Annotated in this window: 60 protein-coding genes, 1 pseudogene and 1 riboswitch (1 of these 62 running past the window's edge); of the genes and pseudogenes, 49 read left to right on the top strand and 12 right to left on the bottom strand. The window is 52.6% G+C overall.

The features are described 5' to 3' along the window. Positions 1-311: 311 nt before the first annotated feature. Positions 312-608: an amidohydrolase family protein gene (locus tag JDF658_RS00005; protein ID WP_278307341.1), complete on the top strand. Its 297-nt coding sequence runs from the start codon at positions 312-314 to the stop codon at positions 606-608. Positions 609-654: 46 nt separating this feature from the next. Here the strand turns inward: JDF658_RS00005 and hydF are convergent, their stop codons facing one another. The 6 genes from hydF to nuoE are packed head-to-tail and all read right to left on the bottom strand — an operon-like array spanning position 655 to position 8,783. Then, positions 655-1,848 carry a [FeFe] hydrogenase H-cluster maturation GTPase HydF gene (gene hydF, locus JDF658_RS00010; protein ID WP_078666405.1) on the bottom strand — a complete coding sequence of 398 codons (1,194 nt, stop codon included), beginning with the start codon at positions 1,846-1,848 and terminating at the stop codon, positions 655-657. A 15-nt stretch (positions 1,849-1,863) separates the two neighbouring features. Beyond that, positions 1,864-3,186, bottom strand: coding sequence for a [FeFe] hydrogenase H-cluster radical SAM maturase HydE (gene hydE, locus JDF658_RS00015; RefSeq protein WP_079906082.1), 1,323 nt, complete (start codon positions 3,184-3,186; stop codon positions 1,864-1,866). A 12-nt stretch (positions 3,187-3,198) separates the two neighbouring features. Beyond that, complete coding sequence (gene hydG / locus JDF658_RS00020) at positions 3,199-4,581, bottom strand: [FeFe] hydrogenase H-cluster radical SAM maturase HydG (RefSeq protein WP_242946573.1); 1,383 nt, start codon at positions 4,579-4,581, stop codon at positions 3,199-3,201. Between the two features lie 48 nt (positions 4,582-4,629). Beyond that, complete coding sequence (locus JDF658_RS00025; RefSeq protein ID WP_200805620.1) at positions 4,630-6,342, bottom strand: NADH-dependent [FeFe] hydrogenase, group A6; 1,713 nt, start codon at positions 6,340-6,342, stop codon at positions 4,630-4,632. Between the two features lie 22 nt (positions 6,343-6,364). Next, a complete protein-coding gene (gene nuoF, locus JDF658_RS00030) occupies positions 6,365-8,236 on the bottom strand; it encodes an NADH-quinone oxidoreductase subunit NuoF (protein WP_078666408.1) in 1,872 nt (623 codons plus the stop codon). 16 nt (positions 8,237-8,252) lie between these two features. After that, the gene (nuoE, locus tag JDF658_RS00035; RefSeq protein ID WP_079906084.1) at positions 8,253-8,783 is read right to left on the bottom strand and encodes an NADH-quinone oxidoreductase subunit NuoE; all 531 of its coding nucleotides are present in this window, start codon (positions 8,781-8,783) and stop codon (positions 8,253-8,255) included. Between the two features lie 245 nt (positions 8,784-9,028). Between nuoE and JDF658_RS00040 the strand changes: the two genes are divergently transcribed. Together JDF658_RS00040 and JDF658_RS00045 are read left to right on the top strand one after the other, a co-directional pair. After that, positions 9,029-9,262 (top strand): cell division protein ZapA, encoded by a 234-nt coding sequence (locus tag JDF658_RS00040; RefSeq protein WP_078666410.1) that lies wholly within the window; start codon positions 9,029-9,031, stop codon positions 9,260-9,262. A 12-nt stretch (positions 9,263-9,274) separates the two neighbouring features. Then, positions 9,275-9,916 (top strand): protease complex subunit PrcB family protein, encoded by a 642-nt coding sequence (locus tag JDF658_RS00045; RefSeq protein WP_079906085.1) that lies wholly within the window; start codon positions 9,275-9,277, stop codon positions 9,914-9,916. 16 nt (positions 9,917-9,932) lie between these two features. Here the strand turns inward: JDF658_RS00045 and JDF658_RS00050 are convergent, their stop codons facing one another. From JDF658_RS00050 to JDF658_RS00060, 3 genes are all read right to left on the bottom strand, one after another. Continuing rightward, entirely contained in the window at positions 9,933-10,625 is a 693-nt protein-coding gene (locus JDF658_RS00050; RefSeq protein ID WP_159446513.1) for a nucleotidyl transferase AbiEii/AbiGii toxin family protein, read from the bottom strand. Continuing rightward, entirely contained in the window at positions 10,535-10,831 is a 297-nt protein-coding gene (locus JDF658_RS15000; protein WP_079906087.1) for a DUF6922 domain-containing protein, read from the bottom strand. The genes JDF658_RS00050 and JDF658_RS15000 overlap by 91 nt, the downstream gene beginning before the upstream one ends. Positions 10,832-10,987: 156 nt before the next feature. After that, the gene (locus JDF658_RS00060) at positions 10,988-11,260 is read right to left on the bottom strand and encodes a hypothetical protein (protein ID WP_079906088.1); all 273 of its coding nucleotides are present in this window, start codon (positions 11,258-11,260) and stop codon (positions 10,988-10,990) included. A gap of 189 nt (positions 11,261-11,449) precedes the next feature. Between JDF658_RS00060 and JDF658_RS15010 the strand changes: the two genes are divergently transcribed. The 6 genes and pseudogenes from JDF658_RS15010 (at position 11,450) to JDF658_RS00085 (ending at position 19,480) form a co-directional block, all read left to right on the top strand. After that, on the top strand, positions 11,450-11,566 hold the full coding sequence (locus JDF658_RS15010; RefSeq protein WP_375804183.1) for a MerR family DNA-binding transcriptional regulator: 117 nt from the start codon (positions 11,450-11,452) through the stop codon (positions 11,564-11,566). A 2-nt stretch (positions 11,567-11,568) separates the two neighbouring features. Beyond that, a pseudogene (locus JDF658_RS00065) lies at positions 11,569-12,011 on the top strand (IS607 family transposase). Continuing rightward, a complete protein-coding gene (locus tag JDF658_RS00070; RefSeq protein WP_079906089.1) occupies positions 11,992-13,434 on the top strand; it encodes an IS200/IS605 family accessory protein TnpB-related protein in 1,443 nt (480 codons plus the stop codon). Before JDF658_RS00065 ends, JDF658_RS00070 begins: the two are co-directional and overlap by 20 nt. A gap of 152 nt (positions 13,435-13,586) precedes the next feature. Next, the gene (locus JDF658_RS00075; protein ID WP_079906090.1) at positions 13,587-14,537 is read left to right on the top strand and encodes an NGG1p interacting factor NIF3; all 951 of its coding nucleotides are present in this window, start codon (positions 13,587-13,589) and stop codon (positions 14,535-14,537) included. A 127-nt stretch (positions 14,538-14,664) separates the two neighbouring features. Then, positions 14,665-17,112, top strand: a complete 2,448-nt coding sequence (locus JDF658_RS00080) for a DUF3656 domain-containing protein (RefSeq protein WP_079906091.1) — start codon at positions 14,665-14,667, stop codon at positions 17,110-17,112. Positions 17,113-17,116: 4 nt separating this feature from the next. Further along, entirely contained in the window at positions 17,117-19,480 is a 2,364-nt protein-coding gene (locus JDF658_RS00085; RefSeq protein ID WP_079906092.1) for an endonuclease MutS2, read from the top strand. Between the two features lie 4 nt (positions 19,481-19,484). Here JDF658_RS00085 and JDF658_RS14940 read toward each other — a convergent pair whose 3' ends face one another. Beyond that, positions 19,485-19,619: a hypothetical protein gene (locus JDF658_RS14940; protein WP_278307340.1), complete on the bottom strand. Its 135-nt coding sequence runs from the start codon at positions 19,617-19,619 to the stop codon at positions 19,485-19,487. A 129-nt stretch (positions 19,620-19,748) separates the two neighbouring features. On the opposite strand from JDF658_RS14940, the gene merR reads away from it, so the two are divergent. From merR to JDF658_RS00160, 15 genes are all read left to right on the top strand, one after another. Next, positions 19,749-20,147, top strand: coding sequence for an Hg(II)-responsive transcriptional regulator (gene merR, locus JDF658_RS00090; protein WP_078666418.1), 399 nt, complete (start codon positions 19,749-19,751; stop codon positions 20,145-20,147). A gap of 197 nt (positions 20,148-20,344) precedes the next feature. Further along, complete coding sequence (locus tag JDF658_RS00095) at positions 20,345-20,830, top strand: (2Fe-2S)-binding protein (RefSeq protein ID WP_079906093.1); 486 nt, start codon at positions 20,345-20,347, stop codon at positions 20,828-20,830. A gap of 126 nt (positions 20,831-20,956) precedes the next feature. Further along, positions 20,957-21,724 carry a DeoR/GlpR family DNA-binding transcription regulator gene (locus JDF658_RS00100; protein ID WP_174182996.1) on the top strand — a complete coding sequence of 256 codons (768 nt, stop codon included), beginning with the start codon at positions 20,957-20,959 and terminating at the stop codon, positions 21,722-21,724. 11 nt (positions 21,725-21,735) lie between these two features. Then, positions 21,736-22,680: a 1-phosphofructokinase gene (gene pfkB, locus JDF658_RS00105; RefSeq protein ID WP_079906094.1), complete on the top strand. Its 945-nt coding sequence runs from the start codon at positions 21,736-21,738 to the stop codon at positions 22,678-22,680. 29 nt (positions 22,681-22,709) lie between these two features. Then, the gene (locus tag JDF658_RS00110; RefSeq protein WP_078665618.1) at positions 22,710-24,074 is read left to right on the top strand and encodes a PTS fructose transporter subunit IIC; all 1,365 of its coding nucleotides are present in this window, start codon (positions 22,710-22,712) and stop codon (positions 24,072-24,074) included. Between the two features lie 76 nt (positions 24,075-24,150). Continuing rightward, positions 24,151-24,603: a PTS sugar transporter subunit IIA gene (locus tag JDF658_RS00115; protein ID WP_079906095.1), complete on the top strand. Its 453-nt coding sequence runs from the start codon at positions 24,151-24,153 to the stop codon at positions 24,601-24,603. Positions 24,604-24,619: 16 nt separating this feature from the next. Next, positions 24,620-24,889: an HPr family phosphocarrier protein gene (locus JDF658_RS00120; protein WP_078665616.1), complete on the top strand. Its 270-nt coding sequence runs from the start codon at positions 24,620-24,622 to the stop codon at positions 24,887-24,889. Beyond that, positions 24,889-26,613, top strand: coding sequence for a phosphoenolpyruvate--protein phosphotransferase (ptsP, locus tag JDF658_RS00125; RefSeq protein WP_079906096.1), 1,725 nt, complete (start codon positions 24,889-24,891; stop codon positions 26,611-26,613). Before JDF658_RS00120 ends, ptsP begins: the two co-directional genes overlap by 1 nt. Positions 26,614-26,680: 67 nt before the next feature. Then, positions 26,681-26,944 (top strand): hypothetical protein, encoded by a 264-nt coding sequence (locus JDF658_RS00130; RefSeq protein WP_079906097.1) that lies wholly within the window; start codon positions 26,681-26,683, stop codon positions 26,942-26,944. Continuing rightward, the gene (locus JDF658_RS00135; RefSeq protein ID WP_079906098.1) at positions 26,941-27,327 is read left to right on the top strand and encodes a type II toxin-antitoxin system death-on-curing family toxin; all 387 of its coding nucleotides are present in this window, start codon (positions 26,941-26,943) and stop codon (positions 27,325-27,327) included. The genes JDF658_RS00130 and JDF658_RS00135 overlap by 4 nt, the downstream gene beginning before the upstream one ends. Positions 27,328-27,655: 328 nt before the next feature. Further along, a complete protein-coding gene (alaS, locus tag JDF658_RS00140; RefSeq protein WP_079906099.1) occupies positions 27,656-30,319 on the top strand; it encodes an alanine--tRNA ligase in 2,664 nt (887 codons plus the stop codon). 74 nt (positions 30,320-30,393) lie between these two features. Next, complete coding sequence (locus tag JDF658_RS00145) at positions 30,394-30,579, top strand: hypothetical protein (RefSeq protein ID WP_079906100.1); 186 nt, start codon at positions 30,394-30,396, stop codon at positions 30,577-30,579. Positions 30,580-30,757: 178 nt separating this feature from the next. After that, positions 30,758-32,251, top strand: coding sequence for a spore germination protein (locus JDF658_RS00150; RefSeq protein WP_078665612.1), 1,494 nt, complete (start codon positions 30,758-30,760; stop codon positions 32,249-32,251). Next, positions 32,248-33,348 carry an endospore germination permease gene (locus tag JDF658_RS00155; protein ID WP_079906101.1) on the top strand — a complete coding sequence of 367 codons (1,101 nt, stop codon included), beginning with the start codon at positions 32,248-32,250 and terminating at the stop codon, positions 33,346-33,348. Before JDF658_RS00150 ends, JDF658_RS00155 begins: the two co-directional genes overlap by 4 nt. Next, a complete protein-coding gene (locus JDF658_RS00160) occupies positions 33,345-34,481 on the top strand; it encodes a Ger(x)C family spore germination protein (protein WP_079906102.1) in 1,137 nt (378 codons plus the stop codon). The genes JDF658_RS00155 and JDF658_RS00160 overlap by 4 nt, the downstream gene beginning before the upstream one ends. Here JDF658_RS00160 and JDF658_RS00165 read toward each other — a convergent pair whose 3' ends face one another. Then, positions 34,482-34,709 (bottom strand): CLC_0170 family protein, encoded by a 228-nt coding sequence (locus tag JDF658_RS00165; protein ID WP_079906103.1) that lies wholly within the window; start codon positions 34,707-34,709, stop codon positions 34,482-34,484. A 43-nt stretch (positions 34,710-34,752) separates the two neighbouring features. Here JDF658_RS00165 and JDF658_RS00170 point away from each other — a divergent pair, with 43 nt between their 5' ends. The 18 genes from JDF658_RS00170 (at position 34,753) to phoU (ending at position 49,607) form a co-directional block, all read left to right on the top strand. Continuing rightward, on the top strand, positions 34,753-36,045 hold the full coding sequence (locus JDF658_RS00170; RefSeq protein WP_078665608.1) for an FAD-dependent oxidoreductase: 1,293 nt from the start codon (positions 34,753-34,755) through the stop codon (positions 36,043-36,045). Continuing rightward, positions 36,045-36,296 carry a ferredoxin family protein gene (locus tag JDF658_RS00175; RefSeq protein WP_079906104.1) on the top strand — a complete coding sequence of 84 codons (252 nt, stop codon included), beginning with the start codon at positions 36,045-36,047 and terminating at the stop codon, positions 36,294-36,296. The genes JDF658_RS00170 and JDF658_RS00175 overlap by 1 nt, the downstream gene beginning before the upstream one ends. Next, complete coding sequence (locus JDF658_RS00180; RefSeq protein ID WP_078665606.1) at positions 36,293-36,829, top strand: ferritin-like domain-containing protein; 537 nt, start codon at positions 36,293-36,295, stop codon at positions 36,827-36,829. The genes JDF658_RS00175 and JDF658_RS00180 overlap by 4 nt, the downstream gene beginning before the upstream one ends. Beyond that, positions 36,822-37,076: an IreB family regulatory phosphoprotein gene (locus JDF658_RS00185; protein ID WP_079906105.1), complete on the top strand. Its 255-nt coding sequence runs from the start codon at positions 36,822-36,824 to the stop codon at positions 37,074-37,076. The genes JDF658_RS00180 and JDF658_RS00185 overlap by 8 nt, the downstream gene beginning before the upstream one ends. 12 nt (positions 37,077-37,088) lie before the next feature. Further along, positions 37,089-38,036, top strand: a complete 948-nt coding sequence (locus tag JDF658_RS00190; protein ID WP_079906106.1) for an aldo/keto reductase — start codon at positions 37,089-37,091, stop codon at positions 38,034-38,036. A 14-nt stretch (positions 38,037-38,050) separates the two neighbouring features. Further along, positions 38,051-38,464 (top strand): Holliday junction resolvase RuvX, encoded by a 414-nt coding sequence (gene ruvX, locus JDF658_RS00195; RefSeq protein ID WP_078665603.1) that lies wholly within the window; start codon positions 38,051-38,053, stop codon positions 38,462-38,464. Between the two features lie 56 nt (positions 38,465-38,520). Then, positions 38,521-38,784, top strand: coding sequence for a DUF1292 domain-containing protein (locus JDF658_RS00200; protein ID WP_078665602.1), 264 nt, complete (start codon positions 38,521-38,523; stop codon positions 38,782-38,784). Positions 38,785-38,856: 72 nt separating this feature from the next. Then, on the top strand, positions 38,857-40,227 hold the full coding sequence (locus JDF658_RS00205; RefSeq protein ID WP_079932880.1) for a VanW family protein: 1,371 nt from the start codon (positions 38,857-38,859) through the stop codon (positions 40,225-40,227). Between the two features lie 68 nt (positions 40,228-40,295). After that, on the top strand, positions 40,296-41,036 hold the full coding sequence (locus JDF658_RS00210; protein ID WP_078665600.1) for a hypothetical protein: 741 nt from the start codon (positions 40,296-40,298) through the stop codon (positions 41,034-41,036). Between the two features lie 103 nt (positions 41,037-41,139). Then, positions 41,140-42,207, top strand: a complete 1,068-nt coding sequence (gene mltG / locus JDF658_RS00215; RefSeq protein WP_159071923.1) for an endolytic transglycosylase MltG — start codon at positions 41,140-41,142, stop codon at positions 42,205-42,207. Between the two features lie 2 nt (positions 42,208-42,209). Beyond that, positions 42,210-43,427, top strand: coding sequence for a U32 family peptidase (locus tag JDF658_RS00220; protein ID WP_079906107.1), 1,218 nt, complete (start codon positions 42,210-42,212; stop codon positions 43,425-43,427). A 19-nt stretch (positions 43,428-43,446) separates the two neighbouring features. Beyond that, positions 43,447-43,707 (top strand): DUF4911 domain-containing protein, encoded by a 261-nt coding sequence (locus tag JDF658_RS00225; protein WP_079906108.1) that lies wholly within the window; start codon positions 43,447-43,449, stop codon positions 43,705-43,707. 30 nt (positions 43,708-43,737) lie between these two features. Then, positions 43,738-45,390, top strand: coding sequence for a penicillin-binding protein 2 (locus JDF658_RS00230; protein WP_079906109.1), 1,653 nt, complete (start codon positions 43,738-43,740; stop codon positions 45,388-45,390). 92 nt (positions 45,391-45,482) lie between these two features. Continuing rightward, positions 45,483-46,364 carry a phosphate ABC transporter substrate-binding protein gene (locus JDF658_RS00235; RefSeq protein WP_079906110.1) on the top strand — a complete coding sequence of 294 codons (882 nt, stop codon included), beginning with the start codon at positions 45,483-45,485 and terminating at the stop codon, positions 46,362-46,364. A 70-nt stretch (positions 46,365-46,434) separates the two neighbouring features. Beyond that, entirely contained in the window at positions 46,435-47,295 is an 861-nt protein-coding gene (gene pstC / locus JDF658_RS00240) for a phosphate ABC transporter permease subunit PstC (RefSeq protein ID WP_078665594.1), read from the top strand. Then, entirely contained in the window at positions 47,296-48,135 is an 840-nt protein-coding gene (gene pstA / locus JDF658_RS00245) for a phosphate ABC transporter permease PstA (protein WP_078665593.1), read from the top strand. It abuts the gene before it with no gap. 17 nt (positions 48,136-48,152) lie between these two features. Further along, positions 48,153-48,911, top strand: a complete 759-nt coding sequence (pstB, locus tag JDF658_RS00250; protein WP_278308370.1) for a phosphate ABC transporter ATP-binding protein PstB — start codon at positions 48,153-48,155, stop codon at positions 48,909-48,911. A 30-nt stretch (positions 48,912-48,941) separates the two neighbouring features. Then, on the top strand, positions 48,942-49,607 hold the full coding sequence (gene phoU / locus JDF658_RS00255) for a phosphate signaling complex protein PhoU (protein ID WP_078665591.1): 666 nt from the start codon (positions 48,942-48,944) through the stop codon (positions 49,605-49,607). A 30-nt stretch (positions 49,608-49,637) separates the two neighbouring features. Here the strand turns inward: phoU and JDF658_RS00260 are convergent, their stop codons facing one another. Continuing rightward, positions 49,638-49,865 carry a hypothetical protein gene (locus JDF658_RS00260; protein ID WP_079906111.1) on the bottom strand — a complete coding sequence of 76 codons (228 nt, stop codon included), beginning with the start codon at positions 49,863-49,865 and terminating at the stop codon, positions 49,638-49,640. A gap of 147 nt (positions 49,866-50,012) precedes the next feature. After that, positions 50,013-50,146: riboswitch (molybdenum cofactor riboswitch) on the top strand. Between the two features lie 62 nt (positions 50,147-50,208). On the opposite strand from JDF658_RS00260, the gene modA reads away from it, so the two are divergent. The 7 genes from modA to JDF658_RS00295 all read left to right on the top strand — a co-directional run. Then, on the top strand, positions 50,209-51,003 hold the full coding sequence (modA, locus tag JDF658_RS00265; protein WP_079906112.1) for a molybdate ABC transporter substrate-binding protein: 795 nt from the start codon (positions 50,209-50,211) through the stop codon (positions 51,001-51,003). Further along, positions 51,000-51,788 carry an ABC transporter permease gene (locus JDF658_RS00270; RefSeq protein WP_159071921.1) on the top strand — a complete coding sequence of 263 codons (789 nt, stop codon included), beginning with the start codon at positions 51,000-51,002 and terminating at the stop codon, positions 51,786-51,788. Before modA ends, JDF658_RS00270 begins: the two co-directional genes overlap by 4 nt. Beyond that, the gene (locus JDF658_RS00275) at positions 51,781-52,854 is read left to right on the top strand and encodes an ABC transporter ATP-binding protein (RefSeq protein WP_079906113.1); all 1,074 of its coding nucleotides are present in this window, start codon (positions 51,781-51,783) and stop codon (positions 52,852-52,854) included. Before JDF658_RS00270 ends, JDF658_RS00275 begins: the two co-directional genes overlap by 8 nt. A 59-nt stretch (positions 52,855-52,913) precedes the next feature. Then, complete coding sequence (locus JDF658_RS00280) at positions 52,914-54,239, top strand: folylpolyglutamate synthase/dihydrofolate synthase family protein (RefSeq protein WP_079906114.1); 1,326 nt, start codon at positions 52,914-52,916, stop codon at positions 54,237-54,239. Continuing rightward, positions 54,226-54,867 carry a redox-sensing transcriptional repressor Rex gene (locus JDF658_RS00285; protein ID WP_078666380.1) on the top strand — a complete coding sequence of 214 codons (642 nt, stop codon included), beginning with the start codon at positions 54,226-54,228 and terminating at the stop codon, positions 54,865-54,867. The genes JDF658_RS00280 and JDF658_RS00285 overlap by 14 nt, the downstream gene beginning before the upstream one ends. Positions 54,868-54,967: 100 nt before the next feature. Next, positions 54,968-55,759, top strand: coding sequence for a bifunctional 2-polyprenyl-6-hydroxyphenol methylase/3-demethylubiquinol 3-O-methyltransferase UbiG (locus tag JDF658_RS00290; RefSeq protein WP_079906115.1), 792 nt, complete (start codon positions 54,968-54,970; stop codon positions 55,757-55,759). Then, positions 55,756-56,243: the 5' portion of a CGGC domain-containing protein gene (locus JDF658_RS00295; protein WP_078666378.1), read on the top strand. It continues 31 nt past the right edge of the window; the window shows 488 of its 519 coding nt (coding positions 1-488); the start codon lies at positions 55,756-55,758; its stop codon lies off the right edge, out of view. The genes JDF658_RS00290 and JDF658_RS00295 overlap by 4 nt, the downstream gene beginning before the upstream one ends.

Genomic DNA, 56,243 nt, shown 5'->3' on the forward strand with positions numbered 1-56,243 from the left:
GTATCTCCGTGAGTCCGGTCTGGCACTGCCGGACCGGTCGGGAGTAGTGGGCGCACTGGCACGCCCTGCGGTCAACCTGTTCGTGTGGAGAAAAACCACATCGCCAGGCCGTGAACAGGGGACGTTCAGGCAGGCCGCTTAGGTCTGTTCCGGGCAGCCGCGAATTATAAAACCAACCACTTCTAGAAGGGGAACCCCACCCCTTTTAGGGGTGGGAGGATGTCAGGGTTTTAGATCACTGGCAATTTGCTGGTTTTAAACTGCAGTTATCAGTACAACAATTTGCTGCTGATGATCCCGGATTAGAACCAATCTATCAGGCCGCATTACAACGTGAGTTCGAAAAAGCCATTCAGCTGGTGAAAACCTATCCCCATGTCTATCTCGATACCTCCTGGGTACTGGGTAATCCCAGGGTACAGGTAGCGTTACCTACTCTGGCCCAATTTATGGAAAAATATCCACACCGTTTCTTGTATGGCAGCGATTTTCCCATTATGGAGTATGCACCGCAAGCAGGACTCCAGACCTTGTTAACTTTGGGACTATCGGAAAGTACATTGGATTGTATACTTCGTGAAAATGCCAGACAATTGCTGGAAGAATAAGAGGCCCTTTGCCAGATATATTGACAAAGGGTCTTAATTTTTTGTTTTACACCCCAAAAGGCTTTAATACCCGTTCCAGAATGCCATGGACGGCAGCAATCAGTACCCCGTAGTTGACAATGGGCACCTGGCGACTGCGGGCCTGTTGCAGGCGGTGTAGCATGGAACGCCGGTTTAACATACAGGCACCACAATGGACGATTAATTTAAAATCCTCCAGGTTATCGGGATAGCCCTGCCCGGATGACCAGGTGTACTGCAGTTCTCCGCCTGCCAGCTGATTGAGCCAGCGGGGAATTTTGGCCCTGCCGATATCATCGGGTTGCCGATGATGGGTACAGGCTTCAGCGATCAGCACCCGGTCCCCGGGTTTTAACGCTGAGATCGCCCGTGCACCTGCGGCCAGGGTGGCCAGATCTCCTTTGTAGCGGGCATAGAGGATGGAAAAGCTGGTCAATGGTACATTTTCTGGCACCAGCCGGGAGACCAGGCCAAAGGCCTGGGAATCGGTGACCACCAGGGCCGGGGGCTGCTGGAGATTGGCCAGGGTTTGTTCCAGTTCGAATTCCCGGCAAACATAGGCCATTACCCCATGATCCAGGCAATCCCGCAGTACCTGAACTTGCGGCAGTATCAAGCGGCCTTTGGGAGCAGCGGAGTCAATGGGGACGACCAGTACCACTGTATCACCGGGCTTGACCAGGTCGCCCAGAATAGTTTCCGGCTCCCAGTTTTGCGGGGCCTGCTCGATCATCGCCTGTTTCAGTTCTTCGATTCCGGCGCCGGTACGGCTGCTAACCTTTACCCAGGGGAGGTCGAGGACGGCCCGGGCAGCAGCCAGATCGGGGTCAGCCAGGTCGCTCTTGTTTAGCACGCCGACCAGGGGCAGGTTGTGCTGCCGGCAGAGGGCGGCGATCTCCCGGTCAAAGCTGGTTATCCCGGTAGTAGCATCCACCACCAGCAGGGCCAGATCGGCTTTGGGCAGCACTTCCCGGGTTTTTTGTACCCGCAGCTGGCCCAGTTCCCCTTCATCATCCAGACCGGCGGTATCGATCAGCACTACCGGGCCCAGGGGCAGGATTTCCATGGCTTTGTAGACTGGATCTGTGGTGGTGCCGGGGATAGGGGAGACCAGGGCGATGTCCTGGTTGGTCAGGGCATTGATCAGACTGGATTTACCGGCATTGCGGCGACCGAAAAGGGCAATATGCAGGCGATTGGCACGAGGGGTTTCCAGCATCAGTGTTCCTCCTGTTCATCCCTGGCGCAGATACCGGGGGGGCCGGCGGCCGGCCCGGGCGATCTGCTCCAGTGCATAGTTGAGATTGACGGGATTTTTGTTGCTGTAGATCTGGTAATTACCCCGGTACTGGGGTGGGGTCATAATCAACATAATGGTATTGGCACCGGCGCGCAGAGCCAGTTCCTGGCCGCGGGGATGCAGGGTAGCCATGGCGGTAGTGGCGGGCAGGAAAACATTCTGGCAGACTATCCGGGTCAGGGCCACTACCCGCAGACAGAGGTGCAAATCCCCTGGCGGCTGATCGGCCCAGGGGGTATTGGCTGCCGGTAAAAAGGGGCCGATACCGATCATGTGAATGCCATCATCTTTAAAATGGAGAATATCGGCGGCCAGGTCCATTACTGTCTGCCCGGGAAGGCCCACGATATTGCCGGATCCGCTTAAAAGTCCGGCCTGTTTGATTAACTGCAGATGTCGCCGCCGTTCCCCGTAATCATCATCAGGATGGGCGGCTGCAAACAGACAGGGGGAGCCGCTTTCCAGTTTGAGCAGATAGTTGTTGGCCCCTGCTTCCCGAAATAGCCGGTATTCTTCCGCCCTGCGTTCTCCCAGACTGAGGGTGATGCGCAGGCCGTATCTTTCCTTGATGGTCCGGATGAGACGCAGGATTTTTTCCGTAGTATAATAGGGGTCTTCGCCCGATTGCAGGATCACGGTGCGCAAGCCCAGACGGTAGATTTCATCCACTGTGGCCAGAATTTCCTCTTCGCTCATGCGATAGCGGGGCAGAACTGTATTATCCCGGCGCAGGCCACAGTAGTAACAGTTTTTACGGCAGTAGTTGGAAAACTCGATGGCACCCCGGATATCCACCATGTCGCCTACACATTCCTGGCGGACCAGATCACCGGCGGTAAGCAAAGCCTGTTCTTCCGCTTCATCCTGCACAGCCAGTAAACGGGCCAGCTCCTCCTGACTCAAGGGTTCTTCCCGCTCCAGACGCTGCAGCAATTCCCGGTAATCAGCGGCCAGGGGGTAGGCATAGACTGGTGACCAGTCGATGCGCCGGGGCTGGGTGGAATAAGGATAGATGCCTTCCCACTCAATGGCTTCAGCGGCCAGGATTTTTTCCACTTCGGTCCGGTGGCTGGCAGCAAAGCGGATGACAGTGGTACAGGCTGAACCTATGCCCCGGGGAGTAGGCAGCAGTTCCGTTGCAATTCCCGCTTCCCGCAAGGCGTGGTCTGCTTTCAACATATGCTGGGTGGAGGCACAGACCAGCAGCAATGATGGCTCTGTTCTGGCCTTAGCCATGAATTTTTGCAGGAGACTCATGACTTCACCGCCTTACAGGTACAGATCTTTTTCGCCCTGCTCCAGACGGCGCAAGCGGTCAGCGGTGAGACGGCGAATATCCTCCCGCCGGATGGCTTCCTGCTCTTTAGCCAGGACAGGGGCAGCTGCGTTGCGGGCAGCCTCACTGCCAAAGTGGAGGAGATATTCCTGTAAAGTCAGCAGGGCATTGGGCTGGCAGACATTCTGGATATTACCGCTCTTGGCCAGTTGCATAAAGCGTTCCCCGGTGCGGCCGCTGCGATAGCAGGCGGTGCAAAAACTGGGGATGAACCCCGCCTGGAGGACACAGGTAATCACTTCATCCAGAGTGCGATGATCCTCGATAGCGAACTGTTCTGTCGGGTCGGCAGTCCGGGCCCGTTCCCGGTAACCGCCGGGGGAAGTAGCCGAACCGGCGGAAATCTGGCTAATACCCAGATGCAAGAGTTCATCCCTGAAGGCTGGCGTCTCCCGGGTCGAAAGAATCAGGCCGGTGTAAGGAACAGCCAGGCGCAGAACGGCCACGATTTTCTTGAAATCCCGGTCGGAAACGGGATAGGGCGCAGCCTGGAGCTGTGATCCCGGAGCCGGACGCAGCCGGGGTACAGACAGGGTATGGGGGCCAACCCCATAAGTGCGATCCAGATAATGGGCATGGGCCAGCAGCGCCAGGGTGTCGTACCTGTGGTCATAGAGACCATAGAGGACGCCCATCCCGATATCATCGATACCGGCCTGCAGGGCCCGTTCCGGGGCGCTGATCCGCCAGCGATAATCGGCTTTCGCTCCCGCAGGGTGCATCTGCCTGTAAGTGTCGAGATGATAGGTTTCCTGGAAAAGTTGATAGGTGCCGATTCCGGCCGCTTTCAGGCGGCGGAAGCCCTCCCCATCCAGTGGGGCGATATTGACATTGAGGCGGCGAATATCCGCCTGCTGATAAATGGCTTCAATCACCTGAACGATATAGTCTACAGCGGCCTGGCGGCCATTTTCACCGGCTACCAGCAGCAAGCGCTTGTGGCCCTGGCTTTCCAGGGCTTTCGCTTCAGCCACGGCCTCTTCCACTGTCAGGGTGCGGCGGGCCAAACTGCGGTTGGCTGCCCGAAAGCCGCAGTAGAGGCAATTATTATGGCACTCATTGGTTAGATAAAGGGGGGCGAAGATGACCACCCTTCGCCCGTAAATCCGTTCCTTCACCTGACCGGCGGCCTGGAACAGCTCGGTCAGCAGTTCTTCATCTTCGATTTGCAGAAGCTGAGCCGCTTCGGCCAGAGTCAGGCCCTGCGCAGTTGCTGCTTTGGCCAGAATCTCCCGCACCCGGGGAGCAGAAGGCTTAGCCGCTTCCCTGAGCAGATTTTCCAGATCAGCTTCCGCCAGCCAGGTTGGAATTTGCATAATCATTACCTCCGATTCTGATTTACCTCTGTCTAATATTTTAACACATTAGCGGCGTGGTTGGTACCTGGTATGCAAAAGCTGGTGGCTCTTGTGACTCAAAGGATGGCCCAGAAACTCGGCATACAGCTCCTTGATAGCCGGGTTTTCGTGGGACTTGCGGAACCGGGCCTGAGAGTCGCACTGGTAAATACCCTGGGCCCGCTTTTGCCGCACTTCCCAGGTGGTAGGAATCGGCTGGCCGCCACCACCGATACAGCCGCCGTGACAGGCCATAATTTCGATAAAATGGTATTCCGCTTCGCCTTTTTGCAGGGCGGTCAGCAGCTGTTTGGCATTGGCCAGGCCGTGGGCTACCGCCAGTTTCAGCCTGCGCCCTTTTAGTTCTACTTCCGCTTCCTTAATGCCATTGAAGCCCCGCACTTGCCGGAATTCAATCTCAGCCAGGGGCTGGCCGCTGGTCACTTCTGCCACTGTTCTGAGGGCCGCTTCCATTACCCCGCCGGTGGTGCCGAAAATGACACCGGCACCGGTGGATTGGCCCAGAGGCTGATCAAAATCTTCGTCAGGCAGATTCCTGAGATCCAGACCGGCTTCCCGCAGCATGGCGCCCAGTTCCCGGGTGGTGAGGACGATGTCCACATCCTGGTAGCTGGAGGCCTGCATTTCCGGCCGCTGGATTTCAAACTTCTTGGCGGTACAGGGCATAATGGATACCACCACTATGCTGGCCGGGTCAATCCCGTGTTTGCTGGCATAATAGGTTTTGGCCACCGCCCCGAACATCTGGTGCGGGGATTTGCAGCTGGACAGATGTTTTAGCAAATCGGGGAAGAAATGCTCTATATATTTGACCCAGCCGGGACAGCAGGAAGTGATCAGCGGCAGGGAGCCGCCCTCTTCCAGCCGTTCTAACAGTTCGTGACCTTCTTCCATGATGGTCAGGTCAGCAGCAAAATTGGTATCAAAAACGCGGTCAAAACCAAGGCGGCGCAGAGCGGCCACCAGTTTACCGGTCAGGACAGTGCCGGGTTCATAGCCCAGCTCTTCCCCGATGGAAACCCGCACGGCAGGAGCCACCTGAACCACTACGTGCTTTTCGGGATTGGCCAGGACGGACCAGACCCGGGCAGTTTCATTTTTCTCGGTCAGGGCCCCGGTGGGGCAGACCAGCACACACTGGCCGCAGAAGGTGCAAACTGCCTCATTGAGGTTATCCCCAAAGGCCGGAGTGATATTGGTGTCGAAGCCCCGCTCGGCTGCCTGCAGACAGCCTACCTGCTGCACCTGCTGGCATACTGCCACACAGCGGCGACAGAGGACACACTTGCGGGGATCGCGGACGATAGAGGGGGAGCTGGCATCAACAGGCAGCTGAGTAGTAGCTCCGGTATAGGGAATCTGCCGTACTCCCACTTCCTCGGCCAGTACCCGCAATTCACAGGTACGGTTGCGGGCACAGGTCAAACATTCCTGAGGGTGGTCGGAAATGATCAGCTCCACCGCAGTCCGCCGGGCTTCCCGTACCGCCGGACTTTTGGTATTGACCACCATGCCGGGGCTGACGGGGAGAACACAGGAGGCCTGCAAAGTACGGGCCCCCTGTACCTCTACCAGACAAACCCGGCAGGCCCCGATTTCATTGAGTTCTTTCATATAGCAGAGGGTAGGGATTTTGATGCCCAGCTGGTGGGCCGCCTCCAGCACGGTGGTGCCTGCTGGTACTTCTACCGTTTGTCCATCTATGGTCAATTGCACCATTTCAGTCATTATCTTCACCTCATTACTTCTTGCTGATGGCTCCGAATTTGCATTTGCTGACACAGGCGCCGCATTTGAGGCATTTTTCCTGGTCAATTACAAAGGGTGACTTAACCACACCGCTGATCGCCCCGGCGGGACAGGCTTTGGCACAGAGACTGCAGCCTTTGCAGAGGGTAGGATCAATCACATAGTTCAGTAAGGCCTGACAGACTCCGGCCGGGCATCTCTTTTCCTGGATATGGGCCAGGTACTCATCCCGGAAATGTTTAAGAGTACTGAGTACCGGGTTGGGAGCGGACTGGCCCAGGCCGCAAAGGGAACTGTTCTTGATATTGCGGGCCAGGGTTTCCAGCTTGTCCAGATCTGCCATGGTGCCCTGACCGGAAGTGATCCGCTCCAGAATTTCCAGCATGCGTTTGGTACCAATCCGGCAGGGGGTACATTTGCCACAGGATTCATCGACAGTGAATTCCAGGTAGAAGCGGGCAATGTCCACCATACAGTCAGTTTCATCCATGATAATCAAGCCACCGGAGCCCATCATCGAACCGGCTGCCAGCAGGGAATCGTATTCAATGGGGGTATCCAGATGGCTGGCAGGCAAACACCCGCCGGAAGGTCCCCCGGTCTGGGCGGCTTTGAAAGCCTTACCATTGGGAATTCCGCCCCCGATTTCGAAGATAACCTGGCGCAGGGTAGTGCCCATGGGCACTTCGATCAAACCGGTATTGTTGATTTTGCCGGCGATAGCAAAGACCTTGGTGCCTTTGCTTTTTTCTGTCCCCATGGCGGCATACCAGTCAGCACCATTGAGGATAATCATCGGGATATTGGCATAGGTTTCTACGTTATTGATGAGGGTAGGCTTGCCCCACAAACCCTTGACTGCCGGGAAAGGCGGCCGGGGCCGGGGTTCACCGCGGTGACCTTCAATGGAGGTGAGCAGAGCGGTTTCCTCACCACAGACAAAGGCACCGGCCCCTAAGCGAATATCTACATCAAAATTGAAACCGCTGTTGAAGATGTTTTTGCCCAGCACACCCAGGGCCCGGGCCTGAGCAATGGCAATTTTCAGCCGTTCCACGGCAATGGGATATTCGGCCCGGACATAGATATAACCCTGCTGGGCCCCGATGGCATAACCGGCAATGGCCATGGCTTCCAGCACACTGTGCGGATCCCCTTCCAGGATGGAACGGTCCATAAAGGCCCCGGGGTCGCCTTCATCGGCATTGCAGACGACATACTTGATTTCACCTGGTGCATTCGCGGTAAATTCCCACTTCAGACCGGTGGGAAAACCACCACCACCCCGGCCTCTCAGGCCTGAGGCCTTGACAGTAGCAATAACCTCAGCAGGAGTCAGGCTGGTCAATGCTTTGGCCAGGGCCTGGTAGCCATCACGGGCAATGTATTCATGGATATTTTCCGGGTCAATTTGCCCGCAGTTGCGCAGGGCAATCCGCTTTTGATAGCGGAAGAAATCGATGTCCCGGAATTTCTCGATCACTTCCTCTGCCTCAGGCCCGTGATAAAGCAAACGTTTTACCGGTCGGTCCTGCAGGAGATGGGAATTGACGATTTCAGCGGCATCAGCTGGAGAGACAGAGGTGTAGAAAGTTTCGTCGGGATAGATTACTACAATAGGTCCTAAGCGACAGAAACCGAAACAACCGGTTTTAACCACTTTGGCCTGTTGACTGAGACCGGCCTCAGCCAGACTGCTTTCCAGGGCTTCCGCAACTTTAAGGCTGCCAGATGAGGTACAACCGGTACCGGCACAGACCAGGATGTGCCAGCGATAACCATCAGCAGCAGCCTGACCCTGGCGCAAAGCCAGCTGGGCCAGGGCAGCTTCCTTGAGTTCATTCAGCTGGTTAATACTTAGCATGAATTTGCACCTCCGCTTAACCTGCAATAGCGGGAGAAACCTGACCTTCCCGCTGGCGATATTCTTCCAGGATAGCAGCCAGGTCTTTACTGGTCAGACGGCCATAGACCTGGTCATTGATAGCGATAACAGGAGCCAGACCGCAGGCACCGATACAGCGGGTGGCTTCCAGGGTAAACAAACCGTCAGGGGTGGTCTGACCGACGTCAATGCCCAGTTGCTTTTTCAGCTCTTCCAGGAGCAGGCCGGAACCTTTGACATAACAGGCTGTGCCCAGGCAGACACCGATTTTGTATTTGCCAATAGGCTGGGTGGAGAAATAGGAATAGAAAGTAACAACGCCGTAGACTTCACTGGCCGGGACATTCAGTTCTCTGGCGATATATTCCATGACCTCCCGGGGCAAATAGCCAAACAGCTGCTGGGCGGCATGCAGTACCGGAATCAGGGCCCCTGCTTCCTCCCGGTGTTTGGCGATAATAGCATCCAGTTCCTTGAATCTGGGGTCGGCGCTTTTGCTGCCACACTTACATGTGCATTCAGTCATAGCATATCCCTCTCTTTCCGTGATTGTGTTAGTACAATTTTTGTCCCGGAGGGACAATGTTGGTCCCTAGAATGGTAAAATAAAAAGGATTGTTCGTAACTTCACTTTCACAAACTAATTTTACATATTAGCTGGCCTTGAGACAAGACCAGGACTAAAAGTTGTAATTTTGATAATTATCACAAAAAAAGGAGTTCAACATTTACTGGCGAATGGTATAATTAAACAGGGCGGAGGGATCAGGTATGAACACGGTAGAAGTGACGATTGTCAGAGAAAAATATCGCATAAAAGGGGAGGCCAGTCCGGAGCAGATTGAAAAGGCAGCTGCCCTGCTGGATGAAATGATGCGTTCGATTCTGGCGGGCAATCCTTCTCTGCCTTTACACCAGGTGGCTGTGCTGGCTGCCTTGAATCTGGCCAATGATTACCTGACATTAAAGGAAGAATATGAGAGTCTGGTGAAAATGCTGCCCTGAGGAGGGAGAAAAATGAGCAGGTTATGGAGGTTTTTGCTGGTTCTGTTGCTGGCCGGATTTCCGGTAAAGGCAGTCTGGGCTCTTGCCTTTAATCCGGTACCCTATACAGTGGTCACCGCTCGGCAGAGTTTACCGGCCCAGGTTCGCCAGGAAGCTGAAAAGCTGAAAACAACCCGGGGCTACTGGCTCTATCACAGCAGCCGGGAGACGCTGGTGGTAATTAATCTGGGGCAAAAGCCCTCGGCTGGTTACGGGCTGGAGGTAGCAGGGGTGGAAGAAATCGAAGGAGTGGTCACGGTACGGGTGCGGGAAAAGGTACCGCCTCCTGATGCTGTGACAGCCGCTGTGCTTACCTATCCGCAGCTGATAATCCGGGTTGAACCTCTGGCAGGCTGGCGCTGGCGGATAGTGTCTGAAAGTGGGGTTGAATTCAAGCTGCTGCAAGAAATAAAAGCCCCGCCGGTCTATTATACCGTACAGGGGCAGTATCTGGGACGGCAGGGAGCTATGGCTTTCAAGGCCCGGGTGCAGGGGAAAGTGCTGGTTTTTCGTTACCAGGGTAAGCTCAATTTCCGCAAGGGTAGCCGGATCAGTATTAAATATTACTGGAATGCCAAGAAGGAGCGGCAGGCGGTAGAATTACGGTGTCGCTAGAGACTTATTGCTCTTACTATTTTTCTAAATTAGTGTCTTTACATATAAAATAATCTGTTAATTCTTTTTGGCGTTGTAAAAAATATTTTTTGATCTCTGACCAGGATACCTCCCGAAACAGCCTGGGCATTGGCTCTAATTCTGCATCATCAAAATATCCGAGGGATTTTAAAAAAACCAGTGGCTGAAAGGTTTTAACCGGGTATTTATCCGGATAAGCTTTAAAAATATCTTCGAACTTAATCTGTTCCTTGTCCAAAAAGAATAAGTCCACAAAATCTTTTTTTGTCCCCCGTTGCACTAAAGCAACCAGTTTCATTAAGGCAATATCCTTTAATGATGCTAATTGAATGTTTTTGTAGGTAAGCCCGGTTTCGAGGCGGGGATAGGGATAATAGAGAAAACTTACTTTTACGCCGTAAATAAAACAGTGGAGAGTTCCCGGTCCCTGGCTGGTTAAAAGAAACCCCTCAAAATTGGCCAGTTTTCCGGCAAGTTGAAAAGGGTCAAATTCTTGCTCTGAGAAAAAATCCAGGTCTTCTGACCAACGGTGGCCCAGATAAAGAGCTGCTCCGGTCCCTCCTGCTAAATAAAAGGTTTGTACCAGGGAGTGTCTTGCTAATTGCTCAAGAAGGGTATATCGTTCCTTTGACATGATGTGTTCAAACAAACCACTTCCTCCTTTGGTATACCCAATAGGTTTTGCCACAGAATAGCCGTCCTCCTGGATATATTCCGGCTGTTCCTGACTACTTCTGCAATCTGTTCCCTGGTATAGGTTCGGTAAAGCCAGCGGTTGGCTTCCAGATCTCCGTATTCCAGGATCCGTTCTATAATTTGAAACCAATGGGCGGTTTGGTCTAATGTTTGCACATCATATTCCCAAAAAAATTGATGCAATTCCACGGGTAGCATGGTTTATCACCCTCTGGTTGTATTATACTTCAAGACAATCACTATCTTAATATAATTATACCACGTAATTATATTTGCTAATAATATTTATTTATGCTCCTTTACTGAATGGGCACGTAAGTTGAATAACGTGAAACTACAATAGGATTAACAACCCTACCCCCCGGCCCGCAGGCAGCGCAGGGCCTCATCCAGACGGGCCAGAGCGGTGGGAGGGCCTGTGATGGACAATTGGGTTCTGGGCAAATGGAAACTGCCCAGCTTCTGCGGGGGCAGAGGAGACCAGATCAGAATCAGCTCACCGGACTCAGTCTGCAAAACGAGCTGATTTTCTTTTTCCACCACAACCGTCCAGTAGCAGTGTTGGGCAATTCGATGTAATTCTTCCTGCACTTCAGCTGCAGACAGGCCGAGAATTTTGGTGTTCATCGCCATCCCCCTGTTCTGTTCGAGGTTGATTTCATCATATTATACATCCTCCCTGCAAGTCAATTTGCCCTATACGACATACTGTGGTAAAATATTTCAGGATACCGTATACAGAGGAGGATACAACAGTTGAAGATAGTTATGCAAAAGAGTCTAATTTTAACTAGGTGATGATAGATGTTATTAAGTATGCAAAAAATAAAAGAAATATACTCGATTAGTCGAAGGACACTTATAAACTGGGAAAAAGAAGGGTTAATTACTCCTCTTAGAACTCCAAAGGGTAGGAGAAGGTATAGAAAATAGGTATGATAGAAGAAAAACCAAAACCGACTGTAGTTTTATATGCAAGAGTATCTACAAAAAAGCAGGAAGAGTACCTAAAAAACCAATTCAGGAGACTTAAAGAATATGCCAATTTGCAAGGTTGGTGGTATGAAGTCATATCCGAAATAGCAAGTGGGGTAAATGAAAACAGGAGAGGTTTATTAAAGCTTCTGAACAAAATAAAAAAGGAGAAGTTCAAAAAGTTGTAATAGAGTATCATGATAGACTGGCAAGGTTTGGTTTTGAATATCTTAAATTTTTTATGGAAAGCTTTGGAGTAGAACTTGTAGTTTTGAATGGAAAGGAAAATGAAGAAGATGTAAACAAAGAACTAGCAGAAGACTTAATAGCAATAGTTACCTCATTTGCAGCCAGGATTTACGGGCAAAGAGGTGGCAAAAAGCATGATAACAATCCAAACTAAACTTGTTTTTGACAGTGAAGAAGATAAACAAGAAGTATTAGACCTTATGAGAAGATGGTCATCCTGCGCAAGATTCGCATATAACAGGCTTTTAGAAGGTAAAAACAGAAATACACTAAAAAAAGAACTTCAAGGGATTTTTAATTTAAATTCGAGGTACGTAGATGATGCGATAATGAAGGCAAAAAGCGTTTTAGAGTCTTGCAAAGAAAGGGAAGAGAATCCGACGAAGGTTGTCTTTGGCGGCAGGAGTTTGTTTGATAAGCTCAAGAAACGGCACATAAATGGAAGAGCATATAAGAAGCTAAAACTTGAGTGGCAAGAAAGAAGAAAAGGTAATCTCTACTCAAGGGGAGATAAGAGCAAGAAAGGGAACCTGAATACAAGGATCGAGATAGATGAATATGGTACGAGACTAAGGATAAACGTAGGGGACAGAAAGTATGTATACCCCAAGATACAAGCGGGATGGAAAAAAGGAAGGAGCCGGGAGGAATTACTACAAGCAATAAGCACTTGTGAAGAACCATACTCCGTCGAGCTAAAGCTCAAAAACGGCAAGATATATGCTTACTTTACAATTAGAGAAAACTTCCCGGAAGTTGTGGTGACAAAGGAAAATGGAGTTATAGGCATAGACGTCAACGCATATCCGAACCACATAGCGTGGTCAGAAACAGATGAGAACGGTAAGCTTGTAAGTTATGGCAGAATACCGATGCCTGAACTTACAAGCGGCAATTCAAATAAGAGGGAATATTATAGATGGCAGCATGCTCATGAAGTAGTAAGGTTAGCAGAGGAAAAGAAAAAAGCAATAGCAATCGAAAGATTGGACATAAGAGACAAAGGAAAAAGAGGGGATTTTTCAGGGAGGAAATCAAGGAGGATAAGGCACAGCTTTAGCTACAGGTCACTTTTGGAAAAAATCAAGGTTTTAGCGAAGAGGAAGGGTATACAAGTAATAGAGGTCAATCCTGCCTATACATCTGTGATAGGGATGCTGAAGTATGCACCGCAGTATATGATAAGCAAGGACATAGCAGCTTCGTATGTCGTAGCAAGAAGAGGACTAGGATTAAAAGAGCAAATTCCCGAGGGATATATAGCAATTTTAAAGGATTTAGATGCCAGCGAATTGGAAGAATTAAAAGAGCATGTAAAGAGAACGGTTAAGAACAAACACTTGAAGGAAAGGCAACTAAAGGAGATAGACAGAGTGATAAAAAGCCTTGGGAGTGAGCTGGGGAAGGTACTAATACCTCTGGGTGGAACAAGTATTAGTGCTTGTAGCGCAAGCTATAATCTCTGGCGAGTTCTCAAGGTAGCGGTGGTGACGCCACTCTCCCCTGAGAAAGTTTTAAGAGACGTCTCTGTCCTGAAGAGAGTATTACATTCAGGGCATGTGGGGAGACCTGGCTAAGGGCGCAAGTTCCTGCTTCTTGGGGCAGGGGCTATGGGAGTGCTTAAATACCGCTTGCTGGGAATGAGCACTCTCTGAAAGGGCGGAATACAAATAGCCCAGCCTTCCAGACTTGTGCAGTTTTGCACAGTTTGGATGACCAGGACTATTTAATGAAACTGAAAGAGATCTATCAGCTGGCGGTAGAAATGGGAATGGAAGCTGACCCGCGGGGGAAACAGGCAGTAGAAAGGGATTTGCGCCTGACCCGGAAAAGCTACGAAAAACTGGAAGCGGAAGATAAGGCTTTTTTCGATACCGAGTCCCTGACCAATCCTTACAGTGACACCAGGATTCTCTGGGGGGACCCGGAGAAGGAAGTCAAGCGGATTCTGGTGGGCATTGATATCGAAGCCGGTGAATTATTGCTGGCTGATCGGCTGCGGGAAAAAGGCAAGGAAATCGACCTGGTGCTGGCCCACCATCCGGAGGGGCGGGCTTTTGCGGCCCTGCATCAGGTCATGCATATCCAGTCCGACCTCCTCTATCAGTGGGGGGTGCCGGTTAATATCGCTGAAAGCATTATGGCTGGACGTATCAAGGAAGTCATGCGCAATATCATGCCCTATAACCACCAGCGGCCGGTGGATGTGGCCCGTTTGCTGGAAATCCCCCTGATGTGCTGTCATACTCCTACGGATAACCTGGTAACTTCCTGGCTGCAAAAATATCTGGACGAGAAACAGCCGGAAACCATTGCCGATTTGTTGAAAGTACTGAAAACCATCCCCGAATATGCCGAAGCAGCCCGGCAGGGGGCAGGCCCTACCATTTTTGTCGGGGATGAATCCCGCCGCTGTGGTAGGATTTTCGTGGACATGACCGGTGGTACCGGTGGTTCGGAGGATGCCTATGATGAATGGTCCAAAGCCGGCGTAGGCACTCTGGTGGGCATGCATATCAGCGAAAAACACCGGGAGCGGGCAGAAAAAGCCCGTGTCAATGTAGTGATCGCCGGCCACATTGCCAGTGACTCCCTGGGCATGAACCTTTTCCTGGACCGGCTGGAAGCGGCGGGGATTGAAATCATTCCCTGCTCTGGCCTGATTCGGGTCAAGCGCTAACCGTTTAGGACAGGACACCTTCAGCCATACTATGGCTGGAGGTGTATTTTTATGGAAACCAAGTTGAAGCCAGCTGGCCATTAGGATAGAATAGAATTGTTTAAGTGATAAGGTGGAGGTAATTGCTGTGAAACTACCCGAATTGCTGGCCCCGGTAGGTTCCTGGGAGGCACTGGAAGCGGCGGTGGCCAATGGGGCTGATGCCGTTTACCTGGGGGGCAAAAACTTCAGTGCCCGCCAGTATGCCGCCAATTTTGACCGCCAGGAACTGGGGGAAGCGCTGGATTTTGCCCACTTGCGCGGAGTGAAGGTATTTGTTGCCGTTAATACCCTGGTAGCAGACCAGGAGCTGCCGGAAGCTCTGGATTACCTGGGTTTTCTCTATGAGCGAGGAGCAGATGCGGTTATACTGCAGGACCTGGGGCTGGCGGCCCTGGCCCGTAAATATCTCCCTGATCTGGAGTTGCATGCTTCTACCCAGATGACTATTCACAATGCAGCAGGAGTCAGGCAGCTGGAAGAACTGGGCTTTCAGCGGGTGGTGCTGGCCCGGGAAGTCAGCTGGGAAAATATGAAACGGATTCGGGCCCGGACCAGGGCCGAACTGGAAGTTTTTGTCCATGGTGCCCTGTGTATTTGCTATTCCGGCCAGTGTTTGATGTCTTCCCTGATTGGCGGCCGCAGTGGCAATCGGGGCCGCTGTGCCCAGCCCTGCCGCTTGCAATATACCCTCGTGGATCAGCAGGGACGGGAGTTAACCGCTGAGGAAGTGGGTAAACATCTGCTCAGTCCCCGGGATTTGAATCTGGTGGAAGATTTGCCCCGTTTAGTCGAAGCAGGGATTAATTCTCTCAAAATTGAAGGTCGAATGAAACGGCCGGAATATGTCGCTACTGTAGTGCGGGTTTATCGCCAGGCTCTGGACCGCCTGGCGGCCGGGGCCTTCCAGGTAACAGCTGAGGAGAAAAAAGATCTGGCCCAGATTTTTAACCGGGATTTCACCCGCGGCTATTTTGCCGGCAATCCCGGGGCAGAACTGATGAGTTATAAACGGCCCAATAACCGGGGCCTGAAAATCGGCCGGGTGTCCCGGGTGGATCGGGCCAAACGCCGGTTTGAGCTGGTCCTGGAGGAACCCCTGCGGGTAGGGGACGGTCTGGAAATCTGGGTCAAAATAGGCGGACGGCTGGGGCTGACCAGTCCGGTGGCGGCAGCTGCCGGGGGAAAGGTCTGGTTGCCTAGTCCAGGTCAGGTTAGTATGGGTGACCGGGTCTTTAAGACCCTGGATATAGATTTGATGGAACGAGCCAGTAAGAAGATAGAGCCCCTGCCGGTAACGGTAAAGGTCGAGGGGTCAGTGGGACAGCCGTTACACCTGGTCTATCTGGATGAACAGGGGAACCGGGGGGAAGCCTGGACAGCGGAACCAGCCCAGCAGGCCCGGAAGCGACCCCTTACTGAGGAGGTTTTGTGGCAGCAGCTGGGGCGGCTGGGCAACACCCCCTATCAGCTGGTAGGGCTGGAGGCCCGGCTGCAAGGGGAGTGTATGGTGCCTCTCAGCTTGCTCAATGAGGCTCGCCGCCAGGCTATATCTCGCTTGACGGCAGCACGGCTTAAACCCTGGGCCAGACCGGCAGCACCGGCAGCGGACTGGCAGCCTTTACCCCGGCAAGAGAGCCGCAACCAGGGCAGACCCCTGCTCACCGTCCAGGTAGCCAGCTGGTCAGGGGCGGAAGCGGCCCTGGTCGCCGGGGCGGACCTGGTCTATCTGGGTGCAGAATGGTGGCGGCACCAGCGGGAAAAAGCGGATTGGGCGCAACTGCCCGGAACGGAGCGGCTCTGGCTGGCTACTCCCCGCATCCTGCAGGAGGAAGAATGGCAGGGGTATATTCCCTGGCTGGAGCAGATCTTGCAACAACGGCCCCCTGCCGGTTTGCTGGTCAGCAACCTGGGCTTGCTCCACTGGTTGCGGGCCCAGGGCTACCAGGGCGAATTAGTAGCAGACTGGCCCTTAAATGCCTTTAATCAAGTCACAGTCCAGATCTTGCAGCAGCTGGGAGCCAGCCGCATCACCCTTTCCCCGGAACTGACGGGGGAACAGGTAATGGAGCTGGCGGCCACGGGCTTGCCGCTGGAGGTCCTGGTTCACGGCCATATTACCATGATGGTTTCCGAATATTGTGCAGTGGGCAGTTTGCTGGGGGGACGGCGGCCCGGCAAAAAGTGTTCCCAGCCCTGTCGCCAGGGAACTTACGGGCTGAAAGACCGCCTCAATCTGGTGTTCCCCTTGCGCATGGACCAGTTCTGTCACATGCATGTTTTTAATCCCAGGGAACTGGCTTTGCTGGATGAATTGCCCCTTCCCGGCCTGTCCGGGCTCAAAGCCCTGCGGCTGGATTTGCGTTTAGCAGATTCCGAGAAAATCCGGCAGGTGGTGGCGGTTTACCGGCAGGCTCTGGCCGGAAAAATGCTGCCTCAGGCCCGGGAACTCCTGCAAAAACTCAGTCCGGGCGGTTTGACCAAAGGCCACTGGTACCGGGGGGTATTGCAGGTGGAAGAGGAGGAAAAGGAGTAAGACAATGAACAATCGCACTCTGGAAAAACTGGAATACAGCAAAATCATCGCCCAGCTGGCCGATTGCACCATGAGCAACCTGGGCCGGGAGCTGGCGGAAAACCTGTTACCCACTACCGAGGAGGCGGAAATTCGCCGCCGCCAGCAGGAGACTCAGGAAGCCCGGGAATTGTTGCGCGTGTATCCCGATCTGCCCTGGTCCGGTTTAAAAGACCCGCGTCAGGCTGTGGGCCGGGCCAAACGGGGCGCGGTGCTGGCTCCGGAGGAACTGCTGGCTGTTGCAGACAGCATGCGGGCCAGCCGCCGCTTGAAGCGCTTTTTTGCAGAACTGAAGGAACATTATCCGCTGCTCCAGGAATATGCCGCTAACCTGGCCAGCTTTAAACCGGTCGAGGATGCCATTTACCGCGCGATTTTACCGGGCGGGGAAGTGGCCGATGAAGCTTCTCCCCGGCTGGCTGCCCTGCGGCGGCAGATTCGCAGCCATAGTGTCCGGGTGAAGGAAAAACTGGAACAGATTATCCGTTCCCCGGAATGGCAGAAAATGCTGCAGGACCCCATTGTCACCCAGCGGGGGGACCGCTATGTGGTGCCGGTGAAAAATGAATATCGCGGCCAGTTCCCCGGTCTGATCCATGACCAGTCAGGCAGCGGGGCGACCCTGTTTATTGAACCCATGGCCGTGGTGGAAATCAATAATGATCTGAAAAGGCTGAAGGCGGAAGAGGAAGAGGAAATTGAACGCATTCTGCAGGAACTGACGGCCCGGGTGGTGGCGGAAATTGACCAGCTGGAACTGGCGGTGGAGGCCCTGGCCCATCTGGATTTTGCCCTGGCCAAAGGGACTTTGAGCCAGCGCTGGGATGGCGTAGGGCCAAAACTGAACCGGGATGGCTATATTTACATTAAAGGCGGGCGCCATCCTTTAATCAAAGGCCGGGTAGTGCCGGTTACCATCTGGCTGGGCCGGGATTTCACCACCCTGATTATCACCGGGCCCAATACCGGCGGTAAAACTGTGACTCTAAAGACAGTAGGCCTGTTTGTGATTCTGGCTCAGGCGGGCTTGCATCTGCCCGCTGAGCTGGGAACGGAAATTGGCCTCTATCAGCAGATTTTTTGCGATATCGGGGATGAGCAAAGCATCGAACAATCCCTCTCCACATTTTCTTCCCATATGACCAATATCATCTCCATTCTGGCCGAGGCTGACCGGGATAGTTTGGTTTTGCTGGATGAGTTGGGGGCAGGTACCGATCCAGCGGAAGGAGCGGCTCTGGCCCAGGCCATTCTGGAAGAGCTGCATCGGCGGGGAGCCAAAACCATCGCTACTACCCACTACAGCCAGCTCAAAACCTTTGCCTTCAGCCAGCCAGGGATTGAAAATGCCAGTGTGGAGTTTGATGTCAATACCCTGCAGCCTACTTACCGTTTGCTCATCGGTCAGCCGGGGAGTTCCAATGCCCTGCAAATTGCCGCCCGGCTGGGGCTGGCTCCGGAGCTGGTGGAACGGGCCCGTTCCTTTATGAGCAAGGCGGAAACGGAAATGGCCGATCTGATCCAGAGCCTGGAGGCCAGCCAGCGGGCAGCAGAAGCGGAACGCCAGGAAGCCGAGCGGTTGCGCCGGGAAAGCGAGCGCCTGCGGCAGGAGTATGCGCAGCTCAAGGAAAAACTGGAGGCTCAGCGGGAACGGATTCTGGCCAGAGCCCGGGAAGAGGCCTGGGCGGAGGTGAAAAAGGCCCGCCAGGAGGCGGAAAATATCGTGGCAGAGCTGAAGGCCCGACTGGCAGAGGCGCCTTCGGCCCAGACCTTGCAAGCAGCCTATGATGCCCGTTCCCGTTTACGCAAATTGCAAGCGGACAAGGCTGTCACCCCGACAACCCCGTCTGTTGCTGCCGGAGGCAGACCACCGCGGGAGCTGGAAGTGGGGGACCGGGTCAAGGTCTTGAGTTTAAACCAGGAAGGCACTGTGGTCGGTGGGATAAAACCCGGTGTTAGTGCCGTAGTTCAGGTAGGAGCCCTGAAAATGACGGTACGCTGGGAGGATCTGCGCTTGCGGGCCGGTTCTGATCCGGAAGCGGGGCAAGTGCAGGGGGCAGGCAGCCTCATGTCGGCCAAAACCGCTGCTATCAAGCGGGAACTGGATTTAAGGGGCATGACGGTCGATGAGGCTCTTTATGAACTGGAAAAATATCTGGATAACGCCCTGGTGGCCGGACTGAACCAGGTCTATGTCATCCATGGCAAAGGGACAGGGGCTTTGCGCAAAGCCATCACCCAGGCGTTAAAAGAACATCCACGGGTAAAAAATTACCGTCACGGTGCAGCCAATGAGGGCGGCATCGGCGTGACGGTAGTCGAGTTATAATTTCCTATTCCCGGTCCCTTCCGGCCATTTTACCCAGCATGTAAACCAGGGGAATAGTGGCCAGATGCAGGGCCCAGAAGCCGGCATTGGGAAAATCGAAGGTATCTTTTTCACGGCGGCGACCAAACAAAAGGTGCATAGTTTTTAACCTCCTTTGCCGGTTTGTTATTAGTTTATCCCCTTTGAACTGAAAAAAACGCGTTAAAAAATGTTATTGACCCTGTACCGTAGTACAGGGTTTATACTTTATCCAGGGGGTGATAATAAGATGAAATATCGTATTAGTGAACTGGCTGTTAAATGTAATGTCAATAAAGAAACTATCAGGTATTATGAGAGAAAAGGATTAATCAAAGAAACTTTACGAACAGATTCTGGGTATCGAATGTACTCGGAAGAGACTGTAAAGCGTATATTTTTTATTAAACGCATGCAGGAACTAGGGTTTTCTCTGGGTGAAATTCATAACTTACTAAAGGTTATAGATGAAGGTGAAATTCGATGTAAGGATATGTATAATTTTATTTCTCAAAAAATAGATGAAGTTCAACAACGAATAAAAGATTTAAGACGGATTGAAAAAATATTGAACGAATTGAAAGAACGCTGTCCCAATAAGGAAGAGCTACAAGAATGTCCAATCCTTGAAACTTTAAAAGATGATTGAACTTAAAGCTGTTGAGGATGACAACTGATTTTGATCTTTCCGAGAAATTACGTATACGGGAAAGGAGGGTAGAAACATGCTGAGGAAACGGTATATGTTGCGGCCGGTAGCTCACTGTAAAGGTGGCTGCTGACTTAAGGTCCTGGGCATGACCTAAAACTGCCCATTTTAATTGCAATTGAAAAGGGGGTTAGGCCATGGTCGGATGTGGACAAGCCTGTTGTAGCCAGGAAGGTTGCGGAGAAAAGAATCAAATTCCCCGCTGCCCTATCTGTGGAAATGAGGGGCAGCCCGTAAGCCCCCGTACTTTACGCAATCTGCTCAAAACCGGACTAATCGAACAGATTGTGGAGGAAGACTATCATCTCTGTCAGAATCCGGAATGCCAGGTGGTTTATTTTCACCGGGAGCTGGGTCAGATTTTTGGCCGGGATGCCCTGACAGTCAAGGTCTGGTGGAAGGACCCGGGGCTGGATGTTCCCCTCTGTTATTGCAAAGGGGTGACCAGAGGGCAGATCAGGGAAGCCTGGGAACAGGGGGCCAGAACTTTTGCTGAAATCGTCAAGGCTACCGGAGCCATGGGTGGCAGGCGCTGTGAATACGAAAACCCGGCGGGACGCTGCTGCAGTTCGGCGATTCAGGCATATCTTCAGGAACTGGAGGGAAATATTAACTTCGGCTAAAACGGGCCGAAGTTTTTTTCTGCTCTTGACAAGACCAGAACAATCAATTACAATCAAAAATAAGCAGAAACAATCAAAAACAATCAACAAATGAGCAAAATCAGGCAATCACTGGGGGGCTGGCAGGTGTTTGGGGAGGAACGCAAACAACTGATTCTGGACTATGTCAACAAGCATGGTCGTGCATCAGTACAGGAGCTCAGTAACTTTTTGCAGGTTTCGGAGTCCACTATCCGCCGGGATTTGAAAGAACTGGAAGAAGCCAAACTGTTAAACCGGACCCATGGTGGAGCCATTTCGTTGCAGGCAGTTAATTTTGAACCCACTTACTGGGAAAAAGAAGACAGGTTTAAAAGTGAAAAAGAAGCCATTGCCCGTGAAGCAGTTAAGCTGATTGAAAATGGCGATACCATTTTACTGGATTCCGGCACAACCACCTTTCATCTGGTACAGCAGCTTAAAACCTTCAATCACCTGACAGTGGTCACCAATTCCCTGCTCTTTGCCCAGGAATTACAGGGTAATCCCGGTATCGAGGTACTGGTGACCGGAGGCAGTCTGCGCCGGGAGACGCTGGCCCTGGTCGGGCCCATAACCGAACGGGCCCTGGAGCAGGTACGGGTGGACAAGGTTTTTATCGCTACCAATGGGCTGGATTTAGAAAAAGGTTTAACCACTCCCAATCTGCTGGAAGCGGCAGTAAAAAGCAAAATGATTGCAGCGGCTACCCAGGTAATTCTGCTGGCTGACCACAGTAAAATCGGTCGCATTTCTTTTGCCAGATTTGCCGGTCTGGCCGATATTGATCACTGCATCATGGATGCTGCTGCTCCCGTTGAGGTGGTGATGGCTTTGAAGAAAAAAGGAGTTCAGGTTCATCTTGCACAGCCATAGGAGGAAACAAAATGAATTCAGCTGCAGTAGTCACGGTAACTTTAAACCCGGCTCTGGATAAGACGGTAACTGTCGAAGGCTTTACCGCAGGAAGCTTAAACCGGGTTCAGGAGGTACGGCTGGACCCCGGGGGCAAAGGGATAAATGTGGCCAGGGTACTGAATAATTTCGGGGTAAGCGTACTGGCTACCGGGTTCATTGCTGGAATGCAGGGTAAACTGCTGTTAAAGGCTCTGGAGGATGAAGGGATAACGACTGCTTTTGTCAGCGTACCGGGGGAAACCCGCACCAACCTGAAAGTGGTTGATCTTGCCACCAGACAAACTACGGAAATCAATGAACCTGGATTTGTAGTGGATTCTGCTCGTATGCAAACGTTTTACCAGCTGCTTGATTCAGTTCTGGAACAGACGGCTTACCTGATTCTGGGCGGTAGTTTACCCCAGGGAGCTGCTGCTGATACTTATCGGGAACTGATCGGCAGAGCAAAAGCAAAGGGGGTGAAAGTAGTCCTGGATGCCGATGGAGAGGCCCTGCGCGCTGGTCTTGCCGCTCAGCCCTTTGCGGTCAAGCCCAACCTGGCAGAACTGGAAAATCTGCTGGGCCGTTCATTGCAAGATACGGAAGCTATCATCGCTGCAGGCCGTCAACTACTGGAACAAGGAGTGGAGCTGGCGGTAATCTCCAGGGGCAGTAAGGGGGCGGTAGTGTTAAACCGGGAGGAAGTGATCGTAACCGAGCCCTTTCCCATAGTGCCGCAGAGTACAGTGGGAGCCGGGGATACCATGGTGGCAGCTCTGGTCTATGCTTTGTTGCAACAAAAGCCTCTGGCTGAAACTGCAGCCTGGGCCACAGCAGCAGGCACCATTGCAGCTTCCAAAGCGGGAACCCAGGTCTGTACCCGGGAAGAAGTGGAGGCCAATCTGGCCCGAGTCAAGGTTATCAATTGGAGATGAGCTATATAGCAAGAGGGGGAGGAAATTTTATGAAAAAGATTTTAGCCGTTACTGCTTGTCCGACCGGGATTGCCCACACCTACATGGCAGCAGAAGCATTGATTAAAGCAGCTAAGGAAAAAAACATCGACCTGAAAGTAGAGACCAGAGGAGCAGTGGGAGTGGAAAATGCGCTTACTCCTCAGGAAATTGCCGACGCTCATGCCATTATTGTTGCTGCTGATACCGATGTCGATGAAGGCCGTTTTGCCGGCAAGCCGGTTGTCAAAGCCTCAGTTGGTGAAGCTATCAAGAACCCGGGAAGACTGCTGGACGAGGCCCTTAACAAAAAGGCGGCTGCCAGCGCTTATGTAGCTCAGGTAGAGCAAATCAAGGAAGAAAGAAGCAAACAGCGGACTGGCGCCTATAAGCACCTGATGAATGGGGTTTCCTATATGATTCCTCTTGTCGTAGCCGGTGGTTTGTTGATTGCCCTCTCCTTCGTTTTTGGCATCAAGGCTTTCGAACAAAAAGGGACTCTGGCGGCAGCCCTGATGGATATCGGCGGCGGTTCTGCCTTTGCTCTGATGGTGCCTGTACTGTCCGGCTTTATCGCTTTTTCCATTGCTGAAAAGCCCGGTCTGGCTCCTGGTCTGGTAGGCGGTATGCTGGCTTCTAAGATCGGTGCCGGTTTCCTGGGGGGTATCGCTGCCGGTTTCCTGGCCGGTTATGTAGCGAAATGGCTAAAGGATAACATTAAGTTGCCCAAAAATCTGGAAGGCCTTAAACCTGTACTCATCATACCTCTTTTTGCTACCTTGATTGTAGGCCTGCTGATGATTTATGTAATTGGTACTCCGATTAAAACTATCATGGATGCGATGACTGCCTGGTTGAAGAGCTTGAGTGCCGGCAATGCCGTGCTGCTGGGCCTGATTCTGGGCGCGATGATGGCTTTTGATATGGGTGGTCCGGTCAACAAAGCCGCTTATACTTTTGCTGTCGGTTTGCTGGGCAGTGATGTTTATGGGCCCATGGCAGCAGTCATGGCGGCCGGGATGACTCCGCCCCTGGGTCTCTGGCTGGCTACATTGCTGGCTCCTCACAAATACACCGAGGAAGAAAGAGAAGCTGGTAAAGCAGCCGCAGTCCTGGGGATTTCATTCATCACCGAGGGAGCCATTCCCTTTGCTGCCGCTGATCCCCTCAAGGTAATTCCTTCTATCATGATTGGTTCAGCTGTAACCGGTGCTCTTTCCATGGCCTTTGGCTGTACCTTGCGGGCACCCCACGGCGGTATTTTCGTACTCCCCATTCCCAATGCGGTAGGCAATTTGCCGATGTATGCGCTGGCCATTGTCATAGGTACTGTTGTTACCGCTTTACTGGTCAACCTGTTGAAAAAGCAAAAATAAGTTGTTAACAGGGCATAATGGGATAAGGGGCAGGTTTTCCTGTTCCTTATCCCAACCATTTGAGGAGGAAATAACCATGAATCTGAGCAATATGCTGAATGAAAACACGACTTTGTTGGACCTGACAGTTAACAGCAAGGAAGAATGCATGGAAAAAATGGCAGCGGCTCTTGCTGCAGCCGGATTTGTTTCAGACCTTGACCAGTATCTGCATGCTGTAAAAAGACGGGAAGAAACCGGTACTACCGGGATTGGATTCGGAGTGGCTATCCCCCATGGAAAATCGGCAGCAGTTAAAGCTCCCGGACTGGCTTTTGCCCGCCTGGCTCAGCCGGTAGACTGGCAGGCTATGGATGGACAACCCGTAACTTCTGTGTTTATGATAGCTGTACCGGAACAACAGGTAGGAAATGAGCATTTGCAAATATTGATCGCCATTTCCCGCAAACTGATGCATGAAGATTTCCGGCAAAAATTGCACACCGTAGCTTCTGCTGAAGAACTGGTCAACCTGCTACAAAATCTGTAGTTTGGAGGTAATAACTATGTATGCACGCGAAGTGGAACTTCAAAACGCCTCCGGTCTCCATGTCAGACCGGCCCAGTTGTTGATTGAAACAGCCGGTCGCTTTACCTCCCGGATTACTGTTAAAACCGCCAGTGGTCATCAGGCTGATGCCAGGAGCATTCTCGGGGTGATGGCTCTGGGCCTGAGCAAAGGGGATAAAATTACCATAGAAGCTGAAGGTGATGATGAACAGGCGGCAGTAGAAGCCCTGGTTCAATTAATAGAAAGCAAGTTTGGTGAGGAATAATGGCAGAAAAACGCATTTATGGGCTGGGGGTTTCAGCCGGTATCGGCCTGGGCCCGGCGTTTCTTTACCGGCCGCACCTCAGTCAGCAACAGCCTCAACTGACTGAGGTACAGGATATTGCCGGGGAATTGGCGCGACTGCAGGCAGCGAAAGAGCAGTGTGAAGCTGATTTGCACAAATTGGTGGACTATACCCGGGAAACACTGGGGGAAGAAAAATCCACCATTATTAAAGGCCAGATTAGCTTTTTACTCGACCCTGGTTTTTATCCGGAAATGATAAAACGGGTGGAGACCCGTTCTTATCCGGCCGAAAGAGCTGTTCAGGAAGTAACTGAAGAGTTTGCCCGCATCTTCGAACAGATGCCCAACGAATACCTGCGGGAAAGGGCGGCGGATATCCGGGATGTGGGGCGGAGGCTGTTAACTCTCTTGCAGGGAGGGCAGCAGCTGAGCTTAGCTGAGCTTGACCGGGAAGTGATTATAGTCGCTGACGACCTGACTCCTTCTGATACTGTTCAGCTAAACCGGAACCTGGTCAAGGGGATTGTCACCAGAGTGGGGGGCAAGACTTCCCATACCGCCATTCTGGCCCGTTCCCTGGGGATACCGGCTATTCTGGGAGTTGGAGCCGAAATTGAAAGCATCAATCACAGCGATAACCTTTTGATTGATGGACAGGCAGGTTTGTGTATAATCAATCCTGAACAGGCTACACTGACAGAATATCAGGAGAAGGCAGCAGCAGAGCAGTTACGTTTGCAGGAACTGCAGGCTTTTGCCCACAGGCCTGCCTGTACAGTAGATGGCAAATGCTTTGAGATTGTGGCCAATATCGGCACTCCGGAAGAGGCAGAACTGGCTCTGGAACAGGGAGCAGAAGGAATTGGCCTTTACCGTACTGAATTTCTCTTTATGCACCGGGAACAAATGCCTGATGAAGAAGAGCAGTTCCAGGCTTATCGCCGGGTAGCTGAAATCATGGGCGAACGCCCGGTAATTATCCGGACTCTGGATATTGGCGGGGACAAGGAATTACCCTACCTGGAGCTGGAAAAAGAAATGAACCCCTTCCTTGGTTACCGGGCAATCCGCATTGGCTTGAATCAGCCCCAGCTCCTTAAAACGCAGTTGCGGGCCATTTTAAGGGCCAGTGTTTATGGCAATATCAAGATTATGTTCCCCATGATCTCCAGTCTGGAGGAATGGCGGGAGGCCAGACGGATTTATCAGGAAGCCGAAGCTGATTTGAAACAGGAAGGGAAAGAATTCAAAGCTGGCCTGGAGCTGGGTATTATGGTGGAAGTACCTTCTGCCGCTGTGCTGGCTGCCAGGTTTGCAAAAGAAGTGGATTTCTTCAGCATCGGGACCAATGATCTGGTGCAATACACCATTGCCGTTGACCGGATGAATGAAAAAGTCGCCTATCTCTATGACTATTTCCATCCGGCTGTGCTGGGCTTGATTAAACTGGTAATTGATGCTGCCCATCGGGAAGGCAAGTGGGTAGGAATGTGCGGCAGTATGGCGGGAGACCCCCTGGCGGCACCGTTGCTGGTCGGGCTGGGGCTGGATGAGTGGAGTATGTCAGCTGGCAGTATCAAAGAGATTAAGCGGATTATTGCCGGACTGGATGCCAGGGCATGTGCTGAACTGGCGGAGCGGGCCCTGCAACTCAATACCACAGCTGAAGTGAGAGAATTACTGCAAACCTTCCATCAATAAAGGGTGGAAGGTTTTTTCTTTACAACCTGTAATTACTGTATTAACATAGTAACTGGGAGGTGGCAATATGCTGATTCGTAAAATTTTTCGTACTGGCAATAGCCATGTAGTTGCTTTAACCAAAGAAATGTTACAAAAATTAAAACTAGAAGAGGGATCTAATGTAATTATAGAACTAGACGAGGAAAAAAAGTGTATTATTGTTAAACCGTTAATTGCACCTGATGAAAAGAGTGTGCAATTGCTGGACGGTATAGATAATGATTATGTTAGTTTAGTAAATAGTTTTATAAAAGAATATGAGCTGGCTTTAAAGGAGCTAGCTAAATGAAGGTTCTTAATATTGAGCAATTACTTTTTTTACATTTTAGTATCATTGAAGCGACTGGTGGTAGTCATGGCCTGCGCGATTTAGGGCTTTTAAAAGCAGCAGTAGCCCGGCCCTGGGCTGGATTTGGAGAAGTTGAGTTTTATCCTGAAATATATGATAAAGCAGCCGTACTTACTCACTCAATTATTAATAATCATCCTTTTATAGATGGTAATAAACGTACTGGAATTGCAGCTGGAGTTTTGACCTTAAAAATTAATAATATAAATTTTAAGGTCGATCAAGAGGAAATGGTTCGATTTGTTATGCAAATTGCTCAAGGTCAGGTCGATTGGCCACAGATTGCCAAATGGTTTAGAAGGCATTCTTGTATATCAAGATAACCAGTTTGACAATTATCCCATCTTTATGCTACAATATTCCATCATGACTGAGAGCAAAGGCGAAGAAGGACCGAGTTGCCCATCACTCCGTCAACAGAGAGGAAACCCTCAGGCTGCAAGGTTTCTGGCGTGAGCGGGTGACAGCCAGTCCGGAGCCGGCCCGGGAGGACCGGGCCCGGGGGGCCCGTTACAGCCAGGAAAGCCTGGCTTTCCATGAGGTGACCGGTTTGGGCCGGTAACCAGGGTGGTACCGCGAGAGGAACTCTCGTCCCTGTGGGGGTGAGAGTTTTTTCTTTTAATAGTGCAAGTCAGGAAGGGAGAGACACAGATGCTGACAGGAAACCAGATTCGGGAAAAATTTCTGTCCTATTTTGAGCGGCAGGGCCATGCCCGCATTGCCAGCTCGTCGCTGGTGCCGCACAATGACCCCACCTTGCTCTTTACCAATGCCGGCATGAACCAGTTTAAAGATGTCTTCTTAGGGCTGGAGCAGCGACCCTATCGGCGGGCTACTACCGCTCAGAAGTGCGTGCGGGCCGGGGGCAAGCACAATGACCTGGATACGGTAGGGCGCACAGCCCGCCATCATACCTTCTTTGAGATGCTGGGCAACTTCTCCTTCGGGGACTACTTCAAGCGGGATGCCATCCGCTTTGCCTGGGAGTTTCTCACCGAGGAGCTGGGTTTACCCAAAGAGCGCCTCTATGCTACCATCTATCTGGATGATGAGGAAGCCTTCCAGCTCTGGCAGGAAATCGCCGGTTTGCCGCCGGAAAAAATCATCCGGCTGGGGGAAAAGGACAATTTCTGGGCCATGGGCGACACCGGGCCTTGCGGTCCCTGTTCAGAAATCCTGATTGACCGCGGGGAAGAGTTTCGCTGTGATGCCCCGGAATGCTTTATCGGCAAATGTGATTGTGACCGCTGGCTGGAAATCTGGAACCTGGTCTTTATGCAATACAACCGGGATGCTGATGGTACTATGACCCCTCTGCCCAGGCCCTCAATTGATACAGGCATGGGTCTGGAGCGGATTACTTCTGTTATTCAGAATGTCAGTTCCAATTACGAAACCGACCTCTTATTGCCCTATATCAAAGCTGTGGAAGAAATGTGTGGACAACCCTACCAGCGGGATGAACGGGGTTTCCCCTTCCGGGTTATCGCTGACCATGCCCGTTCCTGTACCTTCCTGGTGGGGGATGGGGTATTGCCTTCCAATGAAGGGCGGGGCTATGTGCTGCGCCGCATTTTGCGCCGGGCGGTACGCTTCGGCAAGATCCTGGGGATTAACCGTCCTTTCCTGTATGAACTGGTGGCGGTAGTAGCCCGGGAGATGGGGGATGCCTATCCGGAAGTGCGGGAAAAGGCCGATTATATCGCCCGGGTGATCAAACTGGAAGAAGAACGTTTCCATGTCACACTGAATGAAGGCATGGCCCTGGTGGAGCAAATGATTGCCGAAATCAAGGCCGCCGGGGGCCGGGAGATTTCCGGTCAACAGGCTTTCCTGCTCTACGATACTTACGGGTTCCCCCTGGATTTGACCGAAGATGCTGCTGCCGAACATGGACTGACAGTGGATAAGGAAGGCTTTGCCCGGGCCATGGCAGAACAGCGGGAACGGGCCCGCGCTGCCCGGGGAGAGGGGGCTTATTTGACCAGGGTGCAGGAACTCTGGGCTGAACTGGGCAATAAAATGGGGGCTACTCCTTTTCTGGGTTATCAGCATTTAGAGGCTACCGCCAACGTGGTGGCTCTCATTGTGGAGGAACAGCAGGTAGAGACCGTTGCTTCCGGTCAGGAAGTGCAGATCGTGCTCAATGAAACCCCCTTTTATGCTGAAAGCGGCGGTCAGGTAGGGGACAGGGGCTGGATCACAGCTCCTGACCTGAAGGTGCGCGTCACTGACACCAGGAAGTCTGTCAATGGCCTGATTGTCCACATCGGGGAAGTGGAAGAGGGGGTTATTCGGGAAGGTATGCTGGTAGAGGCCAGGGTGGACCGGGAGAGCCGGCTGGCTACTGCCCGCAACCACAGTGCTACCCACCTGTTGCATAAGGCTCTGAAGCAGGTGCTGGGAGACCATGTCAATCAGGCCGGGTCTCTGGTAGCTCCTGACCGTTTGCGCTTTGACTTCAACCATCTGCAGGCTGTGACTGCCGGGGAACTGCGGCGCATTGAAGATGAGGTAAATGCTCAGATCCTGGCGGCTCTGCCCATAAGTACAGAAGAATGTTCCCTGGCTGAGGCCAGAGAGCGGGGGGCTACTGCGCTCTTCGGGGAAAAATACGGCGATGTGGTTCGCATGGTAGCAATGGGGGACTACTCCCTGGAATTGTGCGGGGGCACTCACCTGACCAATACCGCCCAGATCGGGCTCTTCAAAATCATCTCCGAAAGCGGGATTGGTGCCGGTTTGCGCCGGATTGAGGCGGTAACCGGTACCGGGGTACTGGCTCTGGTCCGTCAGCAGGAAGAAGAGCTGGAACAGTTAGCAGCAGTGCTGAAAACCCAGCCTGCTGAACTGGTACGCCGGGCCGAACAGGTTCAGGCTCAGATCAAGGAACTGGAGAAGGAGGTCGAGCAGCTGAAACAGCAGCTGGCCGTACGGGAAGTGGCTGACTTGCTGAATCAGGTCAGCAAGGTACGGGATGTCAAGGTACTGGCAGCCCGGGTGGCAGTACCTGATGCCGAGTCCCTGCGCAATCTGGGAGATTTACTCAAGGATAAGCTGGGCAGCGGTGTGGTCGTACTGGCAGCAACCAGCCAGGAACGGGTCAATTTTGTCGCCATGGTAACCAGAGACCTGCTGGGCCGGGGCCTGCATGCCGGCAATATCATCCGGGAAGTGGCCAGAGCCGCCGGTGGCGGTGGCGGGGGCCGGCCGGATATGGCCCAGGCCGGGGGCAAGGATCCCGCCAGAACTGATGCTGCCTTACAGCTGGTATACAGTCTGGTGGAACAACAGCTGAGCCAGCAGCTGGTTTAAAATACCTGAAGGATTTTGCCTCTTCTCGACGAATAATATTGCGGTAACAAGTCAGGTCGAGGAGAGGTGCATAGATGAAAATCGTTTACGAAAGCGAGCGGGTAGCAGCCATCCGCAAACAGTTAGAAGAACTGGACAACAGGGAACTGGACTTCCTGATGGAATGCATTGGCCGGGAAAAAGACCGGCGGCGGCAGGAAGTTTTTCAGGAGTGGCTGGCTTTTCTCGATAGCTCAACGGTTAGGCGGACAGCTCACTGATAGGGAAAAGGCTCCTGACTGGCCTACAAGCCGGTTCAGGAGCTTTTTTCTGCCAGTTGGACAATAGAAGTTATCTGAGCAGATGGGGACAGTTGAGGGACTGTCCCTTTTCCTTTGCCTGCATACTATCTGGCGCAAAGTAGCAAAATACATAAACAGAGGAAAGGGGGAGGGATACATGGTAGCTGCAAAGTTTGGTGCCGATCTGGAGAAAAACTTGCAACTTCTAAAAGAACGGCTGGGGGAAGGGAAGGATATAATCTGGCGTAACTTTACCATTGGGGCCAGTGGGGCCAGGGGAGCCCTGCTTTATGTGGATGGCCTGACGGACAAAACCACTTTGCAGGAACAGGTGCTGAAACCACTGGTAATTCTGTCCACTGACTACCCCGCAGGCCGGGAATTTCGCGGCACCTTTGGGCTGGAAAAAGTCATGGACCATTTACTCAGTGCTGGCGGAGTTAAACGGGAGGAAGATGTGAACAAGGCCGTCACAGCATTGCTGGCCGGGGATACCCTGGTTCTGCTGCAGAATTGTTCCCACTGTCTGATTGTTTCCACCCGGGGCTGGTCAGCCCGCAGCATCACTGAACCAGCTACTGAGGCCTTGATTCGGGGTCCCCGGGACGGATTTGTGGAAACCCTGATGGTCAATATCGCCCTGGTGAGGCGGCGGATACGGGATGACCGCCTGGTGGTGGATTTACGCCAGCTAGGGGTACGCAGTCAGACTGATGTAGCAGTGATGTATATCAAGGATCTGGCTCCTCCGGAGCTGGTAGAGGAGGTTAACCGCCGACTGGACAAAATCAATCTGGATGCCCTGATTGAAGCAGGTTATGTGGAACAGCTCATTGAAGATAACCTCTGGTCGCCTTTTCCCCAGTTACAACACACGGAACGGCCGGATAAAGTGGTAGGAGGATTGCTGGAAGGCAGGATTGCCATTCTGGTGGACAATAGCCCTTTTGCTTTGCTGTTACCTGCTACCCTGCCGGTATTGTACCAGTCCCCGGAAGATTATTATGAACGCTGGCAGGTAGCCTCTTTTGCTCGATTTCTGCGTTTCATCGCTTCTTTCTTTTCTGTCCTGACGCCAGCGGCTTATATTGCCATAACCAGCTATCATCCGGGGATGCTGCCTACCAAACTGGCCATGGCAATTGCTTCCAGCCGGGGCGGGGTGCCCTTTCCAGCTTTTGTGGAAGCGGCATTGATGGAGATTTCCTTTGAGCTGTTAAGGGAAGCGGGGGCCCGCTTACCCCGGGCCATTGGCCAGACTATATCCATTGTAGGCGGTCTGGTCATCGGTAATGCAGCGGTACAGGCGGGCATTGCCAGTCCGATCATGATCATCATTGTGGCGATTACCGCCATCGCTTCCTTTGCTATCCCTCATTACAATGTGGCCGCTGGCCTCAGACTGATGCGCTTTCCCCTCATGGTTGCGGCGGCCTTGCTGGGTATGTACGGAGTTATTCTGGGTTTTATTTTACTCAATATCCATTTTGTCCGCTTGAAGAGCTTTGGAGTGGTGTATATTCAGCCGGCAGTGCCGTTTAATTTACGGGATTGGAAGGATGTAATTTTCCGTTTGCCCTGGCAGGCCATGAAACTCAGGCCTTCGACTTTTAATGCCAGAGATGAGGTGCGAATGGGGGACAAACCATGAGCCAGAAGGAAAAAATTTGTGGCAAAGGCCTGGCCATGCTGATGATTGCTACCATCCTCGGGGTGAGGTTTTTGAGCCTGCCCCGGGACATTTCCCGGTTGAGCGGAGCGGATGGCTGGCTGACTGTCCTGGGCAGTGGTGCATTCCTGCCCTTACTGGTCTGGCTAGCCTATCGCCTGGCCCGCTATTTTCCGGACCAGGATATTATCCAGTATGGCCAGGAAATTCTGGGAAAAATTCCGGGCTGGATTATGGGCTGGCTCTTTGCCCTTTTTGCTTTGATGATAACTGCCATCAATACCCGGATGTTCAGTGATGTCACCAAGGTCTTTTTGCTCAGCCGTACCCCTCTGGATGTGGTGGTGATTGCTATGTTGCTCACCTGTCTGCCCCTCATCACTGGCGGGGCAGAGAGTATCGCTCGGATTGTCCAGCTGTTTGTACCTCTGATACTGGTTTTTTTTCTTACCATCATCCTGGGTTCTTTGTACAATGCTGACTTCGGTGAATTGATGCCCCTGCTGGAACAGGGCTGGCTGCCGGTGGTACGCGGTTTGCCCCTGGCGATAACCAGTTTTATCGGCGTGGGGGTCCTTTATTTCTTCTTTCCCAATGTGAAACGGTCAAGCCAGGAGAAGCTGGGAGCATGGCTGCTGGGGGGCATTATGCTGCCCTGGCTGGTAATTTCCGTACTGGTAATTGTAGCTCAGGCCGTTTTTGGCCGGGAAGAGATACATTTTCTGCTCTATCCCATTGTATCCCTGTCTATGGCGGCCACTTTACCGGCCAGTGCCTTTCTGGAGCGCCTGGATTTATTCTTCATCATTTTCTGGATCCTCAGTTCCTTTAACAGTATAGCCATTACCTATTTTCTGGCTTTACAGACCCTGAATCGGTTGCTGGGCCTGCGCCAGCTCCAGCCGATGGCCTGGCTGCAATTGCCGGTTCTCTATTTTCTGGCCATGGTGCCGGAGAATATCGAGCAACGGGCCTATTTGCTGCACTGGCTCAGTTATGCAGGCGGGATTTTCGTTTTTCTCTATCCCCTGGGTCTGCTCCTGCCTCTGGCCTGGTGGCAGAGGAGGAAAAGAGCATGAGAAAACTGGCAATTCTGGGAACGCTGGGGATATTGCTTTTTCTCAGCGGTTGCTGGGACCGCTGGGAGATCGAGGAACGGGGATTTGTGCTGGGCCTGGCCATTGATCGGCCCCCGACGGTTGAGCAGAAAGAGATTTTTCAGGTCACCATGCAGCGGGCTATTACCGAAGCCATGGCCGGAGGTGGTGGCGAGGGAGGAACCAAACCCAGTCCGGGTCTGAATATCAGCGGTACAGGCCAGAGTCTGCAACAGGTTTTTAGCCTGCTGGTGGATACCAGCAATCGTCCACCCTCACTGGAACATCTGAAAGTGATCATTTTCGGGGAAAAGGTGGCCCGCAGCGGAGTGGGACCTTTGCTGGACTTTTTTGCCCGCAATCCCGAGGTCAGGCTGGGGACTGATATGCTCATCGCCAAAGGGGATGCCAGAAAAGTGCTGGAAATTCGCATGGAGACCCAGCAACCGGCTGCTCTGGCCATTGCCGAGAGCCTGGATAACCGCCGCTATACCCTGACCATGGCACCCCGGCAAAATGTGGGCCAGGTGTTGCATGCTTTACTGGAAAAGCAAGGTGTGGTAGTTCCCCGGGTGATAGCTACCGGCAAACAGTTTTCCCTGCGAGGGGCTGCTTTATTGAAAGAGGGAAAGCTGGTGGACTGGCTCAATGGCCAGGAGGTGGCTGGCTATGCCTGGCTGATGGGACGGGTGGAGGGAGGAACGGTTACCATTAATGAACCGGGCCATCCCGAGCATCAGGTTTCCTTTCGCATCACAGATGCCAGCGTTTTCCGCCGGGTGTCGCTGACGGAAACAGGGCCAGAAGTGGAGTTTCGCATTCGTACGGAAGGAGACCTGGCGGAAATTACCCATGTTCGGAAACACGGGGAAGATGTACAGGTGCTGCGCCGCATCGAAGAGGTACTGGCTGAAGATATCCGCCAAACCTGCCTGGCAACAGCAAAGAAAATGCAAAGGCATGAAACCGATGCTCTGAAATTATGTAATGAGGTGTACCGGCGCTGGCCGCAATACTGGCAGGCCCGGCAGCAAGAATGGCCGCACCTGTTTGCGGAGATGCCGATAACAGTTCGGGTGGAAGCCCATATCCGGCGTAGCGGGGTACGGGAATAATCAAAAAATCATTTTCAGCAGTCGCAAGCCCAGATACAGACCGGGACCCAGACCCAGATAGAACCAGCCCCCGTATACGGAGAGTTTGGCTTCCCTGATCTGGCCCTGCTGAAGCAACCACTGGCCTTGAAGCAGCAGGGCCAGGCCACAGAAAAGGCTGAGGAGGAAAAAATATAAATTGAAGCGGTTAACCAGAAAGGTAAACCAGGAAGTTGTGGTAAAATCCATGCTCATCACCTCATCAATAGTCTGTCAACAGGGGAGGTAAAATATGCCTGAGCATTATGATGCAGTAGTGGTTGGGGCCGGACCTGCCGGAGCTGCTACAGCTTTGACCCTGGCCCGTAACGGAATTTCTGTCTGTCTTCTGGAAAGGGGGCAGTATCCAGGAGCTAAGAATATTTTTGGCGGGACCATCTATCGTCAGCCCACCGAGTTGCTGGTACCGGCTTTCTGGGAGGAAGCTCCGCTAGAGCGGCCGGTAGTAAAGGATGAGCTCTGGTTGATGGAAGAAGACTCGGCGATTAATGTGGGTTTTACCGGTCTGAAGTTTGGCCGTGCGCCCTACAATAAGTTCTGTGTACACCGCAGCCAGTTTGACCGCTGGCTGGCGGACCAGGCGGTCAGAGCGGGGGCCCGGCTTTATTGCAATACCACTGCCCGGGATCTGGTCTTAAAAGGCAAGCAGGTAATCGGGGTGGAAGTGGACGGTGGGGAGCGCATTCTGGCGGATGTGACAGTACTGGCTGAGGGAGTCATGGCAATGCTGACCAGAAAAGCGGGTCTGCGTTCCCAGATTCCTCCCCATGCTGTTACCCTTTATGTGCGGGAAGTGCTGGCCCTGCCGGCGGAAAAAATCGAGGACCGCTTTAACCTGCCTGCCGGCCTGGGCGCTACTATCGGCCTGCTGGGCTGGCCCACCGGCGGGGCCATTGGTAAAGCCGGCATCTGGACGATGAAGGACACGGTGGCCATTATAGTGGGCGGTTTTCTGGATGACCTGATTAAAAAGGGCCTAAGTCCCAGATGGCTGCTGGACCGCTTCAAGCAGCATCCCATTATGAAAAAGCTGCTGGCAGGGGCTGAACCCATAGAATACCAGGCCCACTTGATTCCCAAAGGCGGATATAAGGGGATACCAAAACTATACCGGGATGGCTTGCTGGTAGCGGGGGATGCAGCCGTGATGATATCCGGGCGCAGGGGCTCGGACCTGGCCATGCTTACCGGCAAGTATGCGGCGGAAACCATTATCCAGGCCAAAGCCCGGGGGGATTTTACTGCCAAAATGCTGGGAGCCTATGCCCGCAAACTTAATGACACTTTCTTTATGAAGGACATCAAGGCAGGGAAGGATGCCCTCAGCTATTATGAACATTATTCCGACAGCGATTTTCTCATCAGCCGACTGGCCAATCAGAGTGCCTATGAGTTTTTTACCGAGGGATTAATCACCGAAAAGGAGAAAAAGGAAAGGATTGTCAGGATGTTTGTCAATTATCAGAAACTGGGCAAAACGGTAAAGGATCTCTATGCCGGGATCAAAAACTGGGGGGTATTTTAATGCAAACCGAAATTCATCCGTCCCCGGTAGAACATATTTCTCTGAAAGATCCTGCTCTTTGTCGCAAAAAATGTCCGGAACATCCCTGTACCTTCATCTGTCCCAGCGGGGTTTTCCACTGGCAGGGAGACAGAATCAGGATTGAACAGGAGCAGTGTGTGGAGTGTGGAGCCTGTGAACTGGCCTGCCCTCAGGGCAATATCAACTGGACCTTGCCTCCGGGCGGTTTCGGGGTGGTGTATCACTGGTGAAAACCAGGGAACTGATTAACCAGCTCAATGAATTTCTCTTTCTGGAACAGGGCCAGGTTGCTCTCTACCAGATGATGGCCAGGGCCGCCCCGACCAGGCACCAGCGCCAGGGTTTACTGCGCCTGGCGGCCATTGAAGAAGAGCATGTCCGCAATATCAATGGTCTCTTGCTAACCATCGGCGGTAAAGTCCAGGGGTTGCCAGAGTTTATGGAAAGTCAGTGGGGTTACTGGCTCAGCCGCATGGGGCTGTCCGCTCTGATCAGCGGGACCAGGATACTGGCTAACTGGGAAACGGTTTTGCGGGGAGCGGTACTGGGGGAAGAAAAGGCCATTTCCTCCTATCGGCAGTTGTTGCGCCAGGTGAGAGACAGGGAAATAGAAGCCATCCTCTGGTTTAATCTCATTGATGAGGAACTGCATGCCTGCTGGCTGGAATTTTGTGCAACACAAAGAGGAAAAAAAACAATTGTGGCGAATATTATGGTAAGAGAGCCTGGGCAACCGGCAAGGGAGGCTGAAAAGAATGAATAATATCCATGATGAAACCATGATGTTCCAGCGGGATGGCGAGGAGAACCAGGCCCGGGAGATCCTGAAACAGGTATATGCGGCTCTGAAAGAAAAGGGCTATAACCCCATCAATCAACTGGTTGGCTATTTGCTATCCGGTGACCCGGCCTATATTACCAACCATAACCAGGCCCGTTCCCTGATCAAAAGGGTAGAGCGGGATGAGTTGCTGGAAGAACTTGTCAAGACTTATTTAAATCAGCTCTAACAGGAGGATGACGTGGAATACCGGCAGTTAGGTCAAACTGGAATTGAAGTATCCCGCCTCTGTTTCGGGGCTCTTACCATTGGGCCCTTGCAGGCAAATCTTCCCCTGGACCGGGGTGCGGCGGTGTTGCGCTACGCCCTGGAGCTGGGGGTTAATTTTATCGATACCGCCCAGCTATACCGAACCTATCCTTATATCCGCCAGGCGTTGAGGGGCTGGGATAAGCCCGTGGTGATTGCCAGCAAAACCTATGCCTATACCAGGGAAGGGGCAGCGGCGGCTCTGGAGGAAGCCCGCCGGGAACTGGACCGGGATGTGATCGATATCTTTCTCCTGCATGAACAGGAATCCATCCATACCGTCAGAGGTCACTGGGAGGCAGTGGAATATCTGCTGGAGGCCCGGGAAAAAGGGCTGATTAGGGAGGTAGGCCTGTCCACTCACCGCATTGCCGGGGTGGAAGCGGCTCTGGCTTTTCCTGAGCTGACAGTTATTCACCCTCTGTATAATCTGGCTGGAATTGGCATCGGTGACGGGGATGCTGCGGCCATGGCAGAGGCTATTTCCCGGGCGGCGGCAGCGGGAAAAGGCATTTACAGCATGAAACCTCTGGCCGGTGGCAATTTGTTAAGCCGGCGGGAAGAAGCTCTGCAGTTTGTTCTGTCTACCCCCGGGATTGCGGCGGTAGCCATCGGCATGCAAAGTGAGGCAGAAGTGGAATATAATCTGGCCTTTTTCAGTGGCCAAACACCACCTCACGAGGCGGCAGCACGGATCAGCAGCCAGCCCCGCCGCCTGCATATTGAGGACTGGTGTCAGGGTTGTGGACGCTGTGTTGAACGCTGTCAGCAACAGGCTTTGTACCTGCAGGGCGAAAAGGTGGAAGTTGATCGGAACAAATGTTTGCTCTGCGGTTATTGCTCAGCGGTTTGTCCTGATTTTTGTTTGAAAATCTTTTAAGAGGAGCTGGCTATATGCGGATAATGGGATTGGATGTAGGGGACAAGACTATCGGCATTGCCCTCAGTGACCCGCTGGGCTGGACGGCCCAGCCGTTGAAGGTACTGCGCCGGACCAGCCTGCAGCAGGATCTGGCGGAACTGGCCCGGCTCTGCCAGGAGCAGGAAGTGGAAAAAATCGTGGTGGGTTTGCCCCGGAATATGAATGGAACCTACGGTCCGCGGGCACAATTAGTGATGGAGTTTAAAGAAAATCTGGAAAAGGTGCTGGGGCTACCGGTAGAAACCTGGGATGAACGCCTATCCACTTTAGCGGCGGAACGGACCCTGCTGGCTGCCGATGTGAGCCGGGCCCGGCGCAAGCAGGTGGTGGATAAGCTGGCAGCGGTTGTCATCCTGCAGGGATATCTGGACAGGCAGCGCAATTGACAAAAGCTGCCGGCTGGAGTAAAATACAATTATTCTGATAGAAGAGGTGAATCAAAATGGTAGATGAAAGAGAAGATGTGATCATCCTGGAAGACGAGGAAGGCAATGAGCATCAGTTTGAAATTATCGATGTCTTTGAAATGGACGATAACCGCTATGCTGTACTGCAGGCTGTTGACAATGAAGAAGAAGCTGTTATCCTCAAAGTAATCACTGAAGATGGGGAAGATATCCTGGTAGACATCGAAGATGATGAGGAGTTCGACCGGGCAGCGGAATACTGGGAAGCAAGCCTGGAGGCCGAAGATTTCGAAGACTAAAGCTGAGCACTGGACGCTTTCTATATGAAAGCGTCTTTGTTTCATTTTTTAGAAAGATGGGGGAGAAAAGGGATGAAAAAGCTGGCAGTCATTGTCCTGCTGGTACTAACGAGCACCCTGGCCGGAACCTGGCTGGCAGTACAGAAAGTGCTGGGGAATGATACCATTGTGGAGGGAGTTTATTTTGGTACCATTAACCTGGGAGGGAAAAGCCGGCAGGAAGCAGCCCGGTTGCTGGCTACCGAAGAGAACAAGGAACAGGAACGGCTGGTGACTTTACGCCTGGAAGACCGCAGCTGGCAGTTCAGCAAAAAGGAACTGGGCTATGGCTGGGACTTGCAGGCCATGCTGGACTGGGCCTGGGCCCAGGGGCGCGGCGGTTGGCCCTGGGAGGAATGGCAGGCTCGACGGCGCTTGCAGGAGCAACCGGCAGAAGTACCCCTCAAAGAAAAAGTGGATTTAACCCTGGCCCGCAAGCAGCTGGAAACAGTAGCAGAGGCGGTATATGTCAAGCCCGTGGACTGGGAACTGACCGTCAATGCTGCTGACCAGGTGGTATATATTCCGGGGAAACAGGGCAGCAAGCTGGACATGGAGGCAGCCCTGCGTCAGCTGGAACCGGCATTGCTGGAACGTCAGGCCAAACCCATCCAGCTGGCACGGGTACCGGTAGAACCGGCGGTAAACCGGGAAACCCTGGATAATATGCGGATCAAGGCGATTATCAGTCAGTTTTCTACCACCTTTGATCCGAAAAATGTGGACAGAGCTTATAATGTAATGGTGGCAGCCAATGCTGTCAATGGTGTCCTGCTGGCTCCGGGCCAGGTCTTTTCCTTTAACAAAATCGTTGGACCTCGTTCCAAAGAAGCGGGTTACCGGGACGCGCCAGTAATTATAAATAATGAACTGGTTCCAGGGGTTGGTGGTGGTGTCTGTCAGGTTTCAACCACTCTTTATAATAGCGTTCTCCTGGCCGGACTGGAAATCGTCGAGCGCACCAATCACTCTATTCCTGTCAAATATGTACCTGTTGGCCGGGATGCTACGGTTACCTATGGTGGCCTGGATTTCAAGTTTCGCAATAACCGCAATCACTGGTTATACCTCAAATCCCAGATAGCGGGCAATCGCCTGATTTTCAAGGTTTTTGGCGATCCGGCGGAAAATGTCAATGTGGAACTGATAGATCAGATTACTCAGGTAATTGAACCGAAAGTCATTACCGTGAAAGACCCTAACCTGCCGAAAGGGCAAAAGGTGGTTAAAGAAGAAGGCCACCGGGGTTACCGGCATTATACTGTTCGTATTATCAAGGACCGGCAAGGTAAGGTGCTGAAACGGGAAGTAGTGACTAAAAGTTATTATAAACCGAAAAACTGGGTCTATGCCGTCGGTACAGGACCAGCTGCACCAGCAGCGGTACCGGCTCCAGAACTATAATTTTTGGCAAGTCAGTCCCACCTCTGGCATATAATCTTTTAAGGAAGATGGCAAAGGAGGTCGGGGACATGAAAAAGATAGTGGTGGCCGGGCGCAATGATGCCGGGAAGTCCACCATACTGGGGGAACTGTACCGGGGATTGAAGCAGCGCAACTGGCAGCCGCTGGCGGTGGGGTCTGGGATTCAGGATGAAAAACCCTATCTGCTCAAAGGTATTGATGCCACCTATCTCACCATTGCGGTACCGCCACCGGGACAGGATGTGATTGAGGATATCGAACGGGTGGTGCGGCAGACCGTCAACCAGATCAGAGAGAAAAATCGCTTGATTCAACACGCCAGAAAGGCGCTGGATGAACTCAATAAAGTCCGGTCGGTGCTGGAGTTAGGCCACGTTTCCCAGCGGGACCTGCCGAAAGTGGCGGCAGAACCCAATGTGGCCCTGATTGAAGCAGTGGGTATCAATGATGGCTATAAATCAGCGGAAAGCCGGCGGCTGGCCGATATCCTGGTAACGGTAGTACCAGCCAGTATCAAGGCGGAGATCATCATGGAGCCATCCAATGTGCTGCTGGATGAGGCGGATATTATCGTGGTTACCAAGATCGACGAGACTCCTCGCAGTGTCAGCAGCTCCAATATTAAACTTCTGCAACGCATCTATCGCCACAAACCCATTATCCCTGTGGTAGCCACTGAAGGGGTCCACATGGAACTGGTAGTGGAAGAAGTGGCCAAACGACTGCATGAGGCTCAGCTCATGCTGGACCTGGCCAAAGAGGCAGCACCGCCGGAGCGGGAAAAATAGCAAGGCAGCCCGGGGAGGGCTGTTTCTTTTTGTCGACAGCTTGTCCCCGCCTGCCGAAACCTGTATAATGAAGGCAGACAGGGAGAGAAAGCGGGGAAAGCAAATGACAGCACCTGTAGTTGTAATTCAGAAAGGACGGAAACTCTTAATTCTGCTCCTGTTTATCGGCTTGCTGGGGAGCGGTGGTTTGCTGGGCCTGAACAGCTGGTGGCAGCAGGCCCTGGCACCGGCAGCAGCCTCCGGGCAGGGTCAGGTAGTAGAAATCAAGCCGGCAGATAGTGTGACGGAACTGGCCCGACGCTTGCAACAGCAGGGGCTGATCAAATCAGCACTGGCTTTTCGCTGGTATGGGCAGTGGCAGGGCCTGGACCGCAAAGTCAAACCGGGACCCTACTTGCTGGCGGCAAATCTGTCAGTACCGGAAATCTGGTCAGCTCTGACTTCAGGTAAGGTAGCGACTGTGAAAGTGACTATTCCGGAAGGTTATACCCTGGCGCAGATGGCCGAATTACTGGAAAAGAAAGGTCTGGTGCAGGCGGAGGAGTTTCTGCAGGCTGCCAGCCAGGCTGAGTTGCCCTATGACTACTGGCAACCGGGGAACTTACAGGGCCCACAGCGCCTGGAAGGCTATCTATTCCCAGCCACCTATGATTTTCCTTTAAATACGAAGGCCGAGGATATTATCCGCATTATGGCCCAGCGCATGGCAGCGGAAATCACCCCGGAGTTTGTGGCTAAAGCCCGGGCCCTGGGGCTGACTCCCGCTCAGGCCATCACTCTGGCCTCTATTATCGAACGGGAAGTTAAAGTGGATCGGGAACGGCCCAAAGTGGCAGCGGTCTTCCTCAACCGCCTGCGCCAGGGGATGAAACTGGAGTCCTGTGCTACCGTGCAGTATGCTTTAGGTAAACCCAGGGCCCGTCTCTACTATAAAGATCTGGAAGTGGCTTCTCCTTATAACACCTACAAAATCAAAGGTTTGCCGCCTGGACCCATTGCTGCTCCTGGCCATGCTTCCTTGCAGGCGGCAGTTAACCCGGCAGCAGCGGATTACCTCTATTTTGTGGTTTCCCGCAATGGGGAACATGCTTTTAGTCGTACCTGGGCTGAGCATTTGCGCAACAAGGCCAAATACCTGGCCAATCTGGATACACCTCTGGAGGAGAAATAGGAATGAAACCAGAATTACTTGCCCCGGCGGGCAATCTGGAAAAACTGAAAACTGCCATTGATTTTGGCGCTGATGCCGTCTATCTGGCTGGACAGCGCTTTGGGCTAAGGGCCCGGGCCGGCAACTTTTCCCGCTTCCAGCTGGAAGAAGGGCTGAATTATGCCCGTCAGCGGGGACGGAAAGTATATGTAACAGTGAATATTTTTGCCCATAACCGGGATCTGGAGGATTTGCCGGCCTACCTGGAGGAATTGCAGGAACTGGCAGTGGATGGGCTGATTATCGCCGACCCGGGGGTATTCAGCCTGGCCCGGCGCTATGCCCCGCGCCTGCCTTTGCATATTTCCACCCAGGCCAATATTACCAATAAGGAAGCGGCTCGTTTCTGGGCTGACCAGGGGGCAGAGCGGCTGGTACTGGCCCGGGAACTGACTGAGCAGGAGATTGGCGAAATCAGACGCTACTGCCCTGAGACAGAACTGGAAGTGTTTGTCCATGGAGCCATGTGCATTTCCTATTCCGGTCGCTGTTTGCTTTCCAGCTATATGACAGGGCGGGATGCCAACCAGGGAGATTGCGCCCAGGCCTGCCGCTGGAGCTATGCCCTGGTGGAGGAAACCCGGCCGGGAGAATACTATCCCATTCTGGAAGATGAACGGGGGACCTATATATTTAACTCTGCTGACCTCTGTTTGCTGGAATATTTGCCCCGGCTAATGGCAGCAGGAGTGAACAGTCTCAAAATTGAAGGTCGAATGAAAAGTGTTCACTATGTGGGTACGGTGGTAAAAGTTTACCGGCAGGCCATCGATGCCTGGCTGGCTGATCCTGAGGGCTGGCAGTGCCGGGAGGAGTGGCTGGAGGAACTGGCCAAAGTCAGCCATCGGCCTTATACTACCGGTTTTTTCCTGGGCTGGCCCCCGCAACAGGCCGGACAGCATTATCTCTCTGCCGGCTATATTCGGGAATACGATTTTGTTGGCATAGTACGGGAGGAAACCCCACAGGGACTGTGGGTGGAACAGCGCGGCCCTTTTGCCACAGGGGAGGAACTGGAAGTGCTTACTTCCTTTGGGCCCAACCGGCAATTGCGTGTAGAAAAGATGTTCAACGAAGCCGGCGAAGCAATCGACCGGGCTCCTCATCCCCGGCAGCTGGTTTTGCTCCCGGGCGTAGCAGGAATTCCGGCTGGTAGTTTATTAAGACGTGCCAAACAGTGACAGTCTGGAGGGATAAAAAATGGCGACCTGGGTGCAGCTGGCAGCTGACCACCATCCGGAATGCAAGATTTATGCCCGCCTTAACCCGGCTGACATACTTTTGCTGGACCGGATTTTTGAAGGGCATGGCAGTATAGGCATTGTCAGTACCGCTGATGGCAAACAGGGGCTGGTGGTTATTCACTGTACCCCTGATACAAGGGCAGAAGCTCTGGAGCTTTTACGGCATTGCCCTTTTCCGGTGGAAATACTGGATAGCTTACCGAAAAATGAGGAATAATGAGAGGAAAAAGGACAGGAGGCGACAGCCATGGAGCGCAGGCGCCGGCTGGTTAAGCTCGGCCTGGTCTTTTTCCTCTTTTTTTATCTTCCGCTACTGCTGCGCCTGGGCTGGCTGACGGTGGTAAGAGGGCCTGAACTGGCCCGGCAGGCCTGGAAACAGCAGACCTGGGCGGTTGGGCTGGAGGATATACCCAGGGGACAGATTTATGACCGCAATCTCAAACCCCTTACTGATTCCTATACCGACTGGCGGATTATTGTTTTTCCAGCCCTGGTTAAAAACAAAGTACATACTGCTATGCGGCTGGCCAATCTTCTGGGCCAACCTCTGGAGGAGATGCTGGCCCGGTTTAATGGTGAGGCAGTAATTTTGCCTTATCCCGTCAGTCAGGAGGCATGGCAATCAGTACATGCCTACCGCTGGCCAGGTGTAATGTTAAAGCCCGTAACTTTTCGCTATGGACCCCACCCCCTGGCTGCCAATGTGCTGGGCTATCTGGGTTATCCGGACCAGAAACGCTTAAGCCAGCTGCCCCGCGGGGATTACCGCCGCGGGGAGTTGCTGGGTCGGGCCGGGCTGGAGGCCTTATATGACCGGGAACTGCGGGATGTGAGCCCGGAAGGGGTGGCAGCAGTAGTCAAGGATGGTCAGGGCAGGATGATCAAAGGTCTGCAGGGGCAGAATGGCGGCTATCAGGCCAGCAAACGCCGTCGCCATCTGGTTCTGACTCTTGATGCCAGGGTGCAGCGGCTGGTGGAAACAGTGCTGGACCGCCGCCAGCTCAGAGGAGCGGTGGTGGTGATGAAAATGGACGGGGATTTGCTGGCACTGGCCAGTCGGCCCACCTTTCACCCGGCTCAATTGCCTGCCCAACCGGAACCGCTACAATTTGTTGACCGTACCATGTGGCCAACTGAGCCCGGGTCGGTGTTTAAACTGCTGGTGGCCGCTGCTGCTCTGGAAGAAGGACTGGTCACTCCTCAGACCTGGATCGAATGCAGCAAAGTGCCCGGGGTAAAGGCCAATGTTCCCCATCCTAAAGGAGGGCATACTTTACAGGAGGCTCTAGCCTATTCCTGTAACCCCTATTTTGTCTGGCTGGGACGCAACCTGGGTGCGGATAAACTTTATAGCTATCAGCGTAAATTACAGCTGTTAACAGCGGTGGTCACCGGTTACCCCCATGCCTATCAGCAGCCGGACTGGAACCGGGTCTGGCAGGATAACCTCACCAATCTCAGTATCGGTCAGGGGCAGATGCAGTTGACACCTTTACAAGTTGCCCGTCTGACTGCCCTGATTGCCCGCGGAGGGATAGACATTCAACCCCGCCTGGTCCAGGAAATCCGGGACGATTTTGGTCGGGTAGAAAGTCGCTTTGCGCCGGCGCAGCCCCAGCGCCTGCTTTCGGAGGCAACTGCTCGCCAGCTGCAGGGCATGATGAGATTAGTAGTCAGCCAGGGTAGCGGCCAGCTGGCGGAACTGGCACCTGGGGTGGCGGGAAAAACAGGTACAGCCCAGCGCAGTAATGGCCAGCTCAACTGCTGGTTTACCGCCTTTTATCCCACCCGGCAGCCACGGGTGGTATTAACAGTGCTGGTCGAGGGCGGAGAATCAGGGGGAAAAACGGCAGCACCGGTGGCGCGGGAAATTTTACAGGGATTGGCTAACCTGTATTAACAATAACTTTACATACATGCCATTCTTCAGTTAACAATGGCTTGCTACAATAAAGATGGGATAAGAAAAAACATGAGGAGGAAGAGAAAATTATGCTGAAAGCTGTGGGAACTAAAATTCTGGTCGGTACCCTGATGTTCAGCCTGCTGCTAACGGGCTGCGCCAAAAAGGAGGAGGCCAAAACCCCTGAAGGCCAGCAGGGAGCTATCGCCGGTTCTGTGCAGATTAAGGGCTCTGACACTATGGTTAACCTGGTACAAGCCTGGGCAGAAGATTTCATGGATAAAAACCCGGATGCCAGTGTGGCTGTTACCGGCGGCGGTTCCGGTACCGGCATTGCTGCTCTCATCAATGGTACTACCGACATCGCCATGGCATCCCGTGAAATAAAAGAAAAAGAAGTGAGTGACGCCAAAGCCAAAGGGATTGATGTAAAGGAAACCGTTGTAGCTCTGGATGGCATCGCTGTAGTAGTTAACAAGGATAACCCTGTTGATAAACTGACCCTGGCCCAGATCAAGGACATTTATACTGGCAAAATCAACAACTGGAAGGAAGTGGGTGGGCCTGACCTGAAGATTGTGGTCCTGTCCCGGGAAAGCAACTCCGGTACCTATGCTTTCTTTAAGGAACACGTTCTGAATAATGAAAACTTCCGTCCTGATGCTCTGCTCCTGCCCTCTACCTCTGCGGAAGTGAAGGAAATTCAGGGCAATAAAGGTGCAATCGCTTATATGGGTCTTGGCTATGTCAATGAGACTGTCAAAGCTGTGAAAGTTGCAAAAGATGCCAGTGATGCCGGGCTGGCTCCTAACCTGGAAACCGTAAAGAGCGGAGAATATCCCATTTCCCGCAAACTCTATCTCTACTCCGCTGGAGAACCTAAAGGAGTAGGTAAAGCCTTTATTGACTATGCTCTCAGCTCTGATGGCCAGAAAACGGTTGAAGAAATGGGATTCATTCCCTTAAAATAAAGTTAACCTTCCGGCTAGAGGAGTCGGGATTCCCGGCTCCTCTTGGCCTGTTTGTACGAGGAGGTAAAACATGGAAAGAGCGGTTGAATTTTTATTGAAAGCCGTAGCTCTCCTTTCGATTCTGGTGATCGGACTAATTTTTCTTTTCCTTTTCAAAGAATCCTTGCCGGTTTTAACCAAAGTTCCCCTTAGTGACTTTTTTACCAGCAAGATCTGGGCTCCTACTGATACTCCACCTAAATTCAGCCTGCTGCCCCTGCTGGCAGGTTCTTTCCTGGTTACTCTGGGGGCGCTGGTTATTGCTGTCCCGCTGGGATTGGCAACAGCCATTTATCTGGGCCAAATCGCCCATCCTACTATCCGGGGAATACTGAAGCCTGCCATCGAGGTACTGGCAGGGATTCCTTCTGTAGTTTATGGCTTTTTTGCTCTGATGGTACTAGCTCCGAAAATCAAGAGCCTGTTTCATCTGGATACCGGTCTTACTGCCTTGACTGGTTCGATCATCCTGGCCATTATGGCTTTACCCACCATTGTCTCTGTTTCTGAAGACGCAATCAATGCTGTACCGCGGCGATATGCGGAAGCATCTCTCAGCCTGGGGGCTACCCGCTGGCAGACCATCAAACATGTGATCGTTCCGGCGGCATTTTCCGGTATTACCGCTGCTGTCATGCTGGGTATGGGAAGAGCGATCGGGGAGACCATGGCGGTGATGATGGCTACTGGTAATGCGGCGGTGATTCCGAAAGGTTTTCTGGTGCCGGTGCGGACTATGACTGCTACCATAGCCGCCGAGATGGGGGAAGTGCCTCGAGGCAGTGAACATTACCATGCTCTTTTTTTGATCGGTCTGGTGCTGATGATCATTACCCTGGTGATTAACTTAATTGCCGACTATGTGGCCCGCAAAGTCAAGGAGGTGGAGTAGATGAGTCCAAAACTGCAAGAAAAAATTGCCTTTTCGGTTTTGCGGCTGGTCACCATCCTGATTATTGCGGTCCTGGCCTGGCTTTTATATGATATTCTCAGCAAAGGATTGCCCGCTATCAGCTGGGATTTTCTTACTGATAAACCCCGGCGGGGTATGACCAAAGGCGGAATTTTTCCTGCCATAGTAGGTACACTTCATCTCGTGTTCTGGACGATAGTTTTTGCTCTCCCTACCGGTGTAATGACCGCTATCTATCTCTCAGAATACGCCAGGGATAACTGGCTTACCCGCCTGATTCGCCTGGCCATCATGAATCTGGCCGGTATACCTTCAGTGGTGTTCGGGCTATTTGGACTGGGGCTGTTTGTTATCTATTTTGGGTTTGGGGCATCCATTCTGGCAGGTTCTTTGACACTGGCACTGATGACTTTGCCGGTAATTATCACTACTGCTGAAGAGGCCCTGCGCACTGTGCCCCAGTCCTACCGGCAGGCCAGTCTGGCTCTGGGGGCGACCAAACTGCAGACCATTATCAGAATCGTCTTGCCCCAGGCTATGCCGGGGATTATCACCGGCTCCATCCTGGGGATTGCGCGGGCAGCCGGGGAAACAGCTCCTATTCTGCTAACAGTAGCAGCTTTCTTCTTGCCCAAACTGCCGACCAGTATTTTTGACCAGGTTATGGCCTTGCCCTACCACCTGTATGTGATAGCAACCCAGGTGCCGGGAGTGGAGGATAAAATTCCCTACGGTACAGCGGTAGTCCTGTTGATGCTGGTGCTGGGGCTGAATCTGACCGCCACCTTGTTACGCAGTTATTTTGCCAGACAGCGCTAAGAATGGGGGTAACAGCCGTGCAGGAAAATAAGTTTACTGTTCGCCAGCTTAATCTGTATTATGGCAGTTATCATGCCTTGCATGATATCAACATAGACATCGGAAAAAACCGGGTGACAGCCTTAATAGGACCATCTGGCTGTGGCAAATCAACTTTTTTGCGCACTTTGAACAGAATGAATGATATAATAGAGAATGTACGGATTGAGGGGGAAATCCTGTTAGATGGGCAAAATATTTATGCTCCGGAAACCGATGTGGTTCAATTGCGGAAAAGAGTGGGTATGGTCTTTCAACAGCCCAACCCTTTTCCCAAGTCCATCTATGATAATGTGGCCTATGCCCCCCGTATCCATGGCCTGAAGGATAAACGCAAGCTGGATGAGATTGTGGAAAAGAGTCTGAAAGGTGCAGCTCTCTGGGAAGAAGTTAAGGACCGTTTGCACAAACCGGCCCTGGGCCTTTCTGGCGGGCAGCAGCAGCGCCTTTGCATCGCTCGGGCCCTGGCCATTGAACCGGAAGTGCTGTTGATGGATGAACCCACTTCGGCCCTGGACCCTATTTCCACCATGCGCATCGAGGAGTTGATTCAGGAGCTGAAAGAGCGATATACTATTATTATTGTTACCCATAATATGCAACAGGCTGCTCGGATTTCAGATACTACCGCCTTTTTCCTCAGCGGGGATTTGATTGAGTTCGGGCCTACTGATGAGATTTTCACCAAACCGAAGGATAAAAGGACTGAGGATTACATCACCGGTCGCTTCGGTTAAGGTCAAGCATTCTGGAAGGGGTGTAGTAAAATGAGCGGTTCCGTTCGTCACAATTTTGATCAGGCCCTGGAAGAACTGCAAAAAGATATTTTGAGAATGGGTTCTATGGTGGAGACGGCAATCGTCAAAGCGGTGGAAAGTCTGGCTCGCCAGGATGTGAAAATGGCTCAGGAAGTCATCGATGGAGATGAAGCTATTGACCAGCTGGAAAAGGAAATCGATGACCGCTGCATGAAATTGATTGCTACCCAGCAGCCCATCGCCGGAGACCTGCGTAAAATCGGGGCCGGGCTCAAAATAATCGTAGACTTAGAGCGCATTGCTGACCACGCTACCGATATTGCCAAGGTGACCCTGCGTATGGCCAATCAGCCCTTGATCAAGCCTCTAATCGACATCCCCAAGATGGCCAAACTGGCCCAGGAGGAAGTGCGGGGCGTGCTGGACGCCTATGTACGTGGGGATGTGGAGCTGGCCAAGGAAACCTGCAAAAAGGATGATGAAATCGATCGCCTTTACCGGCTGGTCTTTGATGAGCTGGTGGAGATAATGCAGAAAGATCCTTCTACTATTACGCAGGCTACCCATCTGCTTTTTGTCGCCCGTTATCTGGAGCGGATTGGCGACCATGCCACCAATATCGGCGAAGGGGTCATCTACCTGGAAACCGGGGAAAGAGAGGATTTGAACAGATAATAAAGAAGCGGCAGCACACTGGCTGCCGCTTTAATCTTGCCCTTCTACGGAGGCGATACCATATTTTTCGAAGTGCCGGCGTAGACTGGTGATAGTCCTTTGTGAAACCCCCAATTCGGAAGCCATTTCCTCATCACTGCAACCTCGCTTGATTCCTGCAATAAAACGGTTCCAATCCACACCAGCTTCAGCACACATTTCCTTGATACTGGGCCGGGTATCCCAGGGGGCACCACGAGAGCTATATTTATGGCTCATAATTTTACCTCCTCTCTCGTTTAATATTTGACAATAAGCTGAAATTATTCAGACAAAATAGGATATCCTGCTGCAAGAAATAAATTTCACTTTCACAGCTTAAGCAGGAAAATGTGTTTTTCTGTCGAAAATACACAGGCAAAGAAAATAAATAAATAACTCCGAGCCCGGAAAGCCTAAGGCTGAAAGCTATGGCGCCGGGACGACCGCTTGCCGGTCCGGGGTAGCCGGGGAAACCTGACTGCCTCCCCTGTTTGGAAAGGAGTTTCGTTTGGACACTTTTCTTTTCAACAGGGGGAAAAGTGTCTTTTTATTTAGCGCAAAAGGACAAGGAGGTTAGAGTATGCAATCAAGAAAAACCGTTTTGCTCCTGGTGTTCATGTTACTGGCCGGCATCCTAACTGGCTGTACCACAGCTCAAAAGGCAAAAGAGCCCCTGACCATTTTTGCCGGCTCAGCGGTAAAACCGCCCCTGGAAGAAGTGATCCAGGCCTTTACTGCCCGGACCGGTATCCCGGTGCAGGCCAGTTATGGTGGTTCTGGTACCATGTTATCCCAGATGTTGCTGGCCCAAAAGGGTGACCTTTACATCCCGGGCTCCCATGATTTTATGGATATAGCAGAAACCAAACAGGCAGTCAAACCGGAAAGCAGAAAAATTGTCGCCTACCTGGTTCCAGCCATTGTAGTGCCCAAAGGCAACCCTAAAGGCATCAAGACCCTGGCGGACCTGGCGCGGCCGGGTGTGAAAGTGGGCATTGCCGAACCGAAAACCGTCTGTTTAGGCCTGTATGCTAAGGATATTTTTGCCAAAAACGGGCTGACGGCTGCCATCGAAAAAAACATCGTCGTTACTCCTAAAAGCTGTGAGGATACCGCAACGGTTGCTGCTTTAAACCAGGTAGATGCAGTTATCGGCTGGACGGTATTTGATAACTGGAATCCCGAGAAACTGGAAGTAATTCCCCTGCCAAAAGAACAGCTGGTCAAGATCGGCAATATTCCGGTGGCTATCAGCCGCTTCAGCCAGCAGCCGGAAACAGCACAGAAATTTATTGATTTCCTCACCTCAGAACGGGGAAAGGAAATCTTCCGAAAACATGGTTATGCGGTAGATGAGAAGGAAGTGAAATTTTGAGAGACAGCTTTGAGCGAGTAGCCAGAATTAATCTGCTGTTCTACCTCTTTTTTGTGGCTGCCTTGCTGGGGGCGATTGCCTTCAATATCCGGCCGGCAGCCCTGGTTCAGGCTTTTCTTTCCCCTGAAGTGCTGTTCGCCGTTCGCCTCAGTTTGCTGACAGCTACAACTACCACCATCATCAGCCTGGTTCTGGCTTTGCCTGCAGCTTATTTTCTGGCTCGCCGGCAATTTCCCGGCCGTAGCTTGCTGGAAACCTTTCTGGATCTGCCCCTGGTACTACCTCCCATTGTGGGAGGTGTTGCCCTGCTTCTCTTCTTCCGTAGCCCCCTGGGGCGATGGCTGGAGGGCATGGGCCTTTCCCCGGTTTTTACCGCTGGAGGTGTCATTCTGGCCCAGTTTACGGTGGTAGCAACCTATGCCTTGCGCTTATTGAAAACCACCTTTGAGACTATCGATCCCCGTCTGGAACAGGTGGCCCGTACCCTGGGCTGTAATAGCGGGCAGGTTTTCCGGCGGGTAACCCTGCCCCTGGCCCGGCCGGGCATCCTGGCCACCACTGTGATCACCTGGGCCAGAGCTCTGGGGGAATTCGGGGCTACTGTTACCTTTGCCGGTGCTACCCGGTTTAAGACGGAAGTTTTGCCTACCGCTATCTATCTCAGTCTCTCTTCAGTGGATATAGATCAAACAGTGGCACTGGCCCTGATTCTAATCTTCCTGGCGCTTCTGGCCCTCTGGTTATTGCGACTGGCAGCCGGAATAGGGAGGGAAAACAGTGATTAGACTGGAAAATATCCGGGTAACCCGGGGCAAATTCCGCCTGGAAGTGCCTGGACTTCATGTTCACAGGGGCGAGTATTTTGTTTTGCTGGGTCCCTCGGGACAGGGTAAAACCGTCTTGCTGGAAACCATAGCCGGGTTGCAGTTGCCGGATACAGGGCGCGTTTTATTGCAGGAGCGGGATGTCAGCGGCCTGCCACCGGAGAAGCGACAGATTGCCTATGTACCCCAGGATTATGCCCTTTTTCCCCATTTAACCTGTCGGGAAAATATCGCTTTTGCCGCATCCCGGGAGGAGGCCTATTACTGGGCAGAAAGGCTGGGAATAACCTCTTTGCTGGACCGCTATCCCCTGCGCTTGAGTGGAGGGGAAAGACAGCGGGTAGCCCTGGCCCGTGCCCTGGCGGCGGGTAGCCGGATTTTACTGCTGGATGAACCGCTGGCGGCACTGGATCCCCAGACCCGGGCCGAGTTCTGGCTATTACTGAAAAGGTTGCAACGGGAACAGCACCTGACCGTCATTCATGTTTGTCATGATTTCACCGAGGCTTATGTGCTGGCTGAGCGGATTGGTATTATCAACCAGGGCAAACTGGTTCAGGTCGGCAGCAAGGAGGAAGTCTTTCAGCATCCCGTTACAGAGGAGATTGCCCGCTTCGTTGGTATGAGCAACCTCTTCCCGGCACTGGTTGAAGCCCACAGTGAAACGGAGACCGTTCTTAACTGGCAGGGCTGGCAACTGCGGGTGACAGGAAATTGGCCGGTGACGGCAGGTCAAATGGTGAAATTCGGCATCAGGCCGGAAAATGTGATGCTGGTACGGCCGGAACGCCAGCTATCTGCCAATCTGGGGGAAAATATAGTGGAAGGGACCATTGTGGAGGAGATGGCCCGGGGTACCACCTATTTGCTCTGGGTGGAAATTGGTTGTCCAAATCAGGCCACAGAGAGGATGCTTATTGATTTACCCCGCCATGTTTATAACCGCCTGGAACTGGCTACCCGGCGGCAGCAGCGGCTGAGTTTGAAAAAAAATAACATTCATATATTTCCCCTCTTGCCATTTTAAAAATTTTCAGTTAATGTTAAAGTAAGTGAATGTGAATTTCAAATACAAGGAGCAGAAGCATGAACTATCAGGAGGCTTTGGACTATCTGGCTCAACAGACAAAATTTGGCATCAATTTGGGTTTGGAGCGCATTCAGGAACTTTTACGCCGTTTGGGTAATCCCCAGGATGGCCTGAAGGTAATCCATATCGGTGGTACCAATGGGAAGGGTTCAACGGCAGCCATGATAGCCTCGGTATTGCGGGCCGCAGGTTACAGAACCGGCTTATTTACCAGTCCCCACCTGCATAGCTATACGGAGCGCTATCGTATTAATGGCCAGGCTATCGCGGAAGATGAGGTAGCCCGGCTGATTACCGAGGTGCGACCGGTGCTGGAGCAGATGGTGGCAGATGGGATGGAAGCACCCACGGAGTTTGAAGTCAGCACTGCGCTGGCCTTCCTCTGGTTTGCCCGGCAGCAGGTGGACTGGCTGGTACTGGAAGTAGGCCTGGGAGGAGAAATCGACTCCACCAATGTGGTGAGGCCGGAAGTAGTGGTCATCACCAATGTGGGCATGGATCACATGGATTATCTGGGGCCCACCATTGCCGATATAGCCCGGGCCAAGGCGGGCATCATCAAGCCCGGGTGCCCGGTAGTAACAGGGGCCAGCGGTACGGCTCTGGAGATCATCCAGACCAGGGCCCGGGAGTTATCAGCTCCGCTCTGGTCTCTGGGACAGGAAATCCAGGTCAGGGACATTGACCTGAGTGCTACCGGCACAGCCTGTCGGGTACAGACACCCCGGGGAGAATATTTCATCCAGGTACCTTTACTGGGCGCCCATCAGGCTGCTAATGCTGCCCTGGCGGTAGCGGCCCTCTTGCACCTGCGGGAGCGGGGGGCAGAATGGCGGGGGGAACATTTGCGCTCGGGCCTGGCGGAAACCCGCTGGCCGGGCCGCCTGGAAATCATCAGCCAGCAACCGCTGGTGATTCTGGACGGAGCCCACAACCTGGCCGGGGCTCAGGCGCTGGCGGAAGCCTTGCCGCTGGTTACTGCCGGGCGGAGGCTTAATCTGGTTCTGGGGATGCTGGCTGACAAGGAAAGGGAAAAAGTGCTGGCTTTACTGGCACCCTGTATCCAGCATCTCATCATCACCCGGCCCAATAGCTACCGGGCCGGGGACTGGCAGGCACTGGCTGCTGTGGCCAGACAGTATCTGCCGGACAAGCGAGTGGAATTATATGAACAGGTGGAAAAGGCGATAGAGCGAGGGTTGGCCATCACTGATGCACAACAGGCTTTACTAATCACTGGTTCTCTGTATATGATAGCTGATGCTCGCTCCTATTTGTTAAAAAAATTGTCAAAGGGGGGCGCCGGGGTTGAAAGTATTTAAGATACCAGAGGCTACTATTATTCGTTTGTCGGTTTATTCTCGTTTTCTGGAACAGGCGGACAAAAAGGGGATTGTCACCATTTCTTCCGGGGAGATAGCAGAAGGGGTAGGAGTGAGCCCGGCCCAGGTCCGGAAAGACCTGGCCTATTTCGGGGAATTTGGTACCAGGGGTGTAGGCTATAATGTCAAGGATCTCCTGCATCATACCCTGAAAATCCTGGGTTTGTCCCGGGAATGGCCAGTAGTGGTAGTAGGGGCAGGTAATCTGGGGACGGCTCTGGTCAGTTACAGGGGTTTTCGGGAACGGGGCTTTAAAATTGTCGGTATCTTCGATAATGACCCTAACAAAATCGGTAAAACCATTGGCGACATGGTGGTGCAGTCCATGGAGGAATTGCCAGAGACAATCGCTAAGAAAAATGCTGCCATTGGCGTCATTGCTGTTCCGGCCACCATTGCCCAGGATGTGGCTGATTTACTGGTAAAAGCAGGGATTAAGGCGATTATGAATTTCGCCCCGAAAGCGCTGATGGTTCCGGATGCAGTGGAAATTCGCAATATTGATCTGGCCGTTACCCTGGAGATTCTTACCTTCAATCTCTGCATGCGGGAAAATGGCTTGTTATAGAAACCGGCTTCAGCCGGTTTTTTTTCTGTGAGAGCGGTCACATACTAATGACAGCTACAGCGGTATAATGAACTTAGTAACCGGATAGGAGTGAAAGCCCATGCAAGAGCGGCAGGATTTCTACCGTAACCTGAGTGAGGAATATGATCTGATGGTGGACTGGCCTTCCCGGCTGTCCCGGGAATTGCCTTTTCTTACTGGCGTTTTACAAAAACAGGCTGGCAAAAAGGTCATCGATGCTGCCTGTGGCACAGGTAACCATGGTCTGGCCCTGGCGGAACTGGGCTGGGAGGTTACTGGTACTGATGCCAGTCCGGAAATGGTGGCCATTGCCAGTACCAGGGCTGAACGCTGGCCCAACCTGAAGTTTTATCAGCTGCGCCTTGGTGAGCTGGCACGCCAGTTCGGGGAAGAGAAGTTTGACGCTCTTTTATGCCTGGGAAACAGCCTGCCGCATGTGCTGGAGCGCCCCCAGCTGGAACAGACTATCGGGGATTTCGCTCTGGTATTAAAATCCGGAGGAGTAGCGGTGGTCCAGCTGCTCAACTACCAGCGGATATTCAGTGAGGCTGAGCGCTTCCTGGCTCCAGTCAGCCGTAAAACCCAGGAGGGAGAGAGGCTTTATTTGCGCTTCTATGATTTCCTGCCGGAAAACTACCTGGATTTTAATCTGGTGGTCTTAAGGCAACAGGGGGGGAGCTGGCAGCAACAGGTAGAAACTACCCGCTTGCGGGGCTGGTTGGCCCGGGAACTGCTACCGGTTTTTCGTTCTCAGGGTTTTACCCGGATTGAGCTGTATGGAGATTATCAGGGCAAACCATATCAGGAGCTGAAAGCAAAAGACTTGATTATTGTAGCTTACAAGCTAGATGGAGAGGAGATGACAAAATGAACTGGACTAAAGAAGCAGAAGCAGCCCTGGAGAAAGTGCCCTTTTTCGTACGCCCCATGGCCCGAAAGGCGGTCGAGGAATATTGCAAGAAACATGGTATTGGTACTATTACCGAAGCAGAAGTTAAGGCGGCCCGGGAAAAGTTCCTGGCGGGAGTGGATGAAGAGCCCAAACCCGGGGAGCCGAAACCGACTAAAGTTGCGATCGTACGCTGTGATATTGTTTCCGAAACCTGTCCCGGTGTAGGTTGCATGAATGCCTGGAATAAGCGGAAAGTGCATTTTGAGCAATATGGGCCTGAGGCCGAATTGATTGGCGTCTTTACCTGTGGCGGTTGTTCCGGCCGCCGGGTTTATCGTCTGGTCAAGAAACTCAAGGATTATGGCCTGGATGTGGTTCACCTCAGTTCCTGTATGCTGATGGATGGCGATTATCCCAAATGCCCTTTCAAGCAGATTATCAAGGAAGGCATTCTGGGCCAGGG

Origin of the sequence: Carboxydocella sp. JDF658 (assembly GCF_002049395.1) — a bacterium.
Lineage (GTDB): Bacteria > Bacillota.

Bases quoted from the DNA above. Each gene is read 5' to 3' on its own strand.
- JDF658_RS00155 (WP_079906101.1), top strand. From the start codon at position 32,248: ATGAGCCAGAAGGAAAAAATTTGTGGCAAAGGCCTGGCCATGCTGATG.
- JDF658_RS00160 (WP_079906102.1), top strand. From the start codon at position 33,345: ATGAGAAAACTGGCAATTCTGGGAACGCTGGGGATATTGCTTTTTCTC.
- JDF658_RS00145 (WP_079906100.1), top strand. From the start codon at position 30,394: ATGAAAATCGTTTACGAAAGCGAGCGGGTAGCAGCCATCCGCAAACAG.
- pfkB (WP_079906094.1), top strand. From the start codon at position 21,736: ATGAATTCAGCTGCAGTAGTCACGGTAACTTTAAACCCGGCTCTGGAT.
- hydG (WP_242946573.1), bottom strand. From the start codon at position 4,581: ATGCAAATTCCAACCTGGCTGGCGGAAGCTGATCTGGAAAATCTGCTC.
- JDF658_RS00150 (WP_078665612.1), top strand. From the start codon at position 30,758: ATGGTAGCTGCAAAGTTTGGTGCCGATCTGGAGAAAAACTTGCAACTT.
- JDF658_RS00200 (WP_078665602.1), top strand. From the start codon at position 38,521: ATGGTAGATGAAAGAGAAGATGTGATCATCCTGGAAGACGAGGAAGGC.
- JDF658_RS00130 (WP_079906097.1), top strand. From the start codon at position 26,681: ATGCTGATTCGTAAAATTTTTCGTACTGGCAATAGCCATGTAGTTGCT.
- pstA (WP_078665593.1), top strand. From the start codon at position 47,296: ATGAGTCCAAAACTGCAAGAAAAAATTGCCTTTTCGGTTTTGCGGCTG.
- mltG (WP_159071923.1), top strand. From the start codon at position 41,140: ATGACAGCACCTGTAGTTGTAATTCAGAAAGGACGGAAACTCTTAATT.
- JDF658_RS00225 (WP_079906108.1), top strand. From the start codon at position 43,447: ATGGCGACCTGGGTGCAGCTGGCAGCTGACCACCATCCGGAATGCAAG.
- modA (WP_079906112.1), top strand. From the start codon at position 50,209: ATGCAATCAAGAAAAACCGTTTTGCTCCTGGTGTTCATGTTACTGGCC.
- JDF658_RS00060 (WP_079906088.1), bottom strand. From the start codon at position 11,260: ATGAACACCAAAATTCTCGGCCTGTCTGCAGCTGAAGTGCAGGAAGAA.
- JDF658_RS15010 (WP_375804183.1), top strand. From the start codon at position 11,450: ATGCAAAAAATAAAAGAAATATACTCGATTAGTCGAAGGACACTTATA.
- JDF658_RS00115 (WP_079906095.1), top strand. From the start codon at position 24,151: ATGAATCTGAGCAATATGCTGAATGAAAACACGACTTTGTTGGACCTG.
- JDF658_RS00235 (WP_079906110.1), top strand. From the start codon at position 45,483: ATGCTGAAAGCTGTGGGAACTAAAATTCTGGTCGGTACCCTGATGTTC.
- JDF658_RS00210 (WP_078665600.1), top strand. From the start codon at position 40,296: ATGAAAAAGATAGTGGTGGCCGGGCGCAATGATGCCGGGAAGTCCACC.
- JDF658_RS00230 (WP_079906109.1), top strand. From the start codon at position 43,738: ATGGAGCGCAGGCGCCGGCTGGTTAAGCTCGGCCTGGTCTTTTTCCTC.
- nuoF (WP_078666408.1), bottom strand. From the start codon at position 8,236: ATGCTAAGTATTAACCAGCTGAATGAACTCAAGGAAGCTGCCCTGGCC.
- nuoE (WP_079906084.1), bottom strand. From the start codon at position 8,783: ATGACTGAATGCACATGTAAGTGTGGCAGCAAAAGCGCCGACCCCAGA.
- merR (WP_078666418.1), top strand. From the start codon at position 19,749: ATGAAATATCGTATTAGTGAACTGGCTGTTAAATGTAATGTCAATAAA.
- JDF658_RS00120 (WP_078665616.1), top strand. From the start codon at position 24,620: ATGTATGCACGCGAAGTGGAACTTCAAAACGCCTCCGGTCTCCATGTC.
- pstC (WP_078665594.1), top strand. From the start codon at position 46,435: ATGGAAAGAGCGGTTGAATTTTTATTGAAAGCCGTAGCTCTCCTTTCG.
- phoU (WP_078665591.1), top strand. From the start codon at position 48,942: ATGAGCGGTTCCGTTCGTCACAATTTTGATCAGGCCCTGGAAGAACTG.
- JDF658_RS00170 (WP_078665608.1), top strand. From the start codon at position 34,753: ATGCCTGAGCATTATGATGCAGTAGTGGTTGGGGCCGGACCTGCCGGA.
- JDF658_RS15000 (WP_079906087.1), bottom strand. From the start codon at position 10,831: ATGCTACCCGTGGAATTGCATCAATTTTTTTGGGAATATGATGTGCAA.
- hydF (WP_078666405.1), bottom strand. From the start codon at position 1,848: ATGCTGGAAACCCCTCGTGCCAATCGCCTGCATATTGCCCTTTTCGGT.
- JDF658_RS00175 (WP_079906104.1), top strand. From the start codon at position 36,045: ATGCAAACCGAAATTCATCCGTCCCCGGTAGAACATATTTCTCTGAAA.
- JDF658_RS14940 (WP_278307340.1), bottom strand. From the start codon at position 19,619: ATGCACCTTTTGTTTGGTCGCCGCCGTGAAAAAGATACCTTCGATTTT.
- JDF658_RS00205 (WP_079932880.1), top strand. From the start codon at position 38,857: ATGAAAAAGCTGGCAGTCATTGTCCTGCTGGTACTAACGAGCACCCTG.
- JDF658_RS00085 (WP_079906092.1), top strand. From the start codon at position 17,117: ATGAACAATCGCACTCTGGAAAAACTGGAATACAGCAAAATCATCGCC.
- JDF658_RS00280 (WP_079906114.1), top strand. From the start codon at position 52,914: ATGAACTATCAGGAGGCTTTGGACTATCTGGCTCAACAGACAAAATTT.
- alaS (WP_079906099.1), top strand. From the start codon at position 27,656: ATGCTGACAGGAAACCAGATTCGGGAAAAATTTCTGTCCTATTTTGAG.
- ptsP (WP_079906096.1), top strand. From the start codon at position 24,889: ATGGCAGAAAAACGCATTTATGGGCTGGGGGTTTCAGCCGGTATCGGC.
- JDF658_RS00045 (WP_079906085.1), top strand. From the start codon at position 9,275: ATGAGCAGGTTATGGAGGTTTTTGCTGGTTCTGTTGCTGGCCGGATTT.
- ruvX (WP_078665603.1), top strand. From the start codon at position 38,051: ATGCGGATAATGGGATTGGATGTAGGGGACAAGACTATCGGCATTGCC.
- JDF658_RS00185 (WP_079906105.1), top strand. From the start codon at position 36,822: ATGAATAATATCCATGATGAAACCATGATGTTCCAGCGGGATGGCGAG.
- JDF658_RS00260 (WP_079906111.1), bottom strand. From the start codon at position 49,865: ATGAGCCATAAATATAGCTCTCGTGGTGCCCCCTGGGATACCCGGCCC.
- JDF658_RS00290 (WP_079906115.1), top strand. From the start codon at position 54,968: ATGCAAGAGCGGCAGGATTTCTACCGTAACCTGAGTGAGGAATATGAT.
- JDF658_RS00135 (WP_079906098.1), top strand. From the start codon at position 26,941: ATGAAGGTTCTTAATATTGAGCAATTACTTTTTTTACATTTTAGTATC.
- JDF658_RS00025 (WP_200805620.1), bottom strand. From the start codon at position 6,342: ATGGTGCAATTGACCATAGATGGACAAACGGTAGAAGTACCAGCAGGC.
- JDF658_RS00075 (WP_079906090.1), top strand. From the start codon at position 13,587: ATGAAACTGAAAGAGATCTATCAGCTGGCGGTAGAAATGGGAATGGAA.
- JDF658_RS00070 (WP_079906089.1), top strand. From the start codon at position 11,992: ATGATAACAATCCAAACTAAACTTGTTTTTGACAGTGAAGAAGATAAA.
- JDF658_RS00040 (WP_078666410.1), top strand. From the start codon at position 9,029: ATGAACACGGTAGAAGTGACGATTGTCAGAGAAAAATATCGCATAAAA.
- JDF658_RS00095 (WP_079906093.1), top strand. From the start codon at position 20,345: ATGGTCGGATGTGGACAAGCCTGTTGTAGCCAGGAAGGTTGCGGAGAA.
- JDF658_RS00110 (WP_078665618.1), top strand. From the start codon at position 22,710: ATGAAAAAGATTTTAGCCGTTACTGCTTGTCCGACCGGGATTGCCCAC.
- hydE (WP_079906082.1), bottom strand. From the start codon at position 3,186: ATGAGTCTCCTGCAAAAATTCATGGCTAAGGCCAGAACAGAGCCATCA.
- JDF658_RS00220 (WP_079906107.1), top strand. From the start codon at position 42,210: ATGAAACCAGAATTACTTGCCCCGGCGGGCAATCTGGAAAAACTGAAA.
- JDF658_RS00165 (WP_079906103.1), bottom strand. From the start codon at position 34,709: ATGGATTTTACCACAACTTCCTGGTTTACCTTTCTGGTTAACCGCTTC.